General features: G+C 71.8%; 53 protein-coding genes, 1 pseudogene and 1 riboswitch (2 of these 55 only partly in view). Of the genes and pseudogenes, 35 read left to right on the top strand and 19 right to left on the bottom strand.

Annotated features, from left to right (window positions below):
- Both pcaF and HZU84_RS09590 read left to right on the top strand, forming a co-directional pair.
- Window positions 1-536, top strand: the 3' portion of a protein-coding gene (gene pcaF, locus HZU84_RS09585) for a 3-oxoadipyl-CoA thiolase (protein ID WP_149502085.1). The gene continues 667 nt to the left of window position 1, outside the view; only the last 536 of its 1,203 coding nucleotides appear in the window; its start codon lies off the left edge, out of view; its stop codon occupies window positions 534-536.
- Window positions 537-559: 23 nt separating this feature from the next.
- The gene (locus HZU84_RS09590) at window positions 560-976 is read left to right on the top strand and encodes a cupin domain-containing protein (protein ID WP_149502086.1); all 417 of its coding nucleotides are present in this window, start codon (window positions 560-562) and stop codon (window positions 974-976) included.
- Between the two features lie 15 nt (window positions 977-991).
- Here HZU84_RS09590 and HZU84_RS09595 read toward each other — a convergent pair whose 3' ends face one another.
- Window positions 992-1,474, bottom strand: coding sequence for a MarR family winged helix-turn-helix transcriptional regulator (locus tag HZU84_RS09595; protein ID WP_149502088.1), 483 nt, complete (start codon window positions 1,472-1,474; stop codon window positions 992-994).
- A 95-nt stretch (window positions 1,475-1,569) separates the two neighbouring features.
- On the opposite strand from HZU84_RS09595, the gene HZU84_RS09600 reads away from it, so the two are divergent.
- The 5 genes and pseudogenes from HZU84_RS09600 (at window position 1,570) to HZU84_RS09620 (ending at window position 6,391) form a co-directional block, all read left to right on the top strand.
- A complete protein-coding gene (locus HZU84_RS09600; RefSeq protein WP_149502089.1) occupies window positions 1,570-2,808 on the top strand; it encodes a 3-hydroxybenzoate 6-monooxygenase in 1,239 nt (412 codons plus the stop codon).
- A 21-nt stretch (window positions 2,809-2,829) separates the two neighbouring features.
- Window positions 2,830-3,900 (top strand): cupin domain-containing protein, encoded by a 1,071-nt coding sequence (locus HZU84_RS09605; protein WP_375139031.1) that lies wholly within the window; start codon window positions 2,830-2,832, stop codon window positions 3,898-3,900.
- 73 nt (window positions 3,901-3,973) lie between these two features.
- Window positions 3,974-4,675 (top strand): fumarylacetoacetate hydrolase family protein, encoded by a 702-nt coding sequence (locus HZU84_RS09610; protein ID WP_149502093.1) that lies wholly within the window; start codon window positions 3,974-3,976, stop codon window positions 4,673-4,675.
- A gap of 11 nt (window positions 4,676-4,686) precedes the next feature.
- Window positions 4,687-5,676, top strand: a pseudogene (locus HZU84_RS09615) (tripartite tricarboxylate transporter substrate binding protein).
- A 55-nt stretch (window positions 5,677-5,731) separates the two neighbouring features.
- The gene (locus tag HZU84_RS09620; protein WP_149502095.1) at window positions 5,732-6,391 is read left to right on the top strand and encodes a DUF502 domain-containing protein; all 660 of its coding nucleotides are present in this window, start codon (window positions 5,732-5,734) and stop codon (window positions 6,389-6,391) included.
- Here the strand turns inward: HZU84_RS09620 and HZU84_RS09625 are convergent.
- Entirely contained in the window at window positions 6,357-7,289 is a 933-nt protein-coding gene (locus HZU84_RS09625) for a LysR family transcriptional regulator (RefSeq protein WP_149502097.1), read from the bottom strand. The genes HZU84_RS09620 and HZU84_RS09625 overlap by 35 nt on opposite strands.
- A 228-nt stretch (window positions 7,290-7,517) precedes the next feature.
- Here HZU84_RS09625 and HZU84_RS09630 point away from each other — a divergent pair, with 228 nt between their 5' ends.
- A complete protein-coding gene (locus HZU84_RS09630; protein ID WP_149502099.1) occupies window positions 7,518-8,537 on the top strand; it encodes a Bug family tripartite tricarboxylate transporter substrate binding protein in 1,020 nt (339 codons plus the stop codon).
- Between the two features lie 27 nt (window positions 8,538-8,564).
- The gene (locus HZU84_RS09635; protein WP_149502101.1) at window positions 8,565-9,758 is read left to right on the top strand and encodes a M20 aminoacylase family protein; all 1,194 of its coding nucleotides are present in this window, start codon (window positions 8,565-8,567) and stop codon (window positions 9,756-9,758) included.
- A 67-nt stretch (window positions 9,759-9,825) separates the two neighbouring features.
- Here the strand turns inward: HZU84_RS09635 and HZU84_RS09640 are convergent, their stop codons facing one another.
- Window positions 9,826-10,728 (bottom strand): intradiol ring-cleavage dioxygenase, encoded by a 903-nt coding sequence (locus tag HZU84_RS09640; RefSeq protein WP_149502103.1) that lies wholly within the window; start codon window positions 10,726-10,728, stop codon window positions 9,826-9,828.
- A 132-nt stretch (window positions 10,729-10,860) separates the two neighbouring features.
- A complete protein-coding gene (locus HZU84_RS09645; protein ID WP_149502105.1) occupies window positions 10,861-12,234 on the bottom strand; it encodes an MATE family efflux transporter in 1,374 nt (457 codons plus the stop codon).
- Window positions 12,235-12,500: 266 nt separating this feature from the next.
- Between HZU84_RS09645 and HZU84_RS09650 the strand changes: the two genes are divergently transcribed.
- The 6 genes from HZU84_RS09650 (at window position 12,501) to HZU84_RS09675 (ending at window position 16,829) form a co-directional block, all read left to right on the top strand.
- The gene (locus tag HZU84_RS09650; protein WP_149502107.1) at window positions 12,501-13,058 is read left to right on the top strand and encodes a ferritin-like domain-containing protein; all 558 of its coding nucleotides are present in this window, start codon (window positions 12,501-12,503) and stop codon (window positions 13,056-13,058) included.
- A 153-nt stretch (window positions 13,059-13,211) separates the two neighbouring features.
- On the top strand, window positions 13,212-13,586 hold the full coding sequence (locus HZU84_RS09655) for a response regulator transcription factor (RefSeq protein WP_149502109.1): 375 nt from the start codon (window positions 13,212-13,214) through the stop codon (window positions 13,584-13,586).
- Between the two features lie 15 nt (window positions 13,587-13,601).
- A complete protein-coding gene (locus HZU84_RS09660; RefSeq protein WP_244954489.1) occupies window positions 13,602-14,993 on the top strand; it encodes a CHASE3 domain-containing protein in 1,392 nt (463 codons plus the stop codon).
- A 72-nt stretch (window positions 14,994-15,065) separates the two neighbouring features.
- Entirely contained in the window at window positions 15,066-15,449 is a 384-nt protein-coding gene (locus tag HZU84_RS09665; RefSeq protein WP_149502112.1) for a hypothetical protein, read from the top strand.
- Between the two features lie 14 nt (window positions 15,450-15,463).
- Window positions 15,464-16,087 carry a hypothetical protein gene (locus HZU84_RS09670; protein ID WP_149502114.1) on the top strand — a complete coding sequence of 208 codons (624 nt, stop codon included), beginning with the start codon at window positions 15,464-15,466 and terminating at the stop codon, window positions 16,085-16,087.
- Window positions 16,088-16,178: 91 nt separating this feature from the next.
- Window positions 16,179-16,829, top strand: a complete 651-nt coding sequence (locus HZU84_RS09675) for a YiaD family glycine zipper/OmpA-like lipoprotein (RefSeq protein WP_473964400.1) — start codon at window positions 16,179-16,181, stop codon at window positions 16,827-16,829.
- 209 nt (window positions 16,830-17,038) lie between these two features.
- On the opposite strand, the gene HZU84_RS09680 is transcribed toward HZU84_RS09675, so the two are convergent.
- Window positions 17,039-17,284, bottom strand: coding sequence for a DUF2789 family protein (locus tag HZU84_RS09680; protein ID WP_149502118.1), 246 nt, complete (start codon window positions 17,282-17,284; stop codon window positions 17,039-17,041).
- Window positions 17,285-17,497: 213 nt separating this feature from the next.
- On the opposite strand from HZU84_RS09680, the gene HZU84_RS09685 reads away from it, so the two are divergent.
- The gene (locus HZU84_RS09685; protein WP_149502120.1) at window positions 17,498-17,701 is read left to right on the top strand and encodes a hypothetical protein; all 204 of its coding nucleotides are present in this window, start codon (window positions 17,498-17,500) and stop codon (window positions 17,699-17,701) included.
- Window positions 17,702-17,927: 226 nt separating this feature from the next.
- On the opposite strand, the gene HZU84_RS09690 is transcribed toward HZU84_RS09685, so the two are convergent.
- The gene (locus HZU84_RS09690) at window positions 17,928-19,676 is read right to left on the bottom strand and encodes a methyl-accepting chemotaxis protein (protein ID WP_149502122.1); all 1,749 of its coding nucleotides are present in this window, start codon (window positions 19,674-19,676) and stop codon (window positions 17,928-17,930) included.
- 239 nt (window positions 19,677-19,915) lie between these two features.
- Here HZU84_RS09690 and HZU84_RS09695 point away from each other — a divergent pair, with 239 nt between their 5' ends.
- Entirely contained in the window at window positions 19,916-21,649 is a 1,734-nt protein-coding gene (locus tag HZU84_RS09695) for an FMN-binding glutamate synthase family protein (protein WP_149502124.1), read from the top strand.
- Between the two features lie 18 nt (window positions 21,650-21,667).
- Here HZU84_RS09695 and yfiB read toward each other — a convergent pair whose 3' ends face one another.
- From yfiB to yfiR, 3 genes are read right to left on the bottom strand one after another with little or no spacing between them, the layout of a single operon-like run.
- Window positions 21,668-22,201, bottom strand: coding sequence for an outer membrane lipoprotein YfiB (gene yfiB / locus HZU84_RS09700; RefSeq protein WP_149502126.1), 534 nt, complete (start codon window positions 22,199-22,201; stop codon window positions 21,668-21,670).
- 23 nt (window positions 22,202-22,224) lie between these two features.
- Window positions 22,225-23,469 carry a diguanylate cyclase DgcN/YfiN gene (gene dgcN, locus HZU84_RS09705; RefSeq protein ID WP_149502128.1) on the bottom strand — a complete coding sequence of 415 codons (1,245 nt, stop codon included), beginning with the start codon at window positions 23,467-23,469 and terminating at the stop codon, window positions 22,225-22,227.
- Window positions 23,466-23,999, bottom strand: a complete 534-nt coding sequence (yfiR, locus tag HZU84_RS09710) for a regulatory sequestration protein YfiR (protein WP_180692870.1) — start codon at window positions 23,997-23,999, stop codon at window positions 23,466-23,468. Before yfiR ends, dgcN begins: the two co-directional genes overlap by 4 nt.
- Before the next feature lie 264 nt (window positions 24,000-24,263).
- Here yfiR and HZU84_RS09715 point away from each other — a divergent pair, with 264 nt between their 5' ends.
- Entirely contained in the window at window positions 24,264-24,542 is a 279-nt protein-coding gene (locus tag HZU84_RS09715; protein WP_149502132.1) for a SlyX family protein, read from the top strand.
- Between the two features lie 42 nt (window positions 24,543-24,584).
- On the opposite strand, the gene queE is transcribed toward HZU84_RS09715, so the two are convergent.
- Complete coding sequence (gene queE, locus HZU84_RS09720; RefSeq protein WP_149502133.1) at window positions 24,585-25,229, bottom strand: 7-carboxy-7-deazaguanine synthase; 645 nt, start codon at window positions 25,227-25,229, stop codon at window positions 24,585-24,587.
- A complete protein-coding gene (locus HZU84_RS09725) occupies window positions 25,229-26,344 on the bottom strand; it encodes a 6-carboxytetrahydropterin synthase (RefSeq protein WP_149502135.1) in 1,116 nt (371 codons plus the stop codon). Before HZU84_RS09725 ends, queE begins: the two co-directional genes overlap by 1 nt.
- A gap of 152 nt (window positions 26,345-26,496) precedes the next feature.
- Window positions 26,497-26,677: riboswitch (FMN riboswitch) on the top strand.
- A 95-nt stretch (window positions 26,678-26,772) separates the two neighbouring features.
- Between HZU84_RS09725 and HZU84_RS09730 the strand changes: the two genes are divergently transcribed.
- Window positions 26,773-27,276, top strand: coding sequence for a 6,7-dimethyl-8-ribityllumazine synthase (locus HZU84_RS09730; RefSeq protein WP_149502138.1), 504 nt, complete (start codon window positions 26,773-26,775; stop codon window positions 27,274-27,276).
- A 13-nt stretch (window positions 27,277-27,289) separates the two neighbouring features.
- Here HZU84_RS09730 and HZU84_RS09735 read toward each other — a convergent pair whose 3' ends face one another.
- Both HZU84_RS09735 and HZU84_RS09740 read right to left on the bottom strand, forming a co-directional pair.
- A complete protein-coding gene (locus tag HZU84_RS09735; protein ID WP_149502140.1) occupies window positions 27,290-28,663 on the bottom strand; it encodes an esterase-like activity of phytase family protein in 1,374 nt (457 codons plus the stop codon).
- 96 nt (window positions 28,664-28,759) lie between these two features.
- The gene (locus HZU84_RS09740; protein WP_149502142.1) at window positions 28,760-32,299 is read right to left on the bottom strand and encodes an indolepyruvate ferredoxin oxidoreductase family protein; all 3,540 of its coding nucleotides are present in this window, start codon (window positions 32,297-32,299) and stop codon (window positions 28,760-28,762) included.
- A 152-nt stretch (window positions 32,300-32,451) separates the two neighbouring features.
- On the opposite strand from HZU84_RS09740, the gene HZU84_RS09745 reads away from it, so the two are divergent.
- The 3 genes from HZU84_RS09745 to HZU84_RS09755 all read left to right on the top strand — a co-directional run bounded on the left by HZU84_RS09745 (window position 32,452) and on the right by HZU84_RS09755 (window position 35,416).
- Window positions 32,452-33,009 (top strand): Lrp/AsnC family transcriptional regulator, encoded by a 558-nt coding sequence (locus HZU84_RS09745; RefSeq protein WP_149502144.1) that lies wholly within the window; start codon window positions 32,452-32,454, stop codon window positions 33,007-33,009.
- 95 nt (window positions 33,010-33,104) lie between these two features.
- Window positions 33,105-34,202, top strand: a complete 1,098-nt coding sequence (locus HZU84_RS09750) for a GGDEF domain-containing protein (RefSeq protein ID WP_149502146.1) — start codon at window positions 33,105-33,107, stop codon at window positions 34,200-34,202.
- Between the two features lie 50 nt (window positions 34,203-34,252).
- The gene (locus tag HZU84_RS09755) at window positions 34,253-35,416 is read left to right on the top strand and encodes a GGDEF domain-containing protein (RefSeq protein ID WP_149502148.1); all 1,164 of its coding nucleotides are present in this window, start codon (window positions 34,253-34,255) and stop codon (window positions 35,414-35,416) included.
- Between the two features lie 23 nt (window positions 35,417-35,439).
- Here HZU84_RS09755 and mltA read toward each other — a convergent pair whose 3' ends face one another.
- Window positions 35,440-36,762: a murein transglycosylase A gene (gene mltA, locus HZU84_RS09760; RefSeq protein ID WP_244954382.1), complete on the bottom strand. Its 1,323-nt coding sequence runs from the start codon at window positions 36,760-36,762 to the stop codon at window positions 35,440-35,442.
- Between mltA and HZU84_RS20525 the strand changes: the two genes are divergently transcribed.
- On the top strand, window positions 36,761-36,886 hold the full coding sequence (locus tag HZU84_RS20525) for a hypothetical protein (protein WP_256365863.1): 126 nt from the start codon (window positions 36,761-36,763) through the stop codon (window positions 36,884-36,886). The two genes, mltA and HZU84_RS20525, sit on opposite strands and share 2 nt — an antisense overlap.
- Before the next feature lie 76 nt (window positions 36,887-36,962).
- On the opposite strand, the gene HZU84_RS09765 is transcribed toward HZU84_RS20525, so the two are convergent.
- Together HZU84_RS09765 and apaG are read right to left on the bottom strand one after the other, a co-directional pair.
- The gene (locus HZU84_RS09765) at window positions 36,963-39,032 is read right to left on the bottom strand and encodes a site-specific recombinase (RefSeq protein WP_244954383.1); all 2,070 of its coding nucleotides are present in this window, start codon (window positions 39,030-39,032) and stop codon (window positions 36,963-36,965) included.
- Window positions 39,029-39,403 carry a Co2+/Mg2+ efflux protein ApaG gene (gene apaG, locus HZU84_RS09770; RefSeq protein ID WP_149502153.1) on the bottom strand — a complete coding sequence of 125 codons (375 nt, stop codon included), beginning with the start codon at window positions 39,401-39,403 and terminating at the stop codon, window positions 39,029-39,031. The genes HZU84_RS09765 and apaG overlap by 4 nt, the downstream gene beginning before the upstream one ends.
- An 86-nt stretch (window positions 39,404-39,489) precedes the next feature.
- On the opposite strand from apaG, the gene HZU84_RS09775 reads away from it, so the two are divergent.
- The 4 genes from HZU84_RS09775 to rpe all read left to right on the top strand — a co-directional run bounded on the left by HZU84_RS09775 (window position 39,490) and on the right by rpe (window position 41,702).
- Window positions 39,490-39,708 (top strand): heavy-metal-associated domain-containing protein, encoded by a 219-nt coding sequence (locus HZU84_RS09775; RefSeq protein WP_149502154.1) that lies wholly within the window; start codon window positions 39,490-39,492, stop codon window positions 39,706-39,708.
- A 59-nt stretch (window positions 39,709-39,767) separates the two neighbouring features.
- Window positions 39,768-40,190 (top strand): dihydroneopterin aldolase, encoded by a 423-nt coding sequence (locus HZU84_RS09780; RefSeq protein WP_180692871.1) that lies wholly within the window; start codon window positions 39,768-39,770, stop codon window positions 40,188-40,190.
- On the top strand, window positions 40,187-40,942 hold the full coding sequence (locus tag HZU84_RS09785) for an SDR family oxidoreductase (RefSeq protein ID WP_149502158.1): 756 nt from the start codon (window positions 40,187-40,189) through the stop codon (window positions 40,940-40,942). The genes HZU84_RS09780 and HZU84_RS09785 overlap by 4 nt, the downstream gene beginning before the upstream one ends.
- A gap of 67 nt (window positions 40,943-41,009) precedes the next feature.
- Window positions 41,010-41,702 (top strand): ribulose-phosphate 3-epimerase, encoded by a 693-nt coding sequence (rpe, locus tag HZU84_RS09790; protein WP_149502160.1) that lies wholly within the window; start codon window positions 41,010-41,012, stop codon window positions 41,700-41,702.
- Window positions 41,703-41,717: 15 nt separating this feature from the next.
- Here the strand turns inward: rpe and HZU84_RS09795 are convergent, their stop codons facing one another.
- Window positions 41,718-41,984 carry a hypothetical protein gene (locus tag HZU84_RS09795; protein ID WP_149502162.1) on the bottom strand — a complete coding sequence of 89 codons (267 nt, stop codon included), beginning with the start codon at window positions 41,982-41,984 and terminating at the stop codon, window positions 41,718-41,720.
- Window positions 41,985-42,247: 263 nt separating this feature from the next.
- Here HZU84_RS09795 and HZU84_RS09800 point away from each other — a divergent pair, with 263 nt between their 5' ends.
- Window positions 42,248-43,336 carry a CaiB/BaiF CoA transferase family protein gene (locus HZU84_RS09800; protein WP_180692872.1) on the top strand — a complete coding sequence of 363 codons (1,089 nt, stop codon included), beginning with the start codon at window positions 42,248-42,250 and terminating at the stop codon, window positions 43,334-43,336.
- Between the two features lie 101 nt (window positions 43,337-43,437).
- On the opposite strand, the gene HZU84_RS09805 is transcribed toward HZU84_RS09800, so the two are convergent.
- On the bottom strand, window positions 43,438-44,178 hold the full coding sequence (locus HZU84_RS09805) for a hypothetical protein (RefSeq protein ID WP_180692873.1): 741 nt from the start codon (window positions 44,176-44,178) through the stop codon (window positions 43,438-43,440).
- Between the two features lie 423 nt (window positions 44,179-44,601).
- On the opposite strand from HZU84_RS09805, the gene HZU84_RS09810 reads away from it, so the two are divergent.
- The 5 genes from HZU84_RS09810 to HZU84_RS09830 all read left to right on the top strand — a co-directional run bounded on the left by HZU84_RS09810 (window position 44,602) and on the right by HZU84_RS09830 (window position 52,374).
- Entirely contained in the window at window positions 44,602-45,960 is a 1,359-nt protein-coding gene (locus HZU84_RS09810; protein WP_149502168.1) for an SWIM zinc finger family protein, read from the top strand.
- Complete coding sequence (locus tag HZU84_RS09815; RefSeq protein WP_180692875.1) at window positions 45,957-47,663, top strand: DUF5691 domain-containing protein; 1,707 nt, start codon at window positions 45,957-45,959, stop codon at window positions 47,661-47,663. The genes HZU84_RS09810 and HZU84_RS09815 overlap by 4 nt, the downstream gene beginning before the upstream one ends.
- Window positions 47,664-47,727: 64 nt before the next feature.
- On the top strand, window positions 47,728-48,840 hold the full coding sequence (locus HZU84_RS09820; protein ID WP_149502171.1) for an ATP-binding protein: 1,113 nt from the start codon (window positions 47,728-47,730) through the stop codon (window positions 48,838-48,840).
- Between the two features lie 2 nt (window positions 48,841-48,842).
- Window positions 48,843-51,182, top strand: coding sequence for a DUF5682 family protein (locus HZU84_RS09825; protein ID WP_149502173.1), 2,340 nt, complete (start codon window positions 48,843-48,845; stop codon window positions 51,180-51,182).
- Complete coding sequence (locus HZU84_RS09830) at window positions 51,172-52,374, top strand: VWA domain-containing protein (protein WP_149502175.1); 1,203 nt, start codon at window positions 51,172-51,174, stop codon at window positions 52,372-52,374. Before HZU84_RS09825 ends, HZU84_RS09830 begins: the two co-directional genes overlap by 11 nt.
- A gap of 25 nt (window positions 52,375-52,399) precedes the next feature.
- Here HZU84_RS09830 and HZU84_RS09835 read toward each other — a convergent pair whose 3' ends face one another.
- Window positions 52,400-53,074 (bottom strand): NUDIX hydrolase, encoded by a 675-nt coding sequence (locus HZU84_RS09835; RefSeq protein ID WP_149502177.1) that lies wholly within the window; start codon window positions 53,072-53,074, stop codon window positions 52,400-52,402.
- A 101-nt stretch (window positions 53,075-53,175) separates the two neighbouring features.
- On the opposite strand from HZU84_RS09835, the gene HZU84_RS09840 reads away from it, so the two are divergent.
- Window positions 53,176-54,027 carry a cysteine hydrolase family protein gene (locus HZU84_RS09840; protein WP_149502179.1) on the top strand — a complete coding sequence of 284 codons (852 nt, stop codon included), beginning with the start codon at window positions 53,176-53,178 and terminating at the stop codon, window positions 54,025-54,027.
- Window positions 54,024-54,166, top strand: the 5' end (the start) of a protein-coding gene (gene pncB, locus HZU84_RS09845) for a nicotinate phosphoribosyltransferase (protein ID WP_149502181.1). Its footprint extends 1,069 nt past the window's final position; 143 of the gene's 1,212 nt are visible here — the first part of the coding sequence; its start codon is at window positions 54,024-54,026; its stop codon lies beyond the right edge, outside the window. The genes HZU84_RS09840 and pncB overlap by 4 nt, the downstream gene beginning before the upstream one ends.

The raw sequence follows: 54,166 nt of genomic DNA on the forward strand, positions 1-54,166 counted from the left end.
ACGAGCATCCGCGCGACACCAGCCTGGAGTCGCTGGCGCGGCTCAAGGGCGTGGTGCGGCCGGAGGGCACGGTGACCGCGGGCAATGCCTCGGGCGTGAACGACGGGGCCTGCGCGCTGCTGCTGGCCAGCGAGGCGGCGGCCGCCCGCCACGGCCTGACGCCGCGCGCGCGGGTGGTCGGCATGGCCACCGCGGGGCTGGCGCCGCGCATCATGGGCTTCGGCCCGGCGCCGGCGGTGCGCAAGGTGCTGGCGCTCACCGGGCTGAGTCTGGCGCAGATGGACGTGATCGAGCTCAACGAGGCCTTCGCGGCGCAGGGCCTGGCGGTGCTGCGCGACCTGGGCCTGGCCGACGACGACGCGCGGGTCAATCCGAACGGCGGCGCCATCGCGCTGGGCCATCCGCTGGGCGCCAGCGGCGCGCGGCTGGTGACCACCGCGATGAACCAGCTGCACCGCATCCAGGGCCGCTACGCGCTGTGCACGATGTGCATCGGCGTCGGGCAGGGCATTGCGATGGTGATCGAGCGGGTCTGAGGCCGGCGGCATACTCGCCGCCCATGACTGCCCCTGCCTCCACCGCTGCCCCTGCGTTCCCGCCCGCCATCGTCCTGATCGACAACCATCCGGCCACCGCGCCGGCGGTCGACCATCCGCGCGTCGACCGGCGCCTGTCAGGCTGCCCGCGCCGCGAGACCTGGACCGCCTTCGAGGCGCCGCAGGGCGACCTGAGCGCCGGCGTCTGGACCTGCGAGCCGGGGCACTGGCGCATCGTCTTTCCGCCGCACAAGGACGAGTATTTCTTCGTGCTCGAGGGCCGGCTGCGGCTGCACGATGCCGCGCGCGGCACCGCCACCGAGGTGCAGGCCGGGCAGGGCGCGGTGATTCCGGGCGGCTTCGAGGGCGCGTTCGAGGTGATCGAGACGGTGCGCAAGCACTTCGTCGTCGTCGAGCGGCCGCTGCCGGCGGCGGACTGAGCGCCGCGCGCGGGGTCAGCCCGCGCCGGGCTCGTCCTCGACCGTGCGGTGGCCGGCGATCAGCACCGCCAGCATGCGCATGAACTCGCCCCGCTCGGCCTCGGGCAGCGGCGAGAGGATGCGCTGCTGCGCCTGCAGCATCGCCGGCACCAGCGCGGCCAGCAGCACGCCGCCGGCCGCAGTCAGCGTCAGCAGCCGCACCCGGCGGTCCTGCGCCGAGGCGTTGCGCTGCATCAGCCCGCGCGCCTCCAGCCGGTCGATCACGCCGGCGATGGTCGAGGTGTCGAAGCCGATGGTGCGCGCCAGCGTGCGCTGGTCCATGCCGGGCTGAAGGCCCACCGCCTGCAGCGCCGCGTACTGCACCGGCGTCACGCCGAAGGCCTCGGTCTCCTGCATGAAGATCGCCACCGAGATCTGGTGCAGCCGCCGGATGTCATGGCCCGGCAGGCCGTCGAGCGTCAGCGGCGGCGACAGGAATGACGGGGCGGAATCGGGCATCGGCTGAGGGTTTTCACGCGAACGGGAACAGCGGATCCTAGCATTACACTGATCGTCAGTATGCTGATGATATGCGTGCTGACGAGGAGACTTCGATGGCTGAAACTCGTTCTTCCGATGCAGACGCGCGCCTGGACACCGTGCTGGTGGCCGGCGGCGGCATCGGCGGGCTGGCGGCGGCGCTGGCGCTGACCCGGCGCGGCTTCCGGGTCACGGTGCTGGAGCAGGCGGCGGAGATCGGCGAGATCGGCGCCGGCATCCAGCTCGGACCGAATGCCTTTGCCGCCTTCGATGCGCTGGGCGTCGGCCCGCAGGCGCGGGCGCGGGCGGTCTACACCGACTGCATGGTGATGCACGACGCGATCGACGAGACGCTGGTCGGCCGCATTCCCACCGACGAGGCCTTCCGCGCGCGCTTCGGCAATCCCTATGCGGTCATTCACCGCGCCGACGTGCACCTGTCGCTGCTCGAGGGCGCGCAGGCCAGCGGCCGGGTCGACTTCCACACCTCGACCCGGGTCGAGCGGGTCGAGCAGGACGAGACCGGCGTGAGCGTGATCGCACAGGACGGCCGCCGCTGGCGTGGCGTGGCGCTGATCGGCGCCGATGGCGTCAAGTCGGTGGTGCGCCAGCAGTTCGTCGGCGACGCGGCGCGGGTGACCGGCCATGTCGTCTACCGCGCGGTGGTCGACCGGGCCGACTTTCCCGAGGAGCTGCGCTGGAACGCCGCCAGCATCTGGGTCGGGCCGAACTGCCATCTGGTGCACTACCCGCTGCGCGGCGGCGAGCAGTACAACGTCGTCGTCACCTTCCACAGCCGCGAGACCGAGCAGTGGGGCGTGCGCGAGGGCAGCAAGGAAGAGGTGCAGAGCTACTTTCACGGCATCCGCCCGAAGGCACGCCAGCTCATCGACCTGCCGAAGTCCTGGAAGCGCTGGGCCACCGCCGACCGCGAGCCGATCGCGCAGTGGAGCTTCGGCCGCGTCACGCTGCTGGGCGACGCGGCGCACCCGACGACGCAGTACCTGGCGCAGGGCGCCTGCATGGCGATGGAGGATGCGGTGACGCTGGGCGAGGCGCTGCGCGAATGCGGCGACGGCCCGGGCACCGACTGGCCGCACGCGCTCGACCTCTACCAGCGCGCCCGCGTCGCGCGTACCGCGCGCATCGTGCTCTCCAGCCGCGAGATGGGGCGCCTCTATCACGCCAAGGGCGTCGAGCGCCTGGTGCGCAACGACCTGTGGCGCGGCCGTTCGCCCGAGCGCTTCCAGGACGCGCTGGAATGGCTCTACGGCTGGAACGTCGGCAACTGCCTCGACGCCGCCCGCCGCTGAATGTCGCAGACCCCCGAGGAGATGCAGATGCAAGACGACGCCCCGCTCGGCCGGCTCGAGGACCTGCCGGCCGACGATGTGCAGGCGATGCGCGCGCGCAACCTGGTGCCGCTGTGGCCCAGCCTGCGCGCGGTGCTGCCGCCCCAGGTGCCGACCCGCCCGACGCAGGCGGTGCACTGGGCCTATGGCGACATCCGGCCGCTGCTGATGCGCGCCGGCGACCTGACCCCCATCGAGAAGGCCGAGCGCCGGGTGCTGGTGCTGGCCAATCCCGGCCACACGCTGGAGAAGATGCAGGCCAGCAGCGCGATCTACCTGGGCATGCAGCTGCTGCTGCCGGGCGAGTGGGCGCCGTCGCACCGCCACACGCCCAACGCGGTGCGCATGGTGGTCGAAGGCGAGGGCGCCTGGACCCTGGTCGACGGCGAGAAATGCCCGATGTCGCGCGGCGACCTGATCCTCACGCCCACCGGCCTGTGGCACGAGCACGGCCACGACGGCGACGCGCCGGTGGTCTGGCTCGACGTGCTGGACCTGCCGCTGGTGCATTACCTGGAGGCCAGCTACCACCTCAACGGCGAGCGCCAGAAGCAGCGGCCCGGCCGCGGCGACCGCGCCCACACCCGCGCCGGCCTGGTGCCGACGCCGGTCTTCGGGGGCGACGGCCCCGGCCGCCGGCGCTATCCGGTGCTGCGCTACCCCTGGGTCGAGGCGCGCGCGGCGCTGCAGTCGCTGGCCGAGGACCGCCCGGACCGGGAGGCGGTGCAGCTCACCTACGTCAACCCCGAGACCGGCGAGGACGCCGAGAACATTCTCGGCTTCCACGCGCTGATGCTGCGCCCGGGCCAGACGCTGCGGCTGCCGCCGCGCTCGCCGGCTAGCGTCTTCCACCTGATCGAGGGCGCCGTCGAGGCCGCGATCGACGCGCCGCAGCCGCGCCGCTTCGCGCTGGCCGAGGCCGACACCTGCGTCGCGCCGGGCTTCAGCGCGGTCACGCTGCGCAATGCCCGCACCGACGCGCCCGCCTTCGTCTTCATCGCCGACGAGTCGCCGCTGCACCGCAAGCTCGGCCTGCTCGAGCAGCGGGACTAGGCTGAGGCCTGCTCCTCCCGCGCACTTCCTCTCTTTCCTTCTCGCCGTCTCTCCCACCCGCACCGCCACCGCCATGACGACCTACCTCTGGAACCCGCCCCCCGTCGCCTCGCTGCCCGTGCGCGGCACGGACGCCCGCCTGCCGGTCCACCGCATCTTCTGCGTCGGCCGCAACTACGCCGCCCATGCGATCGAGATGGGCCGCCCGGTCGACAAGTCGGTCGAGGTGCCGTTCTATTTCACCAAGTCGCCCTCGACGCTGGTGGAGAGCGGCGCGACCATCGCCTACCCGCCGCGCACCGCCAACTACCACCACGAGATGGAGCTGGTGGTGGTGATCGGCAAGCCCGGCTTCCGGGTCGCCGAGGCCGATGCGGCCGCGCTGATCTGGGGCTATGCCTGCGGTCTGGACATGACCCGCCGCGACCTGCAGCTCGCCCTGCGCGACAAGGGCCGCCCCTGGGACATCGCCAAGGACATCGAGCAGGGCGCGGTCATCTCCGAGCTGGTGCCGATGCCCGGCGTGGTCATCGCCTCCGGCGAGATCGCGCTGGAGGTCAACGGCCAGACGCGCCAGAAGTCCGACATCGACAAGCTGATCTGGAACATTCCCGAGCTGATCGCCGACCTGTCGACGCTCTACCACCTGCAGCCCGGCGACCTGATCTACACCGGCACGCCCGAGGGCGTCGGCGCGGTGGTGGCGGGCGATGTCATCACCGGCCGGGTGGCGGGCGTGGGCGAGATCGCGCTGACGATCGGCGCGGCCGAGTGAGGGCGCCTGCGATGAAGCGAAAGACCTTTCTCGCCGCGGCCCTGATCGGCGCCGCCGCGGCCGCCCACCTGCCGGCGCAGGCGCAGGCACAGAGCGCGGTCGACTTCCCGAGCAAGCCGGTGACGCTGTTCACCGCCTTCGCCCCGGGCAGCGGCCCGGACGCCACGCTGCGCCTGGTGGCCGACAAGCTGGGCCGGCTCTGGAACCAGCGCGTCATGGTGGAGAACCGCCCCGGCGGCGGCGGCTTCATCGCGATGGAGGCGGCGCGCCGCACCGCCGCCGACGGCTACACGCTGCTGCAGCTCGACAGCGACCACTTGGGCGCGGTGCCGCACCTGTAGCAGCACGGCGCGGCGGCGGTCGGCGCCTTCGAGCCGGTGGCGTCGATCTTCCGCACCACCTTCCTGGTCGCGGTCGGCACCGATTCGAAGTGGAAGACCATGACCGACCTGATCGCCGCGGCCAGGGCCGAGCCGGGCCGGGTCAACTACGGCTCCTGGGGCGTGGGCAGCCCCGGCCACCTCGGCGCCGAGCTGCTCGAGGATCTGACCGGCATCCGCATGCAGCATGTGCCCTTCCGCGAGGTCAGCCAGCTCTATCCGGCGGTCGGCTCCGGCGACGTGGCCTGGAGCCTGGGCACGCTGCCCTCGAGCTCCGGCGCCTACAAGGCCGGCAAGCTGCGCTATATCGCGGTGGCCGCGACGAAGCGCCTGCCGCAGATGCCCGAGGTGCCCACCGCGCAGGAGGCCGGTGCGCCGGCCGGCTTCGACGTCAACGCCTTCGTCGTGCTGGTCGCGCCGAAGGGGCTGCCGGCGCCGGTGCGCGCGAAGATCAACGCCGACATGGGCCGCGTGCTGGCCGACCCGGAGATCAGGGCGCGCTTCGACACCTTCGCCTTCGAGCCGATCAGCTGGTCGCCCGAGGAGATCGCGCGCGCTGCCGAGGCCAAGTCCAGGCTCTACGAGGGGCTGGTGAAGAAGGCGAACATCAGCCTGGAGTGATCTCTCCGGCCGCGGGCGTGCCGCACAATCGCGTCGCCTTCACGCCCGCCACGCCATGCCGATCCGCCGCTCCTCTCGCCATCTTGTCCGGTTCTTCGTCACCGGGGTGCTGGCCACCCTGCCGCTGGCGGCCACGGTCGCCATCTTCTGGTGGGCGGCCAGCCTGCTGCTGAAGTGGCTGGGGCCGGACAGCATGATCGGCGGCTGGCTGATCTTCCTGGGGCTGGGCGTCAGCGGCTCGGAGGTGGTGGGCTACCTGATCGGCATCGGTCTGGTCGCCTGCGCGATGGTGGTGCTGGGCGCGCTGGTGCATGCCGGCGTGCAGATCGGCATCAGCCGGCTGCTGGCCAACCTGATCGGGCGCATTCCGCTGGTGCGCACCGTCTACGAGCTGTCGCACCGCCTGGTCGACCTGATGCGCCAGAAGGACCGCGAGGGTCCGAAGTCGATGAGCGCGGTCTGGGTGCATTTCGGCGGGGTCGAGCAGCCCGGCGTGGCGGTGCTGGCGCTGCTGTCGCTGCCCGAGCCGGTGCTGCTGGCCGATCGCCCGCACCTGGGCGTGATCGTGCCGACCGCGCCGGTGCCGGTCGGCGGCGGCCTGCTCTTCGTGCCGGCCGACTGGGTCCGCCCGGCCGATGTCGGCATGGAGGCGCTGACCAGCATCTATGTGTCGATGGGCGTCACCGCGCGCGAGCATCTGCCGCGGCCGCACTGAGGCGGCTGCTTGGCGTGTCCCGCAGCGCCTCGCGCATCAGCGCGCGCACCGCCTCCAGCCCCGGCACCGGCTCGCGCCCGGCCAGCGTCGCCAGGCCGAAGCGCGCGGTGGCGTCCAGCGGCGGCTCCATCGGCAGCTCGACCAGCGTCGGGCCGGCGGCGCGGATCGCGATCAGCACCGCGTCGCTGCGCGCGGTGACCTCGACCAGGCTCGGGATCTCCTCGCAGCGCAGCGTGACGCAGCGCTGCGGGTGCGCCTCGGGGCCGTAGCGCGCCATCAGCACGCGCGCGACCTCGTCGCTGAGCGGGGTCGAGGCGATGGGAAAGCGCTGCACCTCGTCGAAGCGCACGCCGGTGTCCGCCGCCAGCAGCGGGTGGCCGGGGCGCACCATGAAGGCGCCGCGCATCTCGCACGGCGTGTCGACGCACAGATCGGCCGAGGGCGCCAGCGAGCGCACATCCACCACCAGCGCGTCGAGCGCGCGCGCCTGCAGCGCCTGCACCAGCCGTGCGGTGGTGGCGCGCGACACCTCGATGCGCCAGCCGGGATGGCGCGCTGCCGCGCTCATCAGCAGCGGCGTCATCAGCATCGCGCCCGGCCCCGAGCCCAGGCCCAGACGCAGCTCGGCCGCCTCGCCGCGCGCCAGCCGCCGGCCGTGGTCGCGCAGCGCATCGGCGTCGTCCAGCACCTGGCGCGCGCGCACGGCCATCGCGCGGCCGAAGGGCGTCAGCTCGCTGTGCCGGCCCAGGCGGTCGAACAGCGGCTGGCCCAGCTCGTCCTCGAGCGTCTGGATGCTGCGGCTGAGCGCGGGCTGGGTCAGATGCACCGCCTCGGCGGCGCGGCTGAACGAACCGCTGTCGGCCAGCGCAAGCAGGTGGCGGAGCTGGACCAGGGTCATGGCGACTCCGTCATGCCTGCGCAGGCGGGCCGCCGCGCGGGAGCCGGGCGGTGGTGGGGGTGGGTCCTCGCCTTCGCGAGGATGACGGGTGGGGGAGGCTGGCGGCGTACGGCATTCATCCGACTCATCAAACCCGAGAGAACAATGCATTGGACGTCGATTCTGGCGCTGCCTAGCATGGGCTTCATCAGGATCACCCCGCAATCTCGCTGGCCGGAGGACATGACGATGAACCGCAAGACCTTTTCCGTTCGTGCGCTCACCCTGCTGGGCGCGTTGGGGCTGTCGGCGCTGACGCTGGGCGGTGCGCCTGCGCAGGCGCAGTCCTTCCCGACCAGGTCGGTCAGCCTGATGGTGCCGTACCCGGCCGGCGGCCTGTCGGACGCGATCGCGCGGGTGGTGGAGAAGCCGCTGAGCAAGGCGCTCGGGCAGATGGTGATGGTGGAGAACCTGGGCGGCGTCAGCGGTGCGCTGGGTGCGCAGAAGGTGCTGGGCGCGCCGGCCGACGGGCATTTTCTCTACCAGGGCTCGCCCAACGAGCTGATCCTGGCGCCGATGGCGCTGCAGGCGGTCAAGTACAGGTCCGAAGACTTCCGCATGGTGCAGATCATCGGCGCCTTCCCGATGGCGGTGCTGGCGCGCAAGGACCTGCCGGCGAGCAACCTCGACGAGCTGGCCGCGCTGGCGAAGAAGGCGGCTGCCGAGGGCAAGCCGCTGACCTACGGCAGCGTCGGCATCGGCTCCTTCTACCATGTGCTGGGCGAGCATTTCTCGCACCTGGCCGGCGCGGCGATGACCCATGTGCCCTACAAGGGCATGGCGCCGCTGTCGACCGACCTGGCCGGCGGGCAGGTGGATGTGTCCTTCATCGTCGTCGGCGCCAAGGATGTGGCGCTGGCCGAGCAGGGGCGCATCAAGTTCCTGGGCACGCTGGCGCCGGCCGGCAAGGTCGAGGTGCCGCTGCTCAAGGCCTATCCGAGCGTCAACGACGGCAAGTTCGTCAAGGACTTCGCCTACAACGCCTGGACCGGCTACTTCGTCCGCAAGGACACGCCCGAACCGGTGGTGCAGGCGCTGAACAAGGCGCTGGCCACGACGATGGCCGACCCGGAGGTGCGCGCGCAGCTGGAAAAGATCGGCGGCATGATCCCGGCACCGATGAGCCCGGCCGAGGCGACGAAGGAATACGAGGCGCAGACGGCGCGCTTCCGGGCCGTCGCCCGCGCGATCAAGCTGCAGGCGCAGTGAGCGCGACGATCCGCCAGGGCTGACACCGTGAGCTATCTGCTCGACGCGCTGCAGGCGCGCATCGGCGAGTTCGTCTCGCTGCGCCGCGACATCCACCGGCATCCCGAGCTGGCCTTCGAGGAGCACCGCACCGCCGCGCTGGTGGCCGACAAGCTCGAGGGCTGGGGCTACGAGGTCACGCGTGGCCTGGGCGGCACCGGCGTGGTCGGGCGGCTGAGGCGCGGCACGGGGCCGCGCCGGCTCGGCCTGCGCGCCGACATGGACGCGCTGCCGATCGAGGAGCGCTCCGGCGTGGCCTGGGCCAGCGCACATCCCGGGCGGATGCACGCCTGCGGCCACGACGGCCACACCGCGATGCTGCTGGCCGCGGCGCGCCACCTAGCCGACAGCGGCCGCTTCGACGGCACGCTGCAGCTGATCTTCCAGCCGGCCGAGGAGGGCGGGGGCGGCGCGCTGCGCATGATGGCCGACGGCCTGTTCGAGCGCTTTCCCTGCGACGCGGTCTTCGCGATGCACAACATGCCGGGCATCGCCCAGGGCCACCTGGTGCTGCGCGAGGGCGCGGCGATGGCCTCGTCGGACTACGCGACGATCACGATCGAGGGCACCGGCGGCCACGGCGCGATGCCGCAGCACGCGGCCGATCCGGTGGTCGCGGCCGCCAGCCTGGTGATGGCGCTGCAGACGGTGGTCTCGCGCAATGTCGACCCGCTGCAGGCGGCGGTGGTGACGGTCGGCGCGCTGCAGGCCGGCCAGGCCAACAACGTCATCCCGGCCAGCGCGCGGCTGGAGCTGAGCGTGCGCGCGCTCGACCGCGAGGTGCGCGCGCTGCTGGAGCGGCGCATCCGCGCGCTGGCCGTCGCGCAGGCCGAGGGCTTCGGCTGCCGTGCGCAGATCGACTGGCGCTCCGGCTACGCGGTGCTGGTCAACACGCCGGCCGAGACCGCCTTCGCGCGCGAGGTGGCACTGGAGCTGCTCGGCCCGGAGCGGGTCACGCCGCAGGGGCCGCCGCTGACCGGCAGCGAGGACTTCGCCTTCATGCTCGAGCGCGTCCCCGGCAGCTACCTGCTGATCGGCAACGGCCAGGGCGCGGACGACGGCAGCCCGGCCTCGGCCGCCTGCATGGTCCACCACCCCGGCTACGACTTCAACGACGCCAACCTGCCGGTCGGCGCCGCCTACTGGGTGCGGCTGGCCGAGCGATTCCTGGTGGCGGCATGACCTTCTCGTCCGCCCCCGCCGCCGGCGCGGCTGCTCAGCGGGCTGGCGCCGGAGCTGGACTTCGCGTTCACACGCCCACGGTCAGCGTCGCGGCAAAGCCGTTCGTCGCATCGCCCGTCACCGTCGCCATCTGCGTCGAGTAGCCGTCGCTGAAGATGTTGTCGCTGGCCAGCGTGATCGCGTTCAGGTTGGTCAGGCTGCTGGTGTAGCCGCTGGCGCTGCCGTAGACGCTGCGGCAGACCGACTCGGGCAGCGCCAGCTGCGAGGTGCGCACGTCGCTGTTGCCGCTGGTGGCGGTGGCCAGGCTCGAGAAGACTTCGAAGTGGATGTGCGGCCAGCGCCCGCTGTAGCAGCCGGGAAAGATCGTGGTGAAGGTGAGCTCGCCGCTGGCGTTGCTGACCTGCACGCCGCGCAGGTAGTTCTGCGCCGTCACGCCCGAGGAATACAGCGAATAGCCGCCGTCGCGGGTGCAGTGCCACAGGTAGACCGCGTAGCCCTCGAGGTTGGCGCAGGCGGCCGAGACGCTGACCAGCTTCAGCGTGACCGTCAGCGGCACGCCGGCGGCGGTGCCGCTCATCGTGCCGAAGCTCGAGCGGATGTCGCTGCGCACGATGCCGCTCTGCGTCAGCACGTTGACCACACCGCTGCTGTTGGAGTTGGTGCCGTCGCCCGGATAGGGGCCGGCCGTCTCGGACGGAATGCTCGAGCACGAGCTCACCGTGCTGCCCGAGCCGGAGGAGGTCGATGCCGAGGAGGATGACGAGGAGAACGAGGACGAGCCGCTGCTGCTGCCCGAGGTGCCGGCGTCCTCGCTGGCACCGCCGCAGCCCGCGAGGCCCAGCAGCGGCAGCGATCCGGCCGCCAGACCGCCGAACAGGCGCAGCGCGCGGCGTCGGTCCGGGGCCTGCAGCCGAGCCAGATGTTCCAGGTCATGGCGCAGGCCGTGCGCGTGGGGCGGGTGATCGTTCATGGCGGTGGCTCGAGGGTCAGGACGAGTGCGGATTGTTCGCGCGCGGTGTTGCTGCTCCGTCAAGCCCGGGTGAGGCTTGATCTCTGTCCATTTCCGTCGGAAACAGCCGCAGCGCCGGCTTCAAGGGCCGCCTCAGAAACGGGTCTCGGCGCCGGGGGTGCGCATGCGCACCAGGATCTCGCGGGCGTGGCGCACCCAGCCGTGGGTTTCCCAGCGGTGCAGCATGATCAGGCTGCGGATGCACTCGTCGGCGGCATAGGCGGCGAAGATGCCCGGCAGGCCGAACATCCGCCCCAGCACCACCGAGCCCAGGCCCAGCACCAGCACCAGCGAGGCCATGCTGGCCAGCGTCGGATAGATCGCGTCGCCGGTGGCGCGCAGCGCGCCCAGCACCACCATGTTGGCCACCCGGCCGGTCTCCAGCGCGCAGGCGATCCACAGCAGCGTCTGCGCCGAGGCGATCACCGCCGGATCGCGGGTGAAGGCGCGCATCAGCCACGGCGCGGTCGCTGCGGCCAGCAGCGCCAGCGAGCCCGAGGCGAGCACGCCGTTGCGCAGCCCCTTGCGCACCAGCTGGTGCGCGGTGCGGAACTCGCCCGCGCCCACCAGGTGGCCGACCATGATCTCGCAGGCCCAGCCGATCGACATGCTGATCAGCAGCACGTACTTCAGCACCTGCAGCACATAGGCCTGGGTCGCCAGCTCGGCCACGCCCAGCCGCGCGGCGGCGGCCAGCGACATCATGAAGGCCAGGCGGTAGACCATTTCCAGCGAGGCGCCGGGCACGCCGATGCGCAGCACCGGCCACAGCGCCCGTGGCGGGCAGACCCACCAGTCGCGCTGGCGCGGCACCAGCCGCAGGCGCTGGCGCCAGAAGTGCAGGTGCATCGCCAGCCCGACCGCGCGGCTGACGGTCAGGCCGATCGCGTAGCCGGCCAGGCCCAGGCCGTCCCAGCTTCCGATGCCGCGCATCAGCACGAAGGCCAGCAGCAGATGCACGCCGTGCATCACCAGCATGACGACCAGCGTCTCGCGGGCATGCAGGTGCGCGCGCAGCGTCGCCGCCATCGTCAGGTTGAAGGCCTCGAGCAGCAGCGCCAGCGCCAGCAGCTGCAGATAGGGCCCGGCGAGCTGCGCCACCGCCGCCGGCGCGTTGAGCAGGTCCAGCACCGCGTCGCTGCCGAACAGCACCACCCCGGCGGCGATCACTCCGGCCCAGGTGCTCGCGCCCAGGCCGACCAGTGCGGTGCTGCCGGCCGCCTGCGGCCGCTGCGCGCCCAGCGCCTGCGTGACCCCGGCGCCCACGCCGATCGCCAGCACCCGGAACAGCACGAACAGCGTCTCGAGCACCTGCTGCGACAGCCCGAAGGCGCCGGCGGCCGCATCCGACTCGTTCGAGGCCAGCCACAGGCCGGCCATCGCCACCGTCATGCCGATCAGGAACTCGCCCAGGATCGGGCCGGCGATGCGGTTGAGCCGCGGGCGGGAGGAGGAGAGCGACGACATCGGGAGGCAGCTCGTGGACGTGCAGGATGGGAACGATTTCGGAATCGGTTCCAGATTCTGGACTTCCGGGGCCCGGATCGGCCAGCCCGGGCATTCCCGCGACGGGCCTTTCCGGGCTTTCCGACCGTTTCGTCGACCGTTCCGTCGACCGGCCTGTCGTCCTACAGCGGCCACCGGCCGAGGCCGATGCCGCCCCCGGTGTCGCCGACCTACAGTGAGCCCATCCCGGACCCTGTCCGACCGCCCGAACCTCGAAGGAAGCCGCCATGCCTGCCAAGACCTCGTCCGCCCCCGCCCCCGCCGCCGACACCCTGCGCCTCGACGAGGGCGCGATCGACCGGGCCCGCTCGTCGCTCGATGACGGTGCGGTCACGCCCAGCCTGGGCCCGTGGAGCGAGCAGATCGTCGCGCTGCTGAACGACGCGCTGGCCACCGAGCTGGTCTGCGTGCTGCGCTACAAGCGCCACCACTTCACCGCCCACGGCCTGGCCTCGCCGAAGATCGCCGAGGAGTTCATGGTGCATGCGCAGGAAGAGGCCGGCCATGCCGACCGCCTGGCCGAGCGCATCGTGCAGCTCGGCGGCAAGCCGGACTTCCACCCGACCAAGCTGCTCGAGCGCAGCCACGCCGACTATGACGAGTCCGACGACCTGAAGGCGATGGTGCGCGCCAACCTGGTGGCCGAGCGGGTCGCGGTCGAGAGCTACCGCCAGATGATCGCGCTGGTCGCCGACAAGGATCCGACGACGCGCCGCCTGCTCGAGGACATTCTCGGCGACGAGGAGGAGCATGCCGACGAGCTGGCCGACATGCTCGAGGGCTGATCCCGGAATGGCACACACGGTTTTCGCAGCCGCTGTAGGTGTGCTCCTACAGCCAGCGTCAGGGGCAGGCGCTATGCTGTGGCGAACCGTGACAGTGCGCAGCCGCTGGAGCGGACCATGATTGCATCTTCGACATCACCAAGACACTTCGACATGAGGACCCTGTCCTGCTTCATCGTCGAGGACAGCCCCGTGATCCGCGACAACCTGATCGAGACTCTCGAGGAGATGGTGCCGGTTCGTGTGTGCGGCACGGCCGAGAGCGAAAGCGATGCGCTCGACGCCCTGCGCCGGCAGTCCCCGCAGCCCGATCTGGTCATCATCGACATCTTCCTGAAGGCCGGCTCCGGCCTGGGCGTGCTGCAGCAGGCGCGCCAGCACCGCTACGGCCGTCATCTGGTCGTGCTGAGCAACTACGCCACGCCCGAGATGCGCCGGCGCTGCGCCGAGCTCGGGGCCGACCGCGTCTTCGACAAGTCCAGCGAACTCGAGGAGCTGATCGGCTACTGCGAGACGCTCGGGGCCTGATCGGCGGGCTTGTCCATGCGTCTGCGCGATCGGCCTGTTGCGGTGCTGACCTGGCTGCGGGACCGCGGCCTGGTGATGCCGCTGGCGGCGCTGGTCGCGGCGCTGATGCTGTTCGTCAGCGAGGGCGGCTACCAGCGCACCCGTGGCTCGCTCGATGCCGCCATCGAGGCGGCGCAGGCGCGGCTGACCCTGCACCGGCTGCTCGGCCTGGTGACGCAGGCGGAGTCGGCCAAGCGCGGCTATCTGCTGTCGAGCCGGCGCGAGTATCTGCAGCCCTACATCGAGGCGGTGCGCGACATCGAGAGCCAGATCGCCGTGCTGCAGCAGCGCATGGGTTCGTCCGGCATGCATGGCGATCCCGCGCTGTCGGCCATCGAGCAGGAGCTGATCGAGCGCCTGCGCATGAAGATGGACGAGATGAGCGAGGTGCTGCTGCGCTTCGACCGCCAGGACGTGCGCGGCGCGATGGACCTGGTGCTGACCGACATCGGCCTGCGCAACATGGAGCAGATCCGCGCGCTGGCCGATCAGCTGATCGAGCACAGCAACCAGCGCATCGCAGCCCGGACCGCCGAGATGTACGACGCGATGCTGTTCCTGCGCCTGGGCATCCTGGCGCTGGTGATCGCCAGCCTGCTGGCGCTGGGCCTGTATGTGCGCCAGAGCCGCGCGATGGCGGCGCAGCGCGCCGAGCAGCAGCGCGTGGTGCAGGCCGAGCGCGATCTGCTCGAGATCGAGGTGCGTCGGCGCACCGCAGACCTGCTCGATCTGTCCTGGCATCTGCAGCATGCGCGCGAGGACGAGCGCAGCCGGCTCGCGCGCGAGCTGCATGACGAGCTTGGCGCGCTGCTGACTGCCGCCAAGCTGGATGCCGCCCGCATCCGCCCGAAGCTGGCCGACGCGCCGCCGGAGGTGCACGAGCGCCTGAAGCATCTGACGCAGACGCTCAACAGCGGCATCGCGCTCAAGCGCCGCATCATCGAGGACCTGCGGCCGTCCTCGCTGTCCAATCTCGGGCTGCTGCCGGCGCTGGAGATTCTCGGCAGCGAGTTCGCCGAACGCTCGGGTCTGGCGGTGCACATGAAGCTGACGCCGGGCATCGGCCTGGATGCCGGCGCGCAGCTCACCGCCTACCGCATGGTGCAGGAGGCGCTGACCAACATCGCCAAGTACGCGCAGGCCGGCACGGTCGAGATCGGCCTGGCGCTGGACGGCCCGATGGCGCTGCTGACCGTGCAGGATGACGGCATCGGCTTCGATGCGGCCCAGGCCAGCGGTCGCAGCGCCCACGGCCTGACCGGCATGCGCTACCGTGTCGAGAGCGAGGGCGGCATGTTCGAGATCGACGCGGCGCCCGGGCGCGGCACCCGCCTGTCGGCCTGGCTGCCGCGGCGCGATCCGGCGTAGTTCCCGTCCTACAGCGGCGCGGCGGCTGTGCCGCTGGCGGCACCTGCGGGCGCGTCCTACGCTGGATGCACCATGTTCCATCCCCTGCTCAAGCTGCTGGCGCGGCGGCCCGACCTGCTCGCCGATCACCTCGACGCCTATGCGGACCTGGCCTCCGCGCAGGTGCGTGCGACCCGACGCGCGCTGGCCACCCGCGCGCTGCTGGCGGCGCTGGCCGGCCTGGGCGCGCTGCTGGCGCTGCTGCTGGCCGGCATGGCGCTGCTGCTGTGGGCGGCGCTGTCGCCCGAGCTGCTGGCGCGGCCCTGGATGCTGCTGCTGATTCCGGCGCTGCCGGCGCTGCTGGCGCTGGGCGCGGCCTGGGCGCTGCGCTCGAGCGCACCGCTGGCCGGCTTCGGCCCGCTGCGCGAGCAGTTCTCGCGTGACGCGCAGATGCTGCACGACGCCTCGCGACCCTGAAAGGACACCGCAAGATGCTGGATCCGGACCTGAGCCGAGCGCGCGAGCGCCTGGAGGCTTCCCGCGAGCGCCTGCTTGCGCACATGCGTGGCGAGGCCGATCCCGCCGATGCCGAGGCCCGGCCGGCGGTGGCCTCGGGCGAGCGGCGGGCGCCCGCGGCGCCGGTCGACGTCGCGGGCCAGCTCAGCCTGCTGGCGGCGCTGCGCCAGCGCGTCGAGGCTCATCCGGTCGGCGCGGTGCTGCTCGACACCGGGCAGCTGTGGTGGGAGCGCCATCCGGCGCGTGCGGTGCTGCTGCGGGCCCAGGGCCGTCTCGATCGCACGACCGCACCCTTCGTGCGCCGCCATCCCGTCGTCGCGGTGGCGCTGGCGGCAGCCGCCGGCGGCGCACTGGCAGCGCTGCGGCCGTGGCAGGACGCCCGGGTGCTCAGGCTCTGGCGGCCGGTGCAGAGCCATCTGGGTGGCTGGCTGCGCGCGCAGTTCCCGATGCAGACGCTGATCCATGCCGCGGTCACCGCGCTGGCCACGCGGGCGATGAGCCCGTCGGCGCAGGACACGGCCGAGGCCGCTGTCGGCGTCGTCCGACAGGAACAGTCGGCGCAGGCCGATGCCGTGCAGGAATCCTTCGCGCGACCATGAGGCCATGAAAAACCTTCTCCTGCCTTCCTCGCCGTCGTCGCCGGCCGTGCTGTCCGGTGCCTGTCCTGTCTTGTCTCGCCCGCTGTCGCGCCTGCGTGCCGGCTCCGGCCTGGTGGCGCTGTCGCTGGCCATGCTGGCTGCCGGCTGCTCCACGCCGATGAGCGAGCGCCAGCGCGGCACCGCGGTCGGCGCCGGGGTCGGTGCGGGCGTCGGCGCGGTGATCGGCTCGGTCACCGGCGGCAAGGCCGGGCAGAGTGCGGTCATCGGTGGCGTGGTCGGCGCGGTGGCCGGCAATCTGTGGTCCAAGCGCATGGAAGAGCGCCAGAAGGCGCTCGAGCAGGCCACGCAGGGCACCGCGGTGCAGGTCGCGCGCACGGCGGACAACCGCATCCGCGTCAACATTCCCAGCGATTTCTCCTTCGACATCGGCCGCTCGGCGGTCAAGCCGCAGATGCGCCCGGTGCTCGACGAGCTGGCGCGCAACACCGATGCCGCGCTGCGCATGAACGTCATCGGCTACACCGACTCGACCGGCAGCGACGCGGTGAACCGCCCGCTGTCGCTGGACCGGGCCGAATCGGTGCGCGACTACCTGGTCGGCCGCGGCGTCACCGCCTCGCGCATCGTCGTCGACGGACGCGGCGCCAGCGATCCGGTCGCCAGCAACGACAGCGAGTCCGGCCGCGCGATGAACCGCCGCGTCGAGATCTATCTCTCCGAACCCGCCCAGGCCGGCGGCTGATCGCGCCGCGACGCATCGTCTTTCGCCTTCTCCTGCCCGCTGGCCCGCCTCGTGCGGGCCTTCCGTCGTTTGCCGTCGTTCGTCATTCACCCTTCATGGCAGGCGGCGAGCGGCAAAAAAAGAGCCACCGCGAAGGTGGCTCGAAGAGGCTGTGACAGCACCCGTGACAGACAGGAACAGACCGGAGAGAGCAAACAGGAGAGCGGAACTCAGTGCATCGGCAGATCCGGCGCATCGCGCAGCCGCGCGTCGAGGCGGTCGATCAGGATCGCCCAGTCGGCGTCGCGCGCCAGCTCGGTGGCCAGGAAGGCCTTCTGCGCGTCGCTCCAGAAGGGCGCCTCCTCGAGCGCGACGTCCGGGGCCAGTGGCGCATGGCGGCGCACGAACTCTTCGGGCGTCTCGTCCAGACCGAGCTGGGCAAACAGCTCGGGCAGCGTGCGGAGATGGTTCTGCATCATGGGCGGGAACTCCTGGGCGTCGGGTTGGACTGGAGGGACGAATCCAGTGTGCACCTTGCTCCGGGGGGGCTGAATCGGCGCGCGCCGCGCCGCGCCGTCAGGGCAGTCCTACGCTGTCGGATCTGTCCTACATCCGTCCGGCATGCGCGCCGATGGGGCCGGCCGGGGCGGCTCGACACAATGGCCCCAGGACAGAAAGGAGCCCCAGCGATGAATGCCCATGCCGAAGCCCGTACCGAATTTCTGCTGAAGGCGGATGCCGCGCACCAGGCTCCTTCGTTCTCGGACATGCGCCGCGCCCCGAGCAGCGAGCTCGGCTACGAGGCTGCGCTGCCTTTCTTGCCGTTCCTGTCCTGTGGCGATGCGCCTGGGCTGCCCTCGGCGCCGCTGCTCGACGGCTGGTTCACGGCCTGAGTCCGAAGCCTGTCCTCCGGGGAGACTGTTCCCCCGACCGATTCCCGTTGACCTCCTCGAATCCCATTCACCCAGGGAGTCGGCCGGCATGACCCCCCTCATGCCGGCCTTTTTTTCGCCTGACGGGCTCAGCGCTCCTTGCGCAGCGCGCCGGTCACGCTGCTGCCGCTGCCGAGCATGAAGACGGTGTAGCAGGTAAATCGGCAGGGGGTGCCCCCCCGCGCCATCAGAAGCTTTCCCAGTTGTCCACTGCGTTGCCACTGGTGGCGGCCACCGGCGCCGGGGCCGGTGCAGGCGTGGGGGCCGTGGCACGCGGGGCGGGTGCCGGCCGGGGCGCCGCCGAACGGGGGCTGGCCGGGCGCGGCGCGCTGGCCGGCGCCGGGCTGCTCGGGCGGGCGGCGGCGACCGGTGCTGCCGTCTGGCTCATGTCGATGCGGAAGCGCTGCACGGCGGCATCGAGCCGGGCCGCTTCCTCGCGCAGGCCGTCGGCAGCGGCCGCGCTCTCCTCGACCAGCGCCGCGTTGCGCTGCGTCATCTCGTCGAGGTGGCTGATCGCGTGGTTGACATGCTGGATGCCGCTGTTCTGCTCGGCGGCCGAGGCGGTGATGCGGCCGATCATCTCGGAGACGCGCTGCACCGAGCCGACCAGCTCGTCCATCGCCTGGCCGGCCTCCTCGACCAGACGCGCGCCCTGGTCGACGGTGCCGGTCGAGGCCTGGATCAGCGTCTTGATCTCGCGTGCGGCCGCGGCCGAACGCTGCGCCAGGTTGCGCACCTCGCTGGCGACGACCGCGAAGCCGCGGCCCTGCTCGCCGGCGCGTGCGGCCTCCACCGCCGCGTTCAGCGCCAGGATGTTGGTCTGGAAGGCGATGCCGTCGATCACGCCGATGATGTCGCCGATGCGCCGGCTCGACGAGGAGATCTCCTGCATGTTGCTGACCACCTGGCTGACCACCTGACCGCCGCGCTCGGCGGCCGCCGCGGCCGAGCTGGCCAGGCGGTTGGCCTCCTCGGCGGCCTCGGCGCTCTGGTGCACCGTCTGCGTCAGCTCGCCCATCGATCCGGCGGTGTCCTGCAGGTTGCTGGCGGTCTGCTCGGTGCGCTGCGACAGGTCGAGGTTGCCGGCGGCGATCTCGGTGCTGGCGGTCTTCAGGGTGCCGGCACTGCCGCGCACCTCGCCGACGAGCTGGCGCAGCGAGGCGGTCATGCGCTCGAGCCCGCGCATCAGGTCGCCGAGCTCGTCGCTGCGGCGGGTATCGATCTGTGCGGTCAGGTCGCCGCCGGCGATGCGTTCGGTGGTGTCGATCGCCTCGCGGATCGGCTGCAGGATCGAGCGCGACATGCGCCAGGTCGACAGCAGCAGCAGCGCGACCAGGCCCAGCATCATCCCGGTGACGATCTGCACCGTGGTCATGCGCGAGCTGGCCACCGTGTTGGCGAAGGCCTCCACTTGCGCCTTCTGCGTCTGCACGAAGGCCTGCTGGGCGCCGAGGTAGTCGGCAAGGCGGTCCCGCAGGCCGCGCAGGCGGGCCTCGTCGATGCTCTCGCCGGCCGACTGCGCGGCGGTGAGCTGCTTGCGCAGGTCGATGTAGGTCTTGCGGGTGTCGGCCACCCGGGCCAGTGCGGCCTTTTCCTCGGGCAGCTGCACGGCGGCCTCGATGCTCTTCTGGATCTCGGTGATGCGTGCCGAGGTGGCCTCCATGTCGGCCTTGACCTTCCCGCCCAGGCTGGTGTCGGTGCTGGCCAGCACGGTCATGCCGCGTGCGGCATTGGCCTCGGTCAGCGCGGCCCAGCGTGCGGCGCGCTCCAGGCGCTCGTTCAGTTCACCCTCGATCTGGCGGCCGGCCTCGATGTTGTCGCGGGTCTGCAGACTCACGGTCACCGCGACGACGCCGATCACCACCGCCGCCAGGACGGTCGGCAGCCACAGGCGCCGGTTGAGGGAAGTCTTCTTGATCGGGATCTGGGTGTTCATGTGCAGTACCGCGATGGCTTGAGTCGGCGGGATGGGTCGGTTGCGCATTTCTTCGGCCCCACAGCTCGGCCGCTTTCTGCATGAATCGGCATCGGTATTCCTGCTGCCGACTTGAGGCAGCAAGAAGGCGGGCAGGACAGCAACTGCCGGATTGACAGGGCTCAATTCCGCCCTTGGGTCCGGCGCAGTGCGCCGAGCATCGCCAGTCTGTGCAAGACCCGGAACAAGGAGTCGCTGCCATGCTGTCCTGGCTGATGAAGATCGATCGTCTGGTCCCCGTGCGCTATCTGACGCTGGTGGGACTCATGTTCGCGGCGCTGCTGGGCGCGCTGGGCTGGTGGCAGGGTCATGGCGCCGGACCGTGGCTGCTGCTGGTCGGCAGCGCCGGCACGCTGCTGGGGCTGCGCGACTTGCGCCAGACCCAGCGCTCGGTGCTGCGCAACTACCCGGTGCTGGGCCACATGCGCTACTGGCTCGAGTTCATCCGGCCGGAGATCCGCCAGTACTTCATCGAGAGCGACAACGAGGCCGCGCCCTTCTCGCGCCAGCAGCGCTCGCTGGTCTACCAGCGCGCCAAGGGCGATCCGGACAAGCGCCCCTTCGGCACGCAGGTCGATGTGCATGCCGAGGGCCACGAGTGGATCAACCACTCGCTGGCGCCGACGACGCTGGATTCGCACGACTTCCGGGTGCTGATCGGGGGGCCGAACTGCCTGCAGCCCTACAGCGCCAGCGTCTTCAACATCTCGGCGATGAGCTTCGGTGCGCTCAGCGCCAACGCCATCCTCGCGCTCAACGGCGGCGCGAAGAAGGGCGGCTTCATGCACGACACCGGCGAGGGCTCGATCAGCGCCTATCACCGCAGCCACGGTGGCGATCTGGTCTGGGAGATCGGCTCGGGCTACTTCGGCTGCCGCGACGCGCAGGGCCGCTTCAGCGAGGAGAAGTTCGTCGCCAACGCCACCTCGCCACAGGTCAGGCTCATCGAGATCAAGCTGTCGCAGGGCGCCAAGCCGGGCCACGGCGGCGTGCTGCCCGGCCCGAAGGTCACGCCGGAGATCGCCGAGACCCGCGGCGTGGCGGTGGGCGAGGACTGCGTGTCGCCGGCGGCGCACACCGAGTTCGGCACGCCGGTCGAGCTGCTGCTCTTCCTGTCGCGGCTGCGCCGGCTCTCGGGCGGCAAGCCGGTCGGCTTCAAGCTCTGCATCGGCCATCCCTGGGAATGGTTCGCGATCTGCAAGGCGATGCTGGAGACGGGCCTGACGCCCGACTTCATCGTCGTCGATGGCGCCGAGGGCGGCACCGGCGCGGCGCCGCTGGAGTTTTCCGACCATGTCGGTGCGCCGCTGCAGGAGGGGCTGCTGCTGGTGCACAACACGCTGGTCGGCCTGAACTTGCGCGATCGCATCCGGCTGGGCGCCTCGGGCAAGATCGTCAGCGCGTTCGACATCGCCCGCGCGATGGCGCTGGGCGCGGACTGGTGCAACTCGGCGCGCGGCTTCATGTTCGCGCTGGGCTGCATCCAGGCCCAGCACTGCCACACCGGCGCCTGCCCGACCGGCGTGGCGACCCAGGATCCGCAGCGCCAGCAGGCGCTGGTGGTGCCCGACAAGATCGAGCGGGTGGCGCGCTACCACCGCAACACGCTGCACGCGCTGCAGGAGCTGGTGCAGGCCGCCGGTCTGCGCCATCCGGGCGAGATCACGGCCGCGCACATCGTGCGCCGCGTCGCCAACGACCAGGTGCGGCTGCTGCGCAACCAGCTCTGCTTCCTCGAGCCGGGCGAGCTGCTGGCCGCCGCCCGCGGCGAGGGCGACTGGCCGCACAACGTCTACCGGGTCTACTGGCCGATCGCACGCGCCGACAGTTTCCAGCCGGCCCAGACCGAAGGTGCCGCGCCGCACCGGACGGTCGGCGCGCTGCCGCGCCGGGTCGTGCCGCTGCACCCGGTTGCGGAGAGCGCCGGCCGCTGAGCCGCGCCGCGTCCGCCGTCAGTCGCTCAGCACGATCACCGCGACGCGGCGGTTCTGCGTCCGGCCGGCCTCGGTGGCGTTGTCTGCGATCGGGCGGGCCGCGCCCAGGCCGCGCACCTGCAGGCCGGCGGCCGGGAAGCCGCGCGACTCCATCTCGCGCGCCACGACCTCGGCGCGGCGCAGAGACAGGCGCTGGTTGACCGTGGCGTCGCCGATGCTGTCGGTGTGGCCCTCGACCCTCACCCGCGTCAGGCCGACCTTGATCAGCGAGTCGGTCAGCCGGGCCACCGTCCCGACCTCGTCCGGACCGAGCCGGTCGGCGCCGAAGCCGAACAGCACGCGGCTGCCCATGCTCAGCGTCCAGCCTTCGTCGGTCTCGACGAAGCCGAGGTCGCGCATCGTGCGCACCTGCTCGGGGGTGAACTTCGGCGCGGGCGCAGGCGGCGGGGGCGGCGGCGGCGTCGCGCAGCCGCTGACCAGTGCGGCCAGCGTCAGGCCCAGGGCCATCATCCGCCGTCGCGAGGTCCGGGCGGGCAGGGGGAGCGAGGACATCTTCTTTTCTCCTGGAGAGCAGGTCAGGTCGCGGCGCCTTCGGGGCGGCCGCTCAGGGGCCGGCGATGCTGCCGTCCGGCCTGCTTGGCGCGATACATCGCGCGGTCGGCGGTGTCGAGCAACGCCGGAATCGTGTCGCCGTCCTGCGGGAAGGTCGCGATGCCCGCGCTCAGTCCGCAGCGGAAGCAGCCCGACGCGCCGAGGTCGAAGGGCTGCTGCATGGCCCGGCCGATCTCGCGCGCGATGCGGCGTGCATCGTCGACCTGGCGCAGCGGCTGCAGCAGCACCGCGAACTCGTCGCCGCCGAGCCGGGCGACCAGATCGTCCTCGCGCACCACCGCGCGCAGCCGCTCGCCCATCTGCACCAGCAGCCGGTCGCCGGCGGCATGGCCGGCGGTGTCGTTGACCGCCTTGAAGCCGTCGGCATCCAGATAGAGCACGCCGAAGGTCTGGCCCTGCTGCAGCGACACCTGAAGCGCCTGCTCCAGGCGCTGCTCGAAGTGCGCCCGGTTGGCCAGGCCGGTCAGCGGGTCGTGCCAGGCGCGCTGCGACAGGCTGTCGCGGTCCTGCTGCAGATGGCGATGGTGGGCGTCGATCTCGGCCAGCATCGCGTTGAAGTCCTCGCCCAAGGCATTCAGTTCGGCGATCGGTGCGGCCGGCGCGCGCCGGTCGAAGGCGCGCTCGCAGCGGATCGAGCGGGTCAGCGCCGCCAGCCGGTCGATCGGCTCGACGATCGAGCGCTCGAGCCGGCGTGTCATCAGCGAGGCCACGCCCAGCGTCAGCAGCACGCACAGCAGGCCGGCGCCGCTGCCCCACAGCAGCAGCTGGATGAAGTCGCTGCCCTCGCTGTCGAGCTCGACCCGGGCGATGACGCGGCCGCTGCCGTCGAGCACCGGCGCCTCGGCCCGGCCGGGCATCAGCCAGCGGCCGATCCGGGCCTGCAGCGCGGCCAGTCCGGTCGGCTCCGGTGGCTGCAGCTCGGTCAGCAGCTGGCCGTTGGGCAGCCGCACCTGCAGCCGGCCGAGCCGCTCGCGCTGCACGATCGGCCGCAGCACCTCATGAATGGTGTCGAGGTCGCGGAAGACCACCGCCGCCTCGATCGAGTAGCCGGTGGTGCGCGCCAGCAGCTCCAGATGGCGCGCCTGCATCGAGCCCAGCACCGCATGGCCGATCACGCCCAGCAGCAGCCCGAACAGCAGCAGCGTGACCGAGGCCACCTGCCAGTGGCCGCGTCGCAGCATGCCCGCCAGCGTCGGACGCGCTGTCATGAGCCGCTCCCCTCTGCACGGGGCTGGCCCAGGCGCAGCACCTGCGGATGCACCTTCAGGCCGCTGCGCGCGACGATGTCCAGATTGAGCTCGAGCCGCAGGCCGGGCGTGCTGCCGCGCGGCACCAGACAGAACATGCCGCCGCGCGAGCAGAAGGCCGCACCCTCGCCGATGGTCACCACCGGCAGCCCGGCCAGCCGGGGCAGCGCCGCCTCGGCGCCGGGGCCGCTGCCCAGATAGATCGCGTCGCAGCCCCCGGGCAGCTCGGCCCCGGCGGGCAGCGTGCGCACCGGCAGCAGCCGGCCCGGCGGCACCTCCTCATGCAGCCGGCCCAGATCGGCCGCATGCAGGCTGGTGTTGCTGACGCACAGCTGCACCGCCCGCGTACCGCCCGGCCAGCGCACATGGCCGACGATGCCCGCCACCGCGTCGGCCACGCCGAGCACCGGCTGGCCCGGCGCGTGCAGCGGCCAGACCACGCCGATCAGCGCGGCAAGCAGGGAGATCGGCGGGGTCGTCAGGCGACGCAAGACAAGTTCCTCGAGACGTTTCCCGGTCAGGGTGGGCGCGGCGGATTCTCGATCTGCAAGAACGCCGGCACATCCGCCGCAAGCCGGTAGCGGAGCCGAAAGCGCGATTTGTTCCGTGAATTATTCACGCGGTACCGTTTTGATCCTAGTGGCTTCGGATGAGCGGTGGAAATCGAAAAGTTGTGTCAAGCGGTTCTGACGCTGACCTTCGCGAGTGCGCTGTGGTCGCGCAGAAGGTTGTGGCGAATCGGGTCCAATCGCGGGATGACGATCGATTCCTCCCGCGCCGAATCCGCCTCCGCCGCCCAGGCCTGCGGCCTGTCCGTGCCCGACACCGACACCCGCCTGACCGAGCTGGAGATCAAGGCCAGCTATGCCGACGACCTGCTCGACCACCTCAACGAGGTGGTGGCGCGCCAGCAGCAGATCGACCTGCTGGTGCGTGAGGTGGCGCGGCTGAACCGCCAGCTGGGCGAGAATGCCGCCGCCTCGGGCGGAGCCGGTGCGCGTGACCCGCGCGACGAGATCCCGCCGCACTGGTGAGGCTGAGGCGAGCCGTCACGGCCCGCGCCTCACTCCGCCGCCTCACTCGATGCCGACGATCTTGTGCATCTGCACGCCCAGGCGCCATTGCGGGTGGGCCATGCAGTAGTCGGTTGCGGCGCGGGTGTGGGCCAGCCGCTCGGGGCCGTCCATCGGCTGCAGGAAGAAATGGTCGAAGGCCAGGCCGGCGAAGCGCTCGGGCAGCGCCAGCGGCTGCGGGTAGACGAGCTTGAGCTCGTCGCCGGCGGTCAGCAGCAGCGGCGCGTCGGCCTTGGGGCTGACGCAGATCCAGTCCAGGCCCGCGGGTGCGGGCTGCGTGCCGTTGGTCTCGACCGCGACCTCGAAGCCGCGCGCGTGAAAGGCCTCGACCAGCGCGTCGTCGAGCTGCAGCAGCGGCTCGCCGCCGGTGCACACCACATAGGGCCGCCCGGCCGCGCCCGCGACGCCACCCGGCCAGCGCGCCGCCACCGCGTCGGCCAGCGCATCGGCGCCGGCGAACTTGCCGCCGTTCTGGCCGTCGGTGCCGACGAAGTCGGTGTCGCAGAAGGTGCAGACCGCCGCGGCGCGGTCGCTCTCGCGCCCGCTCCAGAGGTTGCAGCCGGCGAAGCGGCAGAACACCGCCGCGCGGCCGGCCTGCGCGCCCTCGCCCTGCAGCGTGTAGAAGATTTCCTTGACCGCGTAGCTCATCAGACGGGCACCAGTTCGTCGGCGCGGGCGCTGGCCAGCACGATGGCGCCATTGCCGCGGGTCTCGTAGACATCGATGCGGTCGAGCTGCGGCAGCACCGCGCGCCCCTGTGCCAGCACCCAGCGCGCCAGCGAGAGCGAGTCGCCGTCGTCGATGGCCTCGTTCTCGAACAGCGGGCGGTGGTCGATGGCCTTGAAGACCGGATCAAAGAGCGCCTTGACGTCGCCGAAGTCGACCGTCCAGCCCATCACCGCGTCCAGCGGCGCGTTCAGGTGCAGCCGCAGCGCCCAGGTGTGGCCGTGGATGCCGCGCAGCGGGCTGCCCTCGGGCGCGTGCTTCAGCCGGATCGCGCTGTCGAAGGTCATCTCCTTCCAGATGCGGTAGTTCTGGCCGTCGAAGTTGGCGCCGCACGATCCCGTCTCGTAGACGGTGACCCAGGACAGCTCGGGCAGCAGGGGCTTGAGCCGGTGCCACAGCCAGGCCGAGATCACCTCGCTGGTCGGGTTCTCCAGGCCCTCGATCTCGTTGAGGCACTGGTAGTTCAGCTCGAAGTGCAGCGGCGCCCAGATGTCGTCGATGCGGTCGTAGTCGAGGCCGTAGTCGCTCTCGCCGATGTCCTGATCGGCATGCAGGATCACCTCGAAGCCGTGGCCGTGCATGCGGCCGCACTTGTGGCCGGCCGGCACGTTGGGCAGGCGGTGCGCGGCCTGGAAGCGGTAGCGCCGCCACAGGTGGGCGTGGCCGGCGCGGTCGAGGTCGACGCCGGTGTGCGCGGTGCTCTGCACGCCGACCTGCTCGATGCCGGGCACGCCGAACTCGCCCTCGAGGCGGCGGCGGATCCAGCGCGCGATGTTCTCGTCGGTCGGCGCGCCCAGGCCCTCGACCTGGTTGAGCAGCGCGTAGTCGAGCGGCGCGCAGCAGGCCTCCATGCGGCGCTGCAGTTCGGCGACCTCGCCGCCGGCGAAGGGCGCCCAGCCCGCGGGCAGCTCGGCGCGCACCGCGGCGAAGAAGCTGTGGCCGTGCAGCCGGCGCGAGCGGTGGCCCTCGGGCAGCAGATCGACATGCAGCGCGGCCTCGAAGCCGGCCGAGGCGGAATGGAAGGAGCGTGGGGACATGGGGCAGGACGGCAATGCAGGGCGTGATTGTCGCCGTCCGGGCCGACCTTGGCGACAGCCGGGACGGTTTGACGCGGCTACACTCGCTTCCCGGTGCCGTTCCGTGATCTGAATCTGCAAGAAGCCTGCAGAAGCCGACACGAGTGCGGCGCCTGCGTTCTCAGGGCGGGGTGGAAGTCCCCACCGGCGGTCAGCCGGCCGGCGCGGTCCTTCGGGGTCGGGCCGGCCGTCAAGCCCGCGAGCGCCCGGCAGCCGTCCTGGTGGCCGCCGGGGTCAGCAGATCCGGTGCGATTCCGGAGCCGACGGTCACAGTCCGGATGAAAGAGAACCGCGCTCGGCGCCGCTGCCTTGACCGCAGCGGCGTCGGCGCGTTCCTGCGCCCTGATTCTGGCCTCCGTGTCCCGGGCCTCGAGCCCGTTTCGCTCACCATGAATCAGTCCACTGCTTCCCTTGCTTCTTCCTCCGCTGCCGCCGGCGTGCGCCGCATCGCGGCCATCAGCGCCTCCTGGCACACCGACATCGTCCATCAGGCGCGTGACGCCTTCGTCGCCGAGCTGGGCCGCAGCGGCGTCGCCGCCGAGGCGGTCGAGCACTTCGACGTGCCCGGCGCCTTCGAGATCCCGCTGCTGGCGCGCCGCCTGGCCGAGTCCGGCCACTACGACGCCATCGTCGCCTTCGGCCTGGTGGTCGACGGCGGCGTCTACCGCCACGACTTCGTCGCCACCGCGGTGATCGACGGCCTGATGCGCGTGCAGCTCGACAGCGGCGTGCCGGTGCTCTCGGCGGTGCTGACCCCGCACCAGTTCCACGAGCACGCCACCCACCGCGAGTGGTTCACCGCGCATTTCGTCATCAAGGGCCAGGAGGCCGCGCGCGCCACGCTGCAGACGGTCGCGCTGCACCAGCGGGTGTCGACGCTGACGGCGCGCTGAGGCTCGGCCCGCCTTACTTCGCGTCGACCAGCGCGCCGATGTCGAGCAGCGTCAGCTCGTTGTCGTCCGGCTTGCCCAGGCGGCGGCCCGACGAGAACGGGAAGTTGTTGTCGTTGACGACGACGATGTGGCGCGCGTCGACCCGCGTCAGCCCCTCCGGGCCCAGGTGCGGCAGCACGAACACGTCCTCGTTCGGGCCGGCATGGGCCAGGCGCTTCGGGTTGGCGATCTTCGTCAGGTCGATGAAGGCGATCTTCTTCACGAAGCCGTCGGCGTCCGCCTGGGCCAGGTCGATCTTGTAGATGCGCTTGAACTTCGCCGGCCGGGTGAAGCAGTCGGTGCGCGGCTCGTCCGGGCAGCCCGGGCCGGCGCCCTCGGTCGCGTCGTCGCGCTCGATCACCAGACCGGTCGTGGCGTCGAGCAGCTGGAAGTCGGCCGCGACGTTGCCGGCGGCCTCGAAGCGGTATTTCCACTGCCGGCCGGTGTAGCGCTGGCTGGCGACGTCGAGTTCGAGGATGCGCGTGTGCGGCCGGCCCTCCTGGCTTTCCTGCGCCTTCGTGGCGGTGTCCCACAGCGGCCACTCGAACATCGGGTAGAGCCGGCGGCCGTCCGGCGACTTGGCCATCGGCTCGAAGCCGCCCGAGCGGCGCACCTCCCAGCCGCCGGCCTCGCCGGGGTAGTTCGGCAGGCGGCCCTGCAGGTAGTGGTCCGGGCTGCGGTAGGTCCTGTCGCCGACCTGCGTCTCGATCAGGCCGAGCGCGCGGCCCTGCGCGTCGAAGCGGATCACGTAGGGGCCGAACTCGTCGCCGATCCACCACTCGTCGCCGACCTGCTGCAGCGATTCGATGTCGAGGTCGGCGCCGGTCAGGTAGCGCTCGCGGGTGGCCTCGTTCTGGATCGCGAACGGGATGCGCCGCTGCGGATCGCGCAGGAAGGTGGTGTGCTCGCGCTGCACCCGGCCGGTCGCCCAGTCGATCTTCAGGCGATGCACCATCAGCAGCGCGTCCTGCGAGTTGACCTTACCGCCGAAGCCGTTGTCCGTCATCGCCAGGAAGCGGTCGCCGCCCAGCGAGACGATGGCCGAGAAGCCCTGCACCGACTGGCCGCGCACCGGCAGCGTGCCGCCGGACGCGCGCGGATGTTTCGGATCGCCGACGAAGGTGCTGGCGGCGATGGCGCCGAGCGTCTCGGTGCGCAGCCTGCTCGGCGCGGTGAACTTGCCGGCCGTGGTGAAGAAGGCGCCGGCGTCAAGCGGCGCGGCCACCGTGGTGTCGTGCGGCAGCAGCGCGTGGCCGGCCAGCACGGCGGTCACTTCGGTCTGGGCCTGCGCGGTCAGGGTGGCAGCGCCCAGGCAGGCGAGGGCGACGAGGCGGGACAGCAGGGACATCGGCGCATCCGGTGAGGCGGTGGGAATGCGCCGGATGCTAGGCAGCAGGCGTGAAAGGGGCGTGACCGGCGCACACCGGTCACGCCGGCCGGCGCTTCAGCCCCGGCCGCCAGCCTCGAGTGCAGCCCACTTCGCCCGCACCTTCTCCAGATTCGCCGCCTTCACATGCCCGAAGCCGCGGATCTCCAGCGGCAGCCGGGCGATCTCGACCGCGGTGTCCAGCCGCTCCTTCGAGAGCCGCGCCAGCAGCGCCTCGACGCTGGCACGGTACTGCTGGATCAGCGCACGCTCGGTGCGGCGCTCCTCGGTGCGGCCGAACGGATCGAACGCCGTGCCGCGCAGGAACTTCAGCTTCGCCAGCCACGGCAGCGCCTTGTGCATCCACGGCCCGAAGGCCTGCTTGACCGGCCGGCCTTGTGCGTCGGTCTTGCCCAGGATCGGCGGCGCGAAGTGGTGCACCAGCTTCACCTCGCCGTCGAACATCTCGCCGATCTTCGCGGCGAAGGCGGCATCGGCGTGCAGCCGCGCGACCTCGTACTCGTCCTTGTAGGCCATCAGCTTGAACAGGCCCTGCGCGACCGTCTCGGTCAGCCGGGTGCTGGAGAGCGGCGCCTCGGCCTCGCGCACCCGGGCGACGAAGGCGCGGTACTGCTCGGCATAGGCGGCGTTCTGGTAGGCCGAGAGGAACTCGGTGCGGCGTGCGATCGTCTCGTCGAGCGAGGGGCGGCGCACGATCTGGATCACCTTCTGCGCCGCGAACAGGCTGCGCACGCCCGACGGATCGTGTGCGCAGCGCCGGCCCCATTCGAAGGCGGCCTGGTTGGCGGCGACCTGCACGCCGTTGAGTTCCATCGCGCGCAGGATCGCGGCGCGGCCCAGCGGGATGCGGCCGTGCTGCCAGGCGTAGCCGAGCAGCAGCGGGTTGGCGTAGATCGAGTCGCCGAGCAGCTCGGTGGCGGCCTGCTCGGCATCGAAGGCGCCCAGGCCTTGCGCGCCGACCGCCCGCTCCAGCGCGCTGTCGCAGCCGGCCTCCGGGAACTGCCAGTCGGGGTTGCGCACCAGGCTGGCGGTCGGTGCGCCGTGGCGGTTCAGCGCCACCCAGGTGCGCCCGGGCTGCATCGTCGCCAGCGTCGGGCGCTGCGCCGCCACCAGCGGATCGCAGGCGATGACCAGATCGGCCTGCGCGGTGTCGACCTTGGTGGTGAAGATCGCCTCGGGCCGGTTGGCGATCTGGATGTGGCTCCAGGTCGCGCCGCCTTTCTGCGCCAGACCGGCGGCGTCCTGCGTCACCACGCCCTTGCCCTCCAGGTGCGCGGCCATGCCCAGGATCTGGCCGATGGTGATGACGCCGGTGCCGCCGACGCCGGCCACGACGATGCCCCAGGCGCTTTCGGCCACCGGCAGCACCGGCTCGGGCAGCGGCGGCAGCGCGGCCAGGTCGCCCTTCTTCTGGCGCTGCGGCTTCCTGAGCTGCCCGCCCTCGACGGTGACGAAGCTCGGGCAGAAGCCCTTCACGCAGGAAAAGTCCTTGTTGCACGAGTTCTGGTTGATGCGCCGCTTGCGGCCGAACTCGGTCTCGACCGGCTCGACGCTCAGGCAGTTGCTCTGCACCGAGCAGTCGCCGCAGCCCTCGCAGACCGCCTCGTTGATGACGACGCGCTTGGCGGGATCGGCCATCAGGCCGCGCTTGCGGCGCCGGCGCTTCTCGGTCGCGCAGGTCTGGTCGTAGATGATCGCTGTCGTGCCTTTCAGCGCGCGGAACTGGCGCTGGATCGCGTCGAGCTCGTCGCGGTGGTGGACCGTCACGCCGGGCGAGAGCGCCACGCCGGCGTATTTGGCCGGATCGTCCGTGACGATGACCAGCTTCGCGACGCCTTCGGCCACCAGCGTCTGCATGATCTGCGGCACCGAGTGGCCTTCCGGGCGCTCGCCGACGCGCTGGCCGCCGGTCATCGCGACCGCGTCGTTGTAGAGGATCTTGTAGGTGATGTTGACGCCCGAGGCGATCGACTGGCGGATCGCCAGCAGGCCGCTGTGGAAGTAGGTGCCGTCGCCGAGGTTGGCGAAGACATGCGCGTCGGTGGTGAAGGGCGCCTGGCCGACCCAGGCCACGCCCTCGCCGCCCATCTGGCTGAAGGTGACGGTGTCGCGGTCCATCCAGGTCGCCATGTAGTGGCAGCCGATGCCCGCCAGCGCGCGCGAGCCCTCCGGCACCCGGGTGCTGGTGTTGTGCGGGCAGCCCGAGCAGAACCACGGCGTGCGCTCGCCCACCGGCGTCTTGGCCTGGGCGGCCAGCGCCTGCTCGCGTGCGTCGATGACGCGCAGCCGCTCGTCCATGCGCGCGGCCACGTCGGCCGGCACGCCCAGGCGCTTCAGGCGCCGGGCCACCGCGCGCGCGATGATCGACGGCGTCAGGTCGGCCTTGGCGCGCAGCAGCCAGTTCTGGCTCGGGTTGGGCATCGACCACTCGCCGCCGCTCTGGTCGCCGTCGGGCTCGTCGAACTTGCCCAGCACGTTCGGGCGCACGTCGGCGCGCCAGTTGTACAGCTCCTCCTTGAGCTGGTACTCGATCATCTGGCGCTTTTCCTCGACGACCAGGATCTCCTGCAGGCCCTGCGCGAACCGGCGGGTGATGCTCGCCTCCAGCGGCCAGACCACGCCGACCTTGTGCACCCGCACGCCCAGCGCGCGGCAGGTGTCGTCGTCCAGGCCAAGGTCGTGCAGCGCCTGGCGCAGGTCGTTGTAGGCCTTGCCGCTGGCGATCAGGCCGAAGCGGTCGTTCGGACCCTCGACGACATTGTGGTTGAGCCGGTTGGCGCGGATGTAGGCCAGCGCGGCGTACCACTTGTGGTCCATCAGCCGCGCCTCCTGCTCCAGCGGCGCATCCGGCCAGCGGATGTGCAGGCCGCCGGGCGGCATCTGGAAGTCCTCGGGCAGCAGGATGTCCACCCGGTCCGGATCGACGCTGACCGACGACGACGACTCCACCACCTCCTGGATCGTCTTCATGCCCGACCAGACGCCGGCGTAGCGGCTCAGCGCGATCGCGTGCAGGCCGTGGTCGAGGATCTCCTGCACCGTGCTCGGGAAGAACACCGGCATGCCGCAGGCCTTGAACACATGGTCGCTCTGGTGCGCGGCGGTGCTGCTCTTGGCGATGTGGTCGTCGCCGGCGATGGCCAGCACGCCGCCGTGGCGCGCGGTGCCGGCCATGTTGGCGTGCTTGAAGACATCGATGCAGCGGTCCACGCCCGGGCCCTTGCCGTACCAGATGCCGAAGACGCCATCGTGCTTTTTCGTCTGCGGGAACAGGTCGAGCTGCTGCGTGCCCCAGACGGCGGTGGCGGCCAGCTCCTCGTTGACGCCGGGCTGGAAGACGATCCGGTGCTCGGCCAGATGCTTCTTCGCGGCCCACAGCGACTGGTCGTAGGTGCCCAGCGGGCTGCCGCGGTAGCCGCTGATGAAGCCGGCGGTGTCCAGGCCGGCGGCGCGGTCGCGCTGCTGCTGCAGCATCGGCAGCCGCACCAGCGCCTGCACGCCGCTCATGAAGGCGCGACCGCGGTCCAGGGTGTACTTGTCGTCGAGCGTGATGTGCTCGAGGGCGCGGCGCACGGCGTCGGGCAGCGGGGCGTTCATCAGGCGGTCTCCATCTCGTGAATGGGGGCGCGCATGGAGCGGGTGTCCGGTCGGCGCCGATGCCGCCAGTCTAGGAGGGGTGCGCCGAGAGGTGTTTTCTTTCGATGGCGCCTGTTGCCTAATCCGGGCAACTTCCTTTCTCGGAAAAGCCAATGTCAGAAAGAGAAATTCAGGAAAACGCGATTTCAGGGATAACCCGCACCTCCGAGGGCATCGATCTGGACCGCTACGACATCGCGATCCTGGGCGAGCTGCAGCGCGACGGCCGGCTGTCGAACGCCGAACTGGCCACGCGCATCGGGCTGTCGGCCGCCCCCACCTGGCGGCGGGTGAAGCGGCTCGAGGAGGAGGGCTACATCACCGGCTACCGTGCGGAAATCGACAGAAGGCGAATCGGCCTGGGCGTCTTTGCATTCGTTCGCATCGACGCAGAACGAAACAACGCCGCAGCAACACAGGCCCTGGAGGATGGCATCCGCGCGCTGCCCGAGGTGGTGGCGTGCCACTACATCAGCGGCACCGGCACCTTCGAGCTGCAGGTGGTCACCACCGATCTGGATGCGTACTCGCGATGGGCCCGGGACACACTCTTCAAGCTGCCGAACGTCAAGGACATGCACACCAGCTTCTCGCTCGGCGAGGTCAAGTCGGCCGGCTCGGTCTGGCCGCTCACGCATCTGCCACTCACGCACTTGCGTGGCCGGACCTGAGGGATGGGCAGCGGGGCAGGAATCGTTCAATATTCACGCTGGTAACACAATGTTTCCATTTTTTCGTGAATTCCTTTTCCTCCCGCGCTGTCGCCTTGCTGCTGGGTCCGCCAGGCCAGCAGCGCTGGCGCATCACCCAGAGCCTGATCGGCCTGGGTGGCTATCTGGCGCTGGTGCTGCTGCTGTGGCTGGGCAGCCAGGGTGAGGCCGCGCTGCTGGATCGGGCCCGGGTGCTGCCGCCGATGCTGGCGATGGGCCTGGTCGGCCTGCTGGGCTACGGGCTGATGCGCAGCGGCCTCAACCGCCGGCTGGCGCTGCGCTGTGGCTGCGAGCCCTCGCTGACGCTGCCGCAGACGCTGCTGGGCGTGCTGCTGACCACCTGGGTCTACACGGTGACCGGCCAGGCGCGCGGGGCGGTGCTGGCGCTGCTGGCGGTGGTGGTGATGTTCTCGATGTTCGCGCTGCAGCGCCGTCAGGCGCTGGTGCTGGCCGGCGTCGCGCTGCTGATGCTGGCCACGGTGATGCGGGCGATGACGCTGGCCGACCCGTTCCGCTACCGCATCGAGGTCGAGGCGGTCCACCTGGGCGTGACCGCGCTGGTGCTGATCGGCGTGACGCTGCTGTCGCTGCGCATGGCACGGCTGCGCCAGCGCCTGCGCGATCAGCGCACCGCGCTGGCGCGCGCGCTCGAGAAGCTCAGCGAGATCGCCACCCGCGACGAGCTGACCGGCCTGCCCAACCGCCGCGCGATGGGCGAGCTGCTGCTGACCGAGACCGCGCGCCATGCGCGGCTGAAGGCGCCGCTGTCGCTGGCGCTGCTCGACATCGACCATTTCAAGCAGATCAACGACCGCCTCGGCCATGCCGCCGGCGACGAGGTGCTGCGCGGCTTTGCGCGGCGCATCGAGGCCGAACTGCGCGGCGCCGACGTGATGGCGCGCTGGGGCGGCGAGGAGTTCCTGCTGCTGCTGCCCGGCACCGCGGCCGAGCCGGCGCTGCAGGCGGTCGAGCGCCTGCGCGAGAGCCTGCGCCAGCAGCCCTTTGACCAGGTCGAGCCGGGCCTGCGCATCACCTTCTCGGCCGGGGTCGGCATCTGCCTGGGCCAGGGCGACATCGACAGCGCGATCGAGCGCGCCGACCGGGCGCTCTACCGCGCCAAGGCCGCCGGGCGCGACCGCTCCGAGCTGGCCTGAGCCGGAGCGGCTCGCCGTCAAGTCGGCGGCACGGGCGTCGATAGGCCGGCATGTCCGAGCCGTTCCCCGTCCCCTCTTCCAGCGCTGTGGTGGCAGGCGTGCCGCCGCCGGTGCATCCGGTGCTGCAGGCGCTCATGCGGCTGGTGCTCGGACCGGCCGGACGGCAGCGGGTGCGGGTGTCGCAGACCCTGCTCTCGCTCGGGGTCTTCCTGCTGTTCGCGCTGATCCTGCAGATGGCGGTGCTGCTCGGTCTGGCGGCGGCGGACCGGGCGTTCACGCTGACCGCCTTCAGCCTGTCGACCGCGGGCGGCCTCTATCTCCTGATCCGCAGCGGCTGGAACGAGGTGCTGCACCCGCCCGAGCCCTCGCTGACCCTGGTGCAGATGGTCTGCGCGATCACCGAGGTCTGCTGGGCCTACGCGGTGCTGGGCGAGGCCCGCGGCGTGGTGGTGGTGATGCTGATCGTGGTGCTGACCTTCGGCATGTTCGTGCTGCGTCCGGGCCAGGCGCGGGCGATGGCCCTGCTGGCCGGGCTGGAACTGGCGGTGGTCATGGTGCTGTGCAACCGCAGCGAGCCGCAGCGCTATCCGGCCGAAGTCGAGATCATTCATGCCGGCATCGCGGTGCTGGCGCTGGGCGCGGTGGCCATCCTGACGATCCGCTTCGGCCGGCTGCGCCGACGCCTGTCCGATCAGCGCGAGGAGCTGCGTCAGGCGCTGGCCAGAATCCATGAGATGGCCACCCGCGACGAGCTGACCGGCCTGCCCAACCGGCGCACGCTGCGCGAGCGCATCGGGCAGTTCGGTGCCGGGCAGGCGCCGCTGTCGGTCGCGCTGATCGACATCGATCACTTCAAGCGCATCAATGACGAGCATGGCCACCCGATCGGGGACCGGGCGCTGTGCCATTTCGCCCGGCTGGCCGAGGACGAGCTGCGCGGCAGCACCGACATCGTCGGCCGCTGGGGCGGCGAGGAGTTCCTGCTGCTGCTGCCGGAAACCCGTCCGGAGCAGGCGCATGCCTGCGTCGACCGGCTGCGCCGACGGCTGATGCGCCATCCGCTGCCGGGCGTCTCGCCGGTGCTGGTGATGAGTTTCTCGGCCGGCATCGGCGAGTGCCGGGGCGCCGAGGATCTCGATGCGGTCATCGAGCGCGCCGATCAGGCGATGTACCGCGCCAAGCAGGCCGGCCGCGGCCGCACCGAGCTGGGCTGACGCGCGCCCGGCGCCTCATGTGCTCATTTCGGCCACAGCGCCCACAGGCGCAGCGGCTGCTTGGTGCGGCCGGCGCGGTCCTCGGCGCCATCACCCCAGCCCCAGAAGTAGTCGGCCCGCACCGCGCCGATGATGGCGCTGCCGGTGTCCTGCGCCACCACCAGGCGCTGCAGCGGGCGCGGCGCCGGCGGCGTGGCGCTCCAGGGCTGCGGTTCGGTGCTGGCCAGCCAGACCGGGGTGCCGTAGGGAATGCTGTCCTTGTCGACCGCGATCGAGCGGCCCGGCGTCAGCGGCACGCCCTGCGCGCCGACCGCGCCGACCGACGGATCGGGCAGCGGCTCCTCGCGGAAGAAGACATAGCGGGTGTTGACCGCCAGCATCTCCTTGACGCGCTGCGGGTTCTGGCGCGCCCACTGGCGGATCGCCGGCCAGCTGGCCTGCTCCAGCGTGAAGGCGCCCTGTTCGACCAGCCAGCGGCCGACCGACTGGTAGGGCTGGTCGTTGTGACCGGCGAAGGCCAGGCGGGTGATGCTGCGCTGTCCGTCCGGCGCGGTGAAGGCCAGCCGGCCCGAGCCCTGGATCTGCACCAGCAGCAGATCCATCGGATCGGCCAGCCAGGCGATCTCGCGCCCCTTGAGCGCGGCCTGCGCCGCCGGCAGGCTGTCGATCTCGCCGCGGGTGTACCAGGGCTTGCGGCTGGCCAGATCGGCCGGCATCGCATGGATCGGCACGGTGTGGCGGGCGGTGCGGGTGCGGCTGGCCTCGAGCAGCGGCTCGAAGTAGCCGGTCAGCAGGCCGTCGGTCCGGCCCTCGGCGCTCTCGATGCGCCAGGGCTGCAGGCGCTGCTGCAGCAGCTGGCGCACCTGCGCCTCGGTGGGCGTCGGGCCGATGCGGCGCACCTCGCGGCAGGTGGCATTCCAGGCCGAGGCGACCGCAAACGGGCTCAGGCCGACGGTGCCGGTGGCCACCGCGGCGGCGGCCAGGCCGCGGCCGCTGGTGTTGCCGCCGTTGGCGGCGGTCAGCGCCTTGTCGCAGCTCTTCGTCAGCGCCGGCCAGGCCAGGGTCAGCGTGTCCTGATCCCAGCCGGGCAGGTCGCGCCATTCGGCCTTCACCCAGCGCCCGCGCGGGGTGGTGCGCACCTCGGCATCGCTGGCCAGCGGCGGCGGCGTCTGCACCGAGGGCGGAATCTCCAGCGGCGGCGGCGCGCTGTCGGTCGGGCGCGGCGGGGTGCCGCAGCCGGCCAGCGTGCCTAGAATCAGCGCGGCGGCCAGGGACAGCCCGCTGCGGGGCCGGAGGGTCGCGCGGCACAGGCCGACGGAACGGGATCGGAAGGACGAGGACGACATGACGCTGCTGATTCTCGAAGCACTGGGGGCCGGGCTGCTGCTGGTCGGCATCGTCTGGTGGACGATGTTCTCGGGTCGCCGCGACGGCGAGCGTCGCCGCGACAAGCCGCCGTCGCAGGACTGAGCCTCGAGCCCGCCCGGCAGCGCGCCGCGACTGTAGCGCGATCGCCCGGTCCGGGGCGGCCGGAAATGCGCCGGGCTCAGTGGTCTGACACGCGCCCGGCCGCGGCCTGCTCGACCTGCGCGGTCGGCCACAGGAAGCTGGCCGGCGCCTGGCGCAGCCGCCGGCGCAGCGCCGCATGAATGCGGCTGCGCTCGCGCACCTTCAGCCCGCGCGAGCGCAGCGCCAACCGGAAGGCCAGCAGGAAGCTCACCAGCACATTGAGCATGCCGGTCAGCGGGATCGCGGCCACGCACCACCAGAAGCCCGGCTCCTGCAGCACCTGCACGCCCAGCGTGCCCAGCGCCGCGGCGATCTGTCCGGCCGACAGCGTCACATGGCGCACCTCGATCGGCAGGCCGAAGAAGGCCGCCAGCACCGGCACGATGCCCAGCATCAGCCCGAGCGAGACATTCGCGGCGATGCCGGAAATGTTCGCGCGCCACCAGCGCGACCAGCGCTGCGCCCGCTCGGGCCCCAGCCAGCGCACGAAGCCGGGGTTCCAGGCGATCGCGCTGTCGATGCGGTGGAAGACGAAGGCGTTTTCCACCCAGCCGGCGATCAGGCTGGAGGCGAACAGCAGCACGCCGGTGAAGGCGGCGAAGCCCAGCGTCGGCCCCAGCAGCGTCAGGTTGTGCAGCGCGTAGTGCGCCGTCCTGTCGGCGATCAGCGGCGCATCCTGCACCAGCCAGGCCATCGCCTGCAGCAGCACCACCACCGGCATGACCGTCATCAGGTTGCCGATGATGCCGGCGATCTGGCTGCGCAGCAGGTGCGCGACCTCGTCGACGAAGTCCTCGATCGCCGCGTCGCTGTCGCCGACATGCTCGAGCCGCGCGGCCATCGCCGGCGCGGTCATCGCCGGCTGCTTGGTCGCCACCGTCCAGTGCAGCAGCTGCACCATCACGAAGCTGACCGCGTAGTTCATGCCGGCCCAGAAGCCGCCCCAGAAGGCCGACAGCCCGAGCGCGCCGATGGCGAACTTCATCAGCGTGGTGCCGGCGATCACCAGGCCGCCGCCGCAGGCGCGCAGCAGCATGTCCAGCCATTCGGCGCGGTTGCGGGTGATGTAGTGCTCGCCGGTGGCGGCGCTGCGCTCGGCCACCTTGCGCGCCAGCATCGAGTAGTGGTGAGAGAACAGCCGGCCCAGGCTGCGCCGGCCCTGCACGCCGCGGGCGAGCTGCGCCAGCAGCCACTGCCAGTCGCGCGCCGGCGCCGGCGAGGCCAGGCAGCCCAGCAGCGCCTCGATGCGGTCGATGCGCTCGTGGACCTGCTCGACCTGGAAGACGATGTCGACCGAGACGCCGTGCTCCTCGAGATGCTCGCGCACGCTGTCGATCGCGCGCCGGCAGGTCGACAGCAGCGCGCGCAGGTAGCGGATCTGCTGCAGCTGCGCGCCGCCGTCGCCGGCCGCCTCGGCCTCGGCGAGCTGCGCGGCGCTCTGCGCCAGCTGGAAGAAGGGGCGGTCGGCCAGCAGCGCCGGATCCAGCCGCGGCCGGATCGCCGCCGACAGCGCCACCGCGCGGATCTGGCTGGCGAGCATCTGCACCGAATCGATGAGCGCGCCGCGCCAGTGCCGTGTCTGCGGCTCGTCGAGCAGCAGCGCGCCCAGGCGCTTCAGCGTGGCCTCGTCGATCGCCTCGAGCCAGGCGGCGTCGCCGGCGTCATGCAGCACCATCTGGAAGAGCTGGCCGAGATCGCCGGTGTCGGGCGTGGCCGGCAGCAGCCGGGTGCGCAGCCGCTCCACGAGTTCGCTGCTGAAGCCCGAGCGCGGCGAGAAGCCGAAGTCGGCCAGCAGCGTGGTGGCGTCCAGCGTGCCGAAGATCGACTGCAGCAGCGTGCGCACCCGGCGCGCATGCTCGGGATGCGCCTCGAGCACATCGAGCATCAGCCGGAGCCGGCGCAGCGGCGCCGGGTCGGAGGTGCTGTCGGCGGGCGTGTCCTGGCGGCCGAGCGGCCGGCGCAGCCATTCGGCCAGACGGATCAGCCACAGATGCCGCTCCGGCCGGGGCGCCCGGGCGTCGGCCGCCTCCAGCAGGGTGCCGAGATCCCCGTCGGTCGACGGGCTCGGGCTGCGCCAGTCGCGCAGGGTCTGCAGCAGCCCCTTCAATGCAGCGCGTGAGCCTGCGACAGCTCGAATTCGGGAATCTCGGCCTCGAAGGGGCGGGCTTCGTCGGTCATGCAGAAATAGGTGCCGCGCATGCGCCCGCGCGGCGTGGCCAGCCGGGTCCAGCTGGTGTACTCGAAGCGCTCGCCGGGCTGCAGCATCGGCTGGTGGCCGACGACGCCCAGGCCGCGGACCTGCTCGACATGGCCCGCGCCATCGACGATGACCCAGTGCCGGCCGATCAGCTGGCCGGCGACATCGCCGGTGTTGACCACCGAGACGGTGTACGAGAACGCATAGACGCCCTGGGCGGCATCGGACTGCTCGGCCAGATACGCGGGCGTGACGGTGCAGGTGAACTGGGGCTTGGGCATGCGGGGCATCATAGACGCCATGGGAATATCCCCATGTTTCATGATTTCCTGGCCCAACCCGACCATCGACCGTGAAAGGAATCGCGATGTCCACCGAACTGACCCTGAAGATTGCCGGCATGAGCTGCGGCGGCTGCGTGCGCAGCGTGAGCGGCGTGCTGTCGGCGCTGCCCGGCGTCGAGCGCGCCGAGGTCTCGCTGGAGCGCGGCGAGGCGAACGTGCGCTTCGACGCCGCGCAGGTCACGCCGCAGCAGCTGCTGGCCGCGATCGACGACGCCGGCTTCGAGGCGGCCCTGCCGGCCTGAGGCTGTCGCCGAACGCTGCGGCGTCGCGCGGGGAGTTGCCGGGCATGATAGAAAACCGCATGCCCAGCCCCACCCAGAATCCGCATTTCGAGATCAACGGCTATCGCGCGCGCGCCCAGATCGGCTGCGCGCCCGACGAGCATGGCGTCACCCAGGAGACGATCGTCGACCTGCGGGTGAACCTGTTCTTCGATCCGGCCCTGTATCTCGACCGCTACGAGATGCCCTACGACTACCTGCAGGCGCTCGACGCGATCACCGCCACGGTCGCCGAGGGCCATCACATCCTGCAGGAGTCGATGGCGCTGAAGATCGCGCGCCGGGTGCTCGAGAGCGAGCATGTCGAGAGCGTCGACGTGCGCATCCGCAAGACCGAGCGCTACGAGGGTGTCGAGAGCATCGGCTTCTTCACCCATGTCGACCGCGACCTGCTGATGAAGGTCGATGCGGTGGCGCGGGGCCGGGCCCAGGCCGGCGCATGAGCGCGCCGCAGCGGCTGGCGCTGGTCACCGGCGGCCATGCGCGAGTCGGCGAGGTGATCTCGCGCACGCTGGCTGCGCGTGGCTGGACGGTGCTGGTGCATGCGCGCCAGGGCGCCGCACGCGCCGAGGCGCTGGCGCGCGAGCTGCACGGCGCGGCCTCGCCCGGCATCTGGGTGGCCGATCTGGCCGAGCCGGAGGCGGCGCTGGCCTCCTTCGAGGCGCTGCTGGCGCGGCTGCGCGAGACGGTGGGCGAGGGCGCCGAGATCGCGCTGGTCCACAACGCCAGCGCCTTCGAGAACGACGACCGCAGCAGCGTGACCGGCGCGCGCTGGCAGATGCACCATGCGGTCCACTACGAGACGCCGGTGCGGATGATGCTGGCGCTGGCGCAGGCCTTTCCGCGCGGCCAGGCGGTGCTGCTGCTGGACCAGAACGTCGAGAACCTGCACGAGCAGTTCCTGAGCTACTGCCTGTCCAAGGGCGCGATGCATGCGGCGATGAAGCGCCTGGCGCTGGCGCTGGCGCCGTTCCGGGTCAATGCGGTCGCGCCGGGGCCGACGCTGCCGCTGCCCGAGGCCGACCGGGCCGCCTTCGAGGCCGCCGCGCAGGCCACGCCGCTGCAGGGCGCGGTCGATCCGGCCGATGTGGCCGACGCGGTGGCCTGGCTGCTGGACGCCCGCCGGGTGACCGCGCAGACGATCTTCGTCGATGCCGGCCAGCATCTGCGCCAGTGGAAGGAGCCGGCGGCCTGAGGGCATGAAGGCCTGCCGTCGATTTCCCTGAAACCGCGCTGTTACTCGGCCCCTAGAATTCCGGGCCATGAGCTCCACCCTCCCCACCTACCGCATCGCCCCGTCGATCCTGTCTGCCGACTTCGCCCGCCTGGGCGAGGAAGTCAAGAACGTGCTGGCCGCCGGCGCCGACTGGATCCACTTCGACGTGATGGACAACCATTACGTGCCCAACCTGACCTTCGGCCCGATGGTCTGCCAGGCGCTGAAGAAGCACGCCGTGAAACCGGACGGAACCCCGGCGCCGATCGACGTGCATCTGATGGTGCAGCCGGTCGACGCGCTGGCCCAGGCCTTCTGCAAGGCCGGTGCCGACATCGTCACCTTCCACCCGGATGCCTCGACGCATGTCGACCGCACGCTGCAGCTGATCAAGGCCGAGGGCTGCCAGGCCGGTCTGGTCTTCAATCCGCACATGCCGGTCGATGTGCTGGAGTGGGTGATCGACAAGGTCGACGTGGTGCTGCTGATGAGCGTCAACCCCGGCTTCGGCGGCCAGAGCTTCATCGACAGCACGCTGAAGAAGGCCGAGAAGGTGCGCCGCATCATCGACGCCTCGGGCCGCGACATCCGCCTGGAGATCGACGGCGGCGTCAAGACCGACAACATCCGCCGCATCGCCGACGCCGGCGCCGACACCTTCGTGGCCGGCAGCGCGATCTTCAACGCGCCCGACTACAAGGCGGTCATCGACGCGATGCGCGCCGAGCTGGCGCGCTGAGCCGCCCCCTGCCGTTCAGAGCCGGCCCGGACGACGGCGCCGGCTGATGAAGGCCAGCGCGAGCAGGCCGCCCGCTGCCAGCGCGATCTGCTCGAGCAGCGAGGCATCGACCCGGTCGGTCTGCTCGAACAGCGGGCCGATGACCGGCAGGTCGATCGCGCCGTTCATCGCGGCGGCGGTGCTGGCCACCAGCGTCGAGCCGATCAGCAGACCCGCCAGCCGCCACGGATGGCGCTGGCGTGCGGGCGGTGCAGCGCCCGGCTTGTGCGTGGTCTTGTCCATATGGGGAACCTCTCTGTGTTGTGTCGATGCCGTGCGGTGACGATCCGGCTTGGTGTCCACTGTAGAAACCCCAGGCCCGCGAGGCGATCCCTCATCTGAATGCCGAAGGCTCGCCCGCCGAGCCTGGCGTTCACAGTTGGCGTTGCTGTTGCGCGGTGCTTATCGGCAGATGCCGGCGAAAGTCCCAGTCCATGCAGCCCACCTCCTTCTGGCAGACACAATGGAACGCTTCAGTTCCGATTCGGGCCCATGCGGGGGTGTCGATGCAGGAAGGCGATGGCCGCCCGCCGGTGCTGGCGCCGCTGCGCGTGCTGGACCTGTCGCGGCTGCTGCCCGGGCCGATGGCCTGCCGGCATCTGGCCGATCTGGGTGCGCAGGTGCTCAAGGTCGAGCCGCCGCTGCCCGGGCGCCCCGGCTTGCCGGGCGATGACGCGGCCTACATGGGGCCGGGCGAGGACGGCGTCTCGCACTTCTACCGCGTCGTCAACCACGGCAAGCGCCGGCTGGTGCTCGACCTGAAGCAGCCCGAGCAGCTCGATCACCTGCGCGCGCTGGTGCGCGAGGCGCATGCGGTCGTCGAAGGCTTCCGGCCCGGCGTGATGGAGCGGCTCGGCCTGGGCTACGAGGCGCTGCGGGCGATCAATCCGGCCATCGTGCTGACCAGCATCAGCGGCTACGGGCAGCAGGGGCCGCTGCGGCTGGCGGCCGGGCACGACCTGAACTACCTGTCGCTGGCCGGCGTGGTCGACCAGACGCGCACGCCCGATGACGGCCGCCCGGTCTTCAGCCACCTGCAGATCGCCGACCAGCTCGGCGGCGCGCAGACCGCGGCGATCGGCACGCTGGCCGCCGTGCTGGGCGCGCAGTGGACGGGGCAGGGGCGCTGGGTCGATGTGTCGATGACCGACGCGGTGCGCCAGCACCAGGTGATCCTCGGCACCGACGCGCTGGCCGACGGCCGTTCGCCGCAGGCCGGCGCCTCGCTGCTCAACGGCGGCGTGCCCTGCTACAACCTCTACCGCTGCGCCGACGGCGGCTGGCTGGCGGTGGGCGCGCTGGAGCTGAAGTTCTGGCAGGGCGTGTGCGCGGTGCTCGGGCGCGACGACTGGGCGGCGCGGCACTGGAGCCTGGGCGAAGAAGCGCCGGGCAGCGAGGGCGCGCGGGCGCTGATCGACGAGCTGGCGGCGCTGATCGCCCGCCAGCCGCTGGCGGTGTGGGTCGAGCGGTTCGCGGCCACGGACTGCTGCGTCACGCCGGTGCTCGGCGCGCACGAGGCGCTGTTCGGGCGGGCGCCGGTGACGCTGACCGAGGGCATGCAGCGCTTGACGGCACCGGCGCTGACGCTGCGCTGAGGCGGGCCGGGGCGTTGCTCGGCGTCATGCCACTTGAGTCACTGGGTCGCATATTAATTATTTTTTGCTGCCGCAGCACGCTGGGCTTGTGCGGCAGAAGTCTACTCAGGTCGACGCTTCATGCAATCTTGAGTGACACCTGCCTTTTGGCATTCATCAAATCTTTTCGCCACAGCAAAAACATAGCTTGCGCAGGCGCGGCGGAAAGTACCATCAGGCTTAAAGGATGATGTGCGCTCACCTGTCCATGAAATGTCTTTTAGCTCGCCACTCGGTATAATCATGCCATGATAAACAATCTCATAATTTTTGTATTTACCATCCTCGGCGGGCATGCCAACTGGCATTTCCACACATACAGCCACAGGCTCTTGCATGGCCTGCGCTACGGGAATGACAAAACTATACATCGGCACATCAGGCGCACTGTTAGGAGAAACAGCTAACTGAGCAATAGAGGCTTGCTTGAAACGGCCTTGATGTATCTCAGGTAATTTTTCCGGATTAGGATTAATTAACTCATCTAGCGCTAGCGATGCTGCTGCAGTAGTGGGGTCACTCCCCGTTAATAAAAATTCATTGATTTGGCGCTTTGTCTTGCCTTGCGCCTGTAAACGGTTTTCTACGACCTCTACCATTTTCATCCGCAGCTGAGTAGCATAACGAATTCCAGGGAGAGCCAGCAACGGATGTTGAGAGAGGTCAACAGGCGCCGTTGCGCCTTGGGTGGTTTGCGCTTGCGCAGCGAGATGAGGCATCAACGCCATAGCAGCAGAAGTGGTGAGTGCCCAAGCTTTACGAAGTAGTGGCATGATTTTCCCTTGATTCGGTGATAAATCCATCATGGCAATATCCAGGCTTGCTGGATGCTGAAATACAAGGCGGTTGAGTTCATCCGTGGCGCGAGCGATTGAATCCGTGAGCCCAGTTCCGGTGCCGACGAGCGTGGCCGGTGCGCGGCGTGGTGCGGGCCTGCGGATGGATCTGGTTCATGCGGTCGCTTCCGGCTGCGCACAGGGGCATGATTACATGGTATCTGACCGCGTCGAGGTCGGGCGGGATTGTTACCAGTCAACCGGTTACCTGGCGAATGCAATCGCCTTGCGCCGTTGGCGTACTCAAGCTGAAGCCGTCTGGCACGGCCCCGAATCCGCCCCTTTCCCACGCCATCCTTCACGCGCAGCGCGGCAGTTCGTTGCGTAGACTGCCCGGCACTTCAGCAACCCTGGGTGCCGGGAGTCCGATTGACCGAACCATCGACTGCGTTGACCCGCGAGGCCGTGCTGGCCCTTGCGCCTGACGAGGCCTCCGCCAAGGCGGCGCGCGGGCTGATCTCCCCGGCGAAGTGGCCGCTGCTGGGCCATGACGCGCAGGCCGCCTGGGGCGAATGCCAGGGCAGCGGCTCGAAGCCCTATCAGACCCAGGTCGACCTGAGCGGCCCGGTCTTCAAGTGCAGCTGCCCGAGCCGCAAGTTCCCGTGCAAGCACGGGCTGGCGCTGCTGCTGATGCGCGCGCAGGAGCCGCAGCGCTTCAGCACCACCGGCGCGCCGCCCGCGTGGGTCAGCGCCTGGCTGGACGGCCGGCGCGAGCGCGCCGAGAAGCAGGCGCAGAAGGACGTCCAGAAGCAGGAGCAGCGCCAGGCCGCCGCGGCCGCGGGCGAGGACGCCGCGCCGCCGGCCGCGAGCGCCGACGCCACCGCCCGGCAGGCGAAACGCTGGCAGCGCATCGAGGCCGGCCTGCAGGAGCTGTCGCGCTGGCTGGCCGAGCGGGTGAGCCAGGGCCTGGCGACGCCGCCGGCCGGCGGCGCGGCCGAGTGGCGCACGATGGGCGCGCGGCTGGTCGATGCGCAGGCCGGCGCGCTGGCCGGCTGGCTGCAGGCCGCCGGCGCCGAGGTCGATGCCCCGGCACGGCTGCTGGCGCGGCTGGGGCGGCTGCAGCTGCTGATCGACGCGGTGGCGCGGCGCGACGCGCTGAGCGAGGCCGAGCGCGCCGATGTGCGCGCCACGCTCGGCTGGCCGCTGGAGCTCGACGAGGTGCTGGCGCGCGGCGAGGCGGTCGACGACCGCTGGGCGGTGCTCGGCCAGATCGTCGAGGAGCGCGAGGGCCGGCTGGTCGAGCGCCGCGTCTGGCTGCAGGGCCTGGACAGCGGCCGGCGCGCGCTGCTGCTCGACTTCAGCCACGGCACCGCCGGCTTCGACATGCCGTGGGTTAGCGGGCAGGTGCGCGCGGGCCGGCTGGTGTTCTTTCCGTCGGCGGCGCCGCTGCGGGCGCTGGTCGAGCAGCGCGGCCCGGCCGAGGCCGCGCCGCCGCCCGACGCGGGCGACTGGACCGCCGAGCTGGACCGCGCGGCCGCCGCGATGGCCGCGCATCCGTGGCTGCCGCTGTGGCCGCTGGCGCTGCAGGGCGTGCTGCGGCTGCACGGCGAGCAGCTCTGCCTGCTCGGGCCGCAGGGCCGGGCGCTGCCGCTGCGGGTGCCGGCCGACCAGGTGCTGACGCTGCTGGCGGTCGGCGGCGGCGCACCGGTGCAGGCGAGCGGCGAATGGAATGGCGAGACGCTGCGGCTGCTGACGCTGCGGGGCGATGACGCCTGGCAGCTCGGGCGCGGCGAAGGAGCAGGGCGATGAGCACGACGGGTGTGATGCCGGATGCGGCGGTGTCGGCCGCGCTGGAGCGGCTGCTGCCGGCGGCGCTGGTCGGCACCGAGCGCGCGCCGGGCTGGCGGGCCGCGCTGTCGGCCGCACCGGCGCCGCTGAACGGACTGATGGCGGCGCTGGCCGCCACGCCGGACGAGGACGCGGCGGTGCTGCTGCGCGCGGCCGGCGTGCTGGCGCTGGCGGCCCGGATCGGCGCGGACGGGCTGGCGCTGCCGGCCGAGGCGGCCGAGACCCCCGCCGCGGAGCAGCCGGGCGCGCGCCCGGAGCGCCGCCCCGCGCTGGCGGACCCGAGCAGCCGGGCGGTGGTCGAGACGCTGCTGCAGGACGACTGGCCGATCGGTCTGCGCCACACGATGCTGCGCCGGCTGGCCGAGCGTGGCTGGCGGTTGCCGGCGGCGCTGCTGCCGCAGGCGCTGGAGCTGGCGCAGCGCGAGCCCGCGCTGCGCGCGGCGGTCGGCGCGGTGATCGGCGAGCGCGGCGCCTGGCTGATCCGCCAGCAGCCACGCTGGCGCCAGCTTGGCGAGGCGCCGGCGCAGCCGACCGAGGCCGACTGGAGCGACGGCACGCTGACCGCCCGGCTCGCCTTCCTGCGCCACGCGCGGGCGCAGGATCCGGTGGCGGCGCGCGCGCGGCTGGAGGCCGAGCTGGGCCAGCTCGCCGCCGCCGAGCGCGCCCAGCTGGTCGAGGCGCTGGCGGTCGGCCTGTCGATGGCGGATGAGCCGCTGCTGATGCGCCTGCTGCAGCGCGACCGCGGCGGCGAGGTGCGCGCGGTGGCCGCGCGGCTGCTGCAGCGCCTGCCGGACAGCGCGCAGGCCGGCTGGCTGGCGGCGCAGTGGGATGCGCTGCTGAAGAGCGAATCGGCCTGGCTGGGCCTGAAGCGGCGCTGGACGATCGAGCCGCCGGCCGCCGAGGGCGCCGACTGGAAGGCGCACGGCCTGGACCTGCAGCGCCCGCGCCATGACGGGCTCGGCGAGCGCGGCGGGTGGCTGTTCCAGCTGGTGCGGCTGACGCCGCTGAGCTTCTGGACCACGCGCACCGGCCTGACGCCGGCCGATCTGATGGCCTGGGCCAAGGGCACGGACTGGAAGGACGCGCTGCGGCGCGGCTGGTTCGAGGCGGCGCAGGCGCTGCCGGACGACCCGGCGGCGCTGGCGCCGGTCGAGGTCGAATGGCTGCTGGCGGTGCTCGGCCGCGACGCGCGCGGCGTGTCGGTCAGCGAACAGGCGGCCTTGCGTCGGCGCCTGCCGCCCGCGCAGCGCACCGCGCTGTGGCGCGCGCGCCTGGCCGGCGATCCGGTCGAGGTGGCCGGCGAGATCGTCCTGGTCTGCGAGCAGGCGGCGCTGGCCGGCGTGCCGGATCCGGCCGAGTCGGTGCTCGACGCCGCCTTCCTGGCCGAGCTGGGCGCGGTGCTGGAGGCGCAGTGGTCGGCGCTGTGCGCCGGCCAGCTCGACGACCGGCGCTGCAACGACTGGCTCGGCCGCGCGCCGGCGCTGCTGGCCTGGCTGCCGGCCGGCGTGCCGGGCCGGGTCGAGGCGCTGCCCGAGCCGGTGAACCCGACCGACGCCGCAGTCAGCTGGGCGCAGCAGCAGCGCACCACGCTGCACGCCCGGCTGCAGCGCATCGCCGCGCTGCGCCGCGCCCTGGAGGCGCTGCCCGCGGCCCCCGCTGGCTGATCTTCTCCGTACCGCTCTTCCCGTACCGCTTCCCGCCTTGCTTCCCGCACTGGATCGCCCTGACATGACCGACACCGCTGCCCCTGCCGCTCTCTCCGCCTCGACCGTGCTGCGCCGCCATGCCGAGCAGCAGTACGCCGAGGAACTCGACGCGCTGGCCCGCGCCGACCGCCGCCCGCGCCCCGAGAACTGGCGCCTGTCGCCGCAGGCGGTCGTGACCTACCTGCTGGGCGGCACGCTGGACGACGGCTTCGTCGTCACGCCCAAGTACATCGGCGCGCGCCGGCTGATCGAGATCGCGGTGGCGACGTTGGCGACCGACCGCGGCCTCCTGCTCTACGGCGTGCCGGGCACCGCGAAGTCGTGGGTGTCGGAGCATCTGGCCGCGGCGGTCAGCGGCGACTCGACGCTGCTGATCCAGGGCACCGCCGGCACCGGCGAGGAACAGCTGCGCTACGGCTGGAACTACGCCGAGCTGCTGGCGCACGGCCCGTCCGAGAAGGCGCTGGTGCCCAGCCCGCTGATGAACGCGATGCGCGGCGGCCGCATCGCCCGCATCGAGGAGCTGACGCGCATTCCCGCCGACGTGCAGGACACGCTGATCACCGTGCTGTCGGAAAAGACGCTGCCGGTGCCGGAACTCGGCGTCGAGGTGCAGGCGGTGCGGGGCTTCAGCGTCATCGCCACCGCCAACAACCGCGACAAGGGCGTCAACGAGCTGTCGAGCGCGCTCAAGCGCCGCTTCAACACCGTGGTGCTGCCGGTGCCGGCCAGCGAGGAGGAGGAGCTGGCGATTGTCGTCAAGCGGGTCACCGAGATGGGCCGCGCGCTCGACCTGCCGGCCGAGCCGCCAGCGCTGCGCGAGGTGCGCCGCGTGGTGCAGATTTTCCGCGAGCTGCGCAACGGCCAGACCGAGGACGGCAAGACGCGCCTGAAGAGCCCGAGCGGCACGCTCTCGACCGCCGAGGCGATCTCGGTGGTCGGCAACGGCATGGCGCTGGCCGGGCATTTCGGCGACGGCGTGGTCGGCGCGGCCGATCTGGCCTCGGGGCTGCTGGGCGCGGTCATCAAGGATCCGGTGCAGGATGCGGTGGTCTGGCAGGAATACCTGGAGACGGTCGTCAAGGAGCGCGACGGCTGGAAGGACCTCTACCGCGCCTGCCGCGCGCACGGCTGACCATGGCCGAGGTCCGCTTCTTCGGCATCCGCCACCACGGGCCGGGCTGTGCGCGCAGCCTGGTGCGCGCGTTCGAGGCGTGGGCGCCCGACTGCGTGCTGGTCGAGGGCCCGCCGGAGGCCGACGCGCTGCTGCCGCACCTGGCCGACGCGGCGCTGGTGCCGCCGGTGGCGCTGCTGGTCCATGCGCAGGACGAGCCGGGGCGGGCGGTGTTCTACCCGTTCGCGCGCTTCTCGCCGGAGTGGCAGGCGCTGCGCTGGGCGGCCGGCGCGGGCGTGGCGGCGCGCTTCATCGACCTGCCGCGTGCGCATGCGCTGGCGCTGGATGCGGGCCCCCTCCCCGACCCTCCCCCGCTGGGGGAGGGAGAAAGACAGGATGGCGCTGCGTCCGATCTCCTCCCCCCAGCGGGGGGAGGCCGGGAGGGGGGCCTTCGAGGTCGCGGCGACCCCTTCGACGACTTCGCCCGCGCCGACGGCCATCCGGACGGCGAGAGCTGGTGGAACCGCTGGATCGAGGAGCGCGGCGAGGACGCCGACATCTTCGCCGCCATCGCCGAGGTGATGACCGAGCTGCGCCGCCACGCCGACGCCGAGACGCCGCTGCCCGCGCGCGAGGCGCAGCGCGAGGCCCACATGCGCCAGAGCCTGCGCGCGGCGCGCAAGGAGGGCTTCGCGCGCATCGCGGTGGTCTGCGGCGCCTGGCATGTGCCGGCGCTGCAGGACGGCGTCTCCTCGGTCAAGGCCGATGCGGCGCTGCTCAAGGGCCTGCCGAAGCTGAAGGTGCAGGCGACCTGGGTGCCGTGGTCGCACCGGCATCTGACGCGCCACAGCTATGGCGCGGGCGTCGCCTCGCCCGGCTGGTACGACTTTCTCTGGCAGCACGACCCCGGCCGCCACCCGCGCGCCGCCGGCTGGCTGGCCCGGGTGGCCGCGCTGCTGCGTGCGCACGAGATCGACTGTTCCAGCGCGCATGTGATCGAGGCGATCCGGCTGGCCGAGGCGCTGGCGGCGCTGCGCGGCCACGGCGCGCCGGGGCTGGCCGAGCTGGACGAGGCGGTGCGCAGCGTCATCGGCCAGGGCGACGACGCGGTGCTCGGGCTGATCGCGCCGGCGCTGCATGTCGGCGACGCGCTCGGCACGGTGCCGGCCGACGTGCCGGTGGTGCCGCTGCAGCGTGATGTCGAGCAGCAGCAGAAGCGCCTGCGCCTGAAGGCCGAGGTGGCCGAGCGCCGGCTCGAACTCGACCTGCGCGAACCGAACGATCTGGCGCGCAGCCGGCTGCTGCACCGGCTGCGGCTGCTTGGCCTCGACTGGGGCGTGCCCGAGCGCGGCAGCCGCGGCGCACGCGGCAGCTTCCACGAGGACTGGCGGCTGCGCTGGGAGCCCGAATGCGCCATCACGCTGATCGAGGCCAGCCGCTGGGGCACGACGGTCGAGGCCGCCGCCAGCGCGCGGGTGGCCGAGCAGGTGCGCGACGAGACGCGGCTGGCGGCGCTGGCGGCGCAGGTCGACGACGTGCTGCGTGCCGACCTGCCCGGCGCGGTCGCGGCGGTGACGCAGGCGCTCGACCGGCTCGCGGCGGTCAGCGGCGATGTCGGCGAGCTGCTGCGCGCGCTGCCGCCGCTGGCGCAGGTCTTCCGCTACGGCGACGTGCGCCAGACCGACACGAGCCAGGTCGGCCGGGTGCTCGACCGGCTGATCGAGCGCGCCGCGATCGGCCTGCCGCTGGGCTGCGCGGCGCTCGACGCCGATGCGGCGCAGGCGCTGCGCGAGCCGCTGCTGGCCGCGCATGCGGCGGTGGCGCGTCGCGACGGCGAGGCGCAGACGCAGGACTGGCGCCGCGCGCTGGCGGCGCTGGCCGGCGCGCAGAGCGCCGCGCCGCTGCTGCGCGGCGTGGCGACGCGGCTGCTGCTCGACGACGGTGTGCTCGATGCCGAGGCGGCCGGCACCGCGCTGGCGCTGCAGCTCTCGCGCGCGACCGAGCCGGGCGCGGCGGCGGCCTGGCTGGAAGGCTTCCTGAACCGCAATGCGCTGGTGCTGCTGCACGACGCGCGGCTGTGGGCGCTGGTCGACGGCTGGCTGAGCCGCCTGGGCGACGACCATTTCCAGCAGGTGCTGCCGCTGGTGCGCCGCACCTTCGCCGACTTCAGCCGCAGCGAGCGCCGCTCGATCGCCGAGCGCGCCGCGCGTCCGCCCGAGGCGCCGGCCGACACCGCGCCAGCCGACGCCGCGCCGCCGTGGCAGGTCGGGCGGTTCGCGCAGGCGCTGCCGCTGCTGCACCGGCTGCTCGGCCTGCCGCCCGAGGCCGTTTCCTCGATGGAGAACCCCCCCGATGTCCGCTGACGCCGAGACCTCCCTGTCCGCCCCTCCGCCGAGCCTGGATCGGCAGCAGCGCTGGCGCCTGGTGCTGGGCGACGAGGCCGATGCGAGCTGCGGCAAGCCGAGCGGCGCCGCGCTGGAGATGGACCGCGCGCTGGCCGCGCTCTACGACGCCGACGGACCCGGCCGCGGTGGCAGCGCCCGCGTCGGCGGCTCGGGGCGCGGTGCGCCGACGGTGGTGCGCTGGCTGGGCGACATCCGCCAGTACTTTCCGGCCTCGGTGGTGCAGGTGATGCAGAAGGATGCGCTGCAGCGCCTGCACCTGAACGAGATGCTGCTGCAGCCCGAGATGCTCGAGGCGGTGCAGCCCGACGTGCATCTGGTCGCCAGCCTGGTGTCGCTGTCGCGCGCGATTCCGGCCGGAACGAAGGAGACCGCGCGTCGCGTGGTGCGCCAGGTGGTGGACGCGCTGATGAAGCGGCTGGAGGAGCCGCTGCGCTCGGCGGTGACCGGCGCGCTCGACCGCAGCACCCGCAACCGCCGCCCGCGCCACAGCGAGATCGACTGGCACCGCACCCTCCGCGCCAACCTGCGCCACTGGCAGCCCGAGCTGCGCACCGTCATTCCGGAGCGGCTGCACGGCCACGGCCGCAAGTCGCGCCGGCCGCAGCGCGAGGTCATCCTGTGCATCGACCAGAGCGGCTCGATGGCCGCCAGCGTGGTCTATTCGAGCATCTTCGGCGCGGTGCTGGCCTCGCTGCCGGCGGTGTCGACCAAGCTGGTGGTGTTCGACACCGAGGTGGTCGACCTCAGCGACCAGCTCGACGATCCGGTCGAGCTGCTGTTCGGCGTGCAGCTCGGCGGCGGCACCGACATCGGCCAGGCGGTGGCCTACTGCCAGGGCCTGATCCGCGATCCGCGCAACACCATCTTCGTGCTGATCTCCGACCTGATCGAGGGCGGCGTCGAGCAGCGCCTGCTGCAGCGCGCCGCCGAGCTGGTTGGCTCGGGCGTGCAGTGCGTGGCGCTGCTGGCGCTCAGCGACGAGGGCGCGCCGAGCTATGACCGCCAGATCGCCGCGAAGCTCGCTGGCCTGGGCGTGCCGTCGTTCGCGTGCACGCCGGACGCGTTTCCGGGCCTGATGGCGGCGGCGATCCGGCGCGAGGATGTGGCGGGCTGGGCGGCGCAGCAGGGGCTGGTGACGAGCCGGGCCTGACACGCCCGCGGCATGCGCCCCGGCTTCATGGCGCGAGCACGGCGGGGCCGAGCAGCCGGTCGGTCAGCGTCAGCGCGCCGCGGCGGCGGTCCTTCAGGCGCCAGAGCTGCGCCGGGCGGTGCGCGCCGCCGGTGCGCTCGCCCTCGATGGGCTCGAGCAGGTCCATCTCGTCGATGCGCCGCCGGAAGCTCACCTTGTTCAGCGGCTCGCCCAGCAGCGCCTCGTAGACCGCCTGCAGCTGCGGCAGCGTGAAGCGTTCGCCGCACAGATGCACCGGCAGCGACGAGTACTGGCTCTTCGAGCGCACCCTCGCCACCGCCTGCGCCACGATCTGCGCATGGTCGAAGGCCAGCGCCGGCAGCGCGTCGACCGGATGCCAGCGCAGGCCGGCCGCGCCGCGCGCGAGCAGGTCGGCCGGCACCAGCGCCACATGCGCCACCGAGATCGACCAGCCGCGCGGATCGCGCCCCGGCCCGCCGAAGGTGGCGAGCTGCTCCAGGTAGGGGCAGTCCAGCCCGGTCTTGGCGCGCAGCATGCGGGCGGCCGCGGCGAGCGGGTCGGCATCCTCGTCGGCATGGATGAAGCCGCCGGGCAGCGCGAGCGCACCGGCCAGCGGCGCGCGGTCGCGCGGCAGCAGCGCGACCTGCAGCTGCGGATTGAGCGTCAGCAGCACCACGTCGACGGTGCACAGGATGGGCATGGCGGCGGCTTCGGGCGGAGGGGCGGGCGGATTCATGAAGGCGTGCAGGGATGGAATCGACTTAGTTGCAATGTTGTACTAAGTGGCTTATCGTGTCCACCATGACGACGAACCTGCCTGCCTTGCACCTCCTGCTGATCGATGCGCAGAACGACTTCTGCGACCTGCCCGCCAGTGCGCAGGGCACGCCCGCCCTGCCGGTGCCGGGCGCGGACGCCGACCTGCGCCGGGTGGCCGAGCTGCTGCGCCGCGCGGCCGACCGCATCGACGCGCTCACGCTGACGCTCGACACCCACCACCGCCGCGACATCGCGCATCCCGGCTTCTGGTGGGCGCACGCGCCGGGGCAGGAGGTCGCGCCGTTCACGCCGATCACCGCCGCGCAGGTGCGCGCCGGCCAGTTCCAGCCGCGCGACCCGGCCGCGCTGCCGCGGGTGCTGGCCTATCTCGACGCGCTCGAAGCTCAGGGCCGCTACACGCTGATGGTCTGGCCGGTGCACTGCGAGCTGGGCACCTGGGGCCATCAATTGCATGCGGCCGTGCGCGAGGCCTGCGCCGAGTGGGAGCTGCGCCGCCAGCGCGCGAGCCACGTCGTCTTCAAGGGCCTGAACCCGTGGACCGAGCACTACAGCGCGCTGCAGGCCGAGGTGCCCGATGCGGACGATCCCGACACCGGCCTGAACCGCGCGCTGATCGCCCGGCTGGACGGCCCGGGCCGGCTGCTGATCGCCGGCGAGGCCGGCAGCCACTGCGTGCGTGCCACCGTCGAGCATCTGGTGGACCATCTGCCCGACGCCACGCCCGAGCGGCTGGCGCGCATCACGCTGCTGACCGACGCGATCAGTTCGGTCGCCGGCTTCGAGGCGCATCAGGCCGATTTCTTCGCCGACATGGCGCGCCGCGGCCTGCGGCTGGCCACCTGCGCCGAGGTGCTGAGCGAGGTGCTGCCATGAGCCGCGCCCCGGTGCTCTCCAGCCTGCTGGAGACCGACCTCTACAAGCTGACGATGTGGCAGGCGCTGCTGCACCGCCACCCCGCCACGCAGGCCGAATACCGCTTCGTCTGCCGCAATCCGCAGGCGGCCGCCTTCCC

Source organism: Sphaerotilus sulfidivorans (assembly GCF_013426975.1).
GTDB lineage: Bacteria > Pseudomonadota > Gammaproteobacteria > Burkholderiales > Burkholderiaceae_C > Sphaerotilus > Sphaerotilus sulfidivorans.

What these genes read in the sequence shown, in the direction of transcription:
- HZU84_RS09725 (WP_149502135.1), bottom strand. Translation starts at nt 26,344, where the DNA reads ATGTCCCCACGCTCCTTCCATTCCGCCTCGGCCGGCTTCGAGGCCGCG.
- HZU84_RS09680 (WP_149502118.1), bottom strand. Translation starts at nt 17,284, where the DNA reads ATGCAGAACCATCTCCGCACGCTGCCCGAGCTGTTTGCCCAGCTCGGT.
- HZU84_RS20525 (WP_256365863.1), top strand. Translation starts at nt 36,761, where the DNA reads ATGACGCTGCTGATTCTCGAAGCACTGGGGGCCGGGCTGCTGCTGGTC.
- HZU84_RS09620 (WP_149502095.1), top strand. Translation starts at nt 5,732, where the DNA reads ATGCCGATCCGCCGCTCCTCTCGCCATCTTGTCCGGTTCTTCGTCACC.
- HZU84_RS09630 (WP_149502099.1), top strand. Translation starts at nt 7,518, where the DNA reads ATGAACCGCAAGACCTTTTCCGTTCGTGCGCTCACCCTGCTGGGCGCG.
- HZU84_RS09600 (WP_149502089.1), top strand. Translation starts at nt 1,570, where the DNA reads ATGGCTGAAACTCGTTCTTCCGATGCAGACGCGCGCCTGGACACCGTG.
- HZU84_RS09645 (WP_149502105.1), bottom strand. Translation starts at nt 12,234, where the DNA reads ATGTCGTCGCTCTCCTCCTCCCGCCCGCGGCTCAACCGCATCGCCGGC.
- HZU84_RS09590 (WP_149502086.1), top strand. Translation starts at nt 560, where the DNA reads ATGACTGCCCCTGCCTCCACCGCTGCCCCTGCGTTCCCGCCCGCCATC.
- HZU84_RS09745 (WP_149502144.1), top strand. Translation starts at nt 32,452, where the DNA reads ATGTCAGAAAGAGAAATTCAGGAAAACGCGATTTCAGGGATAACCCGC.
- HZU84_RS09595 (WP_149502088.1), bottom strand. Translation starts at nt 1,474, where the DNA reads ATGCCCGATTCCGCCCCGTCATTCCTGTCGCCGCCGCTGACGCTCGAC.
- rpe (WP_149502160.1), top strand. Translation starts at nt 41,010, where the DNA reads ATGAGCTCCACCCTCCCCACCTACCGCATCGCCCCGTCGATCCTGTCT.
- HZU84_RS09625 (WP_149502097.1), bottom strand. Translation starts at nt 7,289, where the DNA reads ATGACCCTGGTCCAGCTCCGCCACCTGCTTGCGCTGGCCGACAGCGGT.
- HZU84_RS09665 (WP_149502112.1), top strand. Translation starts at nt 15,066, where the DNA reads ATGTTCCATCCCCTGCTCAAGCTGCTGGCGCGGCGGCCCGACCTGCTC.
- HZU84_RS09820 (WP_149502171.1), top strand. Translation starts at nt 47,728, where the DNA reads ATGACCGACACCGCTGCCCCTGCCGCTCTCTCCGCCTCGACCGTGCTG.
- HZU84_RS09655 (WP_149502109.1), top strand. Translation starts at nt 13,212, where the DNA reads ATGAGGACCCTGTCCTGCTTCATCGTCGAGGACAGCCCCGTGATCCGC.
- mltA (WP_244954382.1), bottom strand. Translation starts at nt 36,762, where the DNA reads ATGTCGTCCTCGTCCTTCCGATCCCGTTCCGTCGGCCTGTGCCGCGCG.
- HZU84_RS09610 (WP_149502093.1), top strand. Translation starts at nt 3,974, where the DNA reads ATGACGACCTACCTCTGGAACCCGCCCCCCGTCGCCTCGCTGCCCGTG.
- HZU84_RS09650 (WP_149502107.1), top strand. Translation starts at nt 12,501, where the DNA reads ATGCCTGCCAAGACCTCGTCCGCCCCCGCCCCCGCCGCCGACACCCTG.
- HZU84_RS09685 (WP_149502120.1), top strand. Translation starts at nt 17,498, where the DNA reads ATGAATGCCCATGCCGAAGCCCGTACCGAATTTCTGCTGAAGGCGGAT.
- HZU84_RS09835 (WP_149502177.1), bottom strand. Translation starts at nt 53,074, where the DNA reads ATGCCCATCCTGTGCACCGTCGACGTGGTGCTGCTGACGCTCAATCCG.
- HZU84_RS09830 (WP_149502175.1), top strand. Translation starts at nt 51,172, where the DNA reads ATGTCCGCTGACGCCGAGACCTCCCTGTCCGCCCCTCCGCCGAGCCTG.
- yfiB (WP_149502126.1), bottom strand. Translation starts at nt 22,201, where the DNA reads ATGTCCTCGCTCCCCCTGCCCGCCCGGACCTCGCGACGGCGGATGATG.
- HZU84_RS09800 (WP_180692872.1), top strand. Translation starts at nt 42,248, where the DNA reads ATGCAGGAAGGCGATGGCCGCCCGCCGGTGCTGGCGCCGCTGCGCGTG.
- HZU84_RS09755 (WP_149502148.1), top strand. Translation starts at nt 34,253, where the DNA reads ATGTCCGAGCCGTTCCCCGTCCCCTCTTCCAGCGCTGTGGTGGCAGGC.
- apaG (WP_149502153.1), bottom strand. Translation starts at nt 39,403, where the DNA reads ATGCCCAAGCCCCAGTTCACCTGCACCGTCACGCCCGCGTATCTGGCC.
- HZU84_RS09660 (WP_244954489.1), top strand. Translation starts at nt 13,602, where the DNA reads ATGCGTCTGCGCGATCGGCCTGTTGCGGTGCTGACCTGGCTGCGGGAC.
- HZU84_RS09715 (WP_149502132.1), top strand. Translation starts at nt 24,264, where the DNA reads ATGACGATCGATTCCTCCCGCGCCGAATCCGCCTCCGCCGCCCAGGCC.
- HZU84_RS09735 (WP_149502140.1), bottom strand. Translation starts at nt 28,663, where the DNA reads ATGTCCCTGCTGTCCCGCCTCGTCGCCCTCGCCTGCCTGGGCGCTGCC.
- HZU84_RS09695 (WP_149502124.1), top strand. Translation starts at nt 19,916, where the DNA reads ATGCTGTCCTGGCTGATGAAGATCGATCGTCTGGTCCCCGTGCGCTAT.
- queE (WP_149502133.1), bottom strand. Translation starts at nt 25,229, where the DNA reads ATGAGCTACGCGGTCAAGGAAATCTTCTACACGCTGCAGGGCGAGGGC.
- HZU84_RS09780 (WP_180692871.1), top strand. Translation starts at nt 39,768, where the DNA reads ATGCCCAGCCCCACCCAGAATCCGCATTTCGAGATCAACGGCTATCGC.
- HZU84_RS09670 (WP_149502114.1), top strand. Translation starts at nt 15,464, where the DNA reads ATGCTGGATCCGGACCTGAGCCGAGCGCGCGAGCGCCTGGAGGCTTCC.
- HZU84_RS09825 (WP_149502173.1), top strand. Translation starts at nt 48,843, where the DNA reads ATGGCCGAGGTCCGCTTCTTCGGCATCCGCCACCACGGGCCGGGCTGT.
- HZU84_RS09775 (WP_149502154.1), top strand. Translation starts at nt 39,490, where the DNA reads ATGTCCACCGAACTGACCCTGAAGATTGCCGGCATGAGCTGCGGCGGC.
- dgcN (WP_149502128.1), bottom strand. Translation starts at nt 23,469, where the DNA reads ATGACAGCGCGTCCGACGCTGGCGGGCATGCTGCGACGCGGCCACTGG.
- HZU84_RS09785 (WP_149502158.1), top strand. Translation starts at nt 40,187, where the DNA reads ATGAGCGCGCCGCAGCGGCTGGCGCTGGTCACCGGCGGCCATGCGCGA.
- HZU84_RS09605 (WP_375139031.1), top strand. Translation starts at nt 2,830, where the DNA reads ATGCAGATGCAAGACGACGCCCCGCTCGGCCGGCTCGAGGACCTGCCG.
- HZU84_RS09730 (WP_149502138.1), top strand. Translation starts at nt 26,773, where the DNA reads ATGAATCAGTCCACTGCTTCCCTTGCTTCTTCCTCCGCTGCCGCCGGC.
- HZU84_RS09640 (WP_149502103.1), bottom strand. Translation starts at nt 10,728, where the DNA reads ATGAACGATCACCCGCCCCACGCGCACGGCCTGCGCCATGACCTGGAA.
- HZU84_RS09795 (WP_149502162.1), bottom strand. Translation starts at nt 41,984, where the DNA reads ATGGACAAGACCACGCACAAGCCGGGCGCTGCACCGCCCGCACGCCAG.
- HZU84_RS09740 (WP_149502142.1), bottom strand. Translation starts at nt 32,299, where the DNA reads ATGAACGCCCCGCTGCCCGACGCCGTGCGCCGCGCCCTCGAGCACATC.
- HZU84_RS09690 (WP_149502122.1), bottom strand. Translation starts at nt 19,676, where the DNA reads ATGAACACCCAGATCCCGATCAAGAAGACTTCCCTCAACCGGCGCCTG.
- HZU84_RS09805 (WP_180692873.1), bottom strand. Translation starts at nt 44,178, where the DNA reads ATGGATTTATCACCGAATCAAGGGAAAATCATGCCACTACTTCGTAAA.
- HZU84_RS09840 (WP_149502179.1), top strand. Translation starts at nt 53,176, where the DNA reads ATGACGACGAACCTGCCTGCCTTGCACCTCCTGCTGATCGATGCGCAG.
- HZU84_RS09815 (WP_180692875.1), top strand. Translation starts at nt 45,957, where the DNA reads ATGAGCACGACGGGTGTGATGCCGGATGCGGCGGTGTCGGCCGCGCTG.